Annotated in this window: 61 protein-coding genes and 1 pseudogene (2 of these 62 running past the window's edge); 41 read left to right on the top strand and 21 right to left on the bottom strand. The window is 61.9% G+C overall.

The genetic code is table 11. The features are described from left to right. Together LQ232_RS15765 and LQ232_RS15770 are read right to left on the bottom strand one after the other, a co-directional pair. Nucleotides 1-304, bottom strand: partial view of a metallophosphatase family protein gene (locus LQ232_RS15765; protein WP_230181308.1) — the 5' end (the start) only. 977 nt of this gene lie to the left of the window's left edge; only the first 304 of its 1,281 coding nucleotides appear in the window; the start codon lies at nt 302-304; its stop codon lies beyond the left edge, outside the window. Next, nucleotides 301-1,593, bottom strand: coding sequence for a hypothetical protein (locus tag LQ232_RS15770; protein WP_230181310.1), 1,293 nt, complete (start codon nt 1,591-1,593; stop codon nt 301-303). Before LQ232_RS15770 ends, LQ232_RS15765 begins: the two co-directional genes overlap by 4 nt. 123 nt (nt 1,594-1,716) lie before the next feature. Between LQ232_RS15770 and LQ232_RS15775 the strand changes: the two genes are divergently transcribed. The 8 genes from LQ232_RS15775 to LQ232_RS15810 all read left to right on the top strand — a co-directional run bounded on the left by LQ232_RS15775 (nt 1,717) and on the right by LQ232_RS15810 (nt 7,892). Then, nucleotides 1,717-2,178: a PepSY domain-containing protein gene (locus LQ232_RS15775; protein ID WP_230181312.1), complete on the top strand. Its 462-nt coding sequence runs from the start codon at nt 1,717-1,719 to the stop codon at nt 2,176-2,178. Nucleotides 2,179-2,201: 23 nt separating this feature from the next. Then, nucleotides 2,202-2,798, top strand: coding sequence for an undecaprenyl-diphosphatase (locus tag LQ232_RS15780; RefSeq protein WP_230181313.1), 597 nt, complete (start codon nt 2,202-2,204; stop codon nt 2,796-2,798). A gap of 98 nt (nt 2,799-2,896) precedes the next feature. Then, complete coding sequence (locus tag LQ232_RS15785; protein WP_230181314.1) at nt 2,897-3,673, top strand: hypothetical protein; 777 nt, start codon at nt 2,897-2,899, stop codon at nt 3,671-3,673. 79 nt (nt 3,674-3,752) lie between these two features. Then, nucleotides 3,753-4,496 carry a hypothetical protein gene (locus LQ232_RS15790; protein WP_230181315.1) on the top strand — a complete coding sequence of 248 codons (744 nt, stop codon included), beginning with the start codon at nt 3,753-3,755 and terminating at the stop codon, nt 4,494-4,496. Between the two features lie 115 nt (nt 4,497-4,611). Then, a complete protein-coding gene (locus LQ232_RS15795; protein WP_230181316.1) occupies nt 4,612-5,451 on the top strand; it encodes a hypothetical protein in 840 nt (279 codons plus the stop codon). A 71-nt stretch (nt 5,452-5,522) separates the two neighbouring features. Then, entirely contained in the window at nt 5,523-5,774 is a 252-nt protein-coding gene (locus LQ232_RS15800; protein WP_230181317.1) for a hypothetical protein, read from the top strand. A gap of 145 nt (nt 5,775-5,919) precedes the next feature. Then, on the top strand, nt 5,920-6,582 hold the full coding sequence (locus LQ232_RS15805; RefSeq protein ID WP_230181612.1) for a response regulator: 663 nt from the start codon (nt 5,920-5,922) through the stop codon (nt 6,580-6,582). Then, on the top strand, nt 6,579-7,892 hold the full coding sequence (locus tag LQ232_RS15810) for a HAMP domain-containing sensor histidine kinase (RefSeq protein ID WP_230181322.1): 1,314 nt from the start codon (nt 6,579-6,581) through the stop codon (nt 7,890-7,892). Before LQ232_RS15805 ends, LQ232_RS15810 begins: the two co-directional genes overlap by 4 nt. Before the next feature lie 499 nt (nt 7,893-8,391). Here the strand turns inward: LQ232_RS15810 and LQ232_RS15815 are convergent. Together LQ232_RS15815 and LQ232_RS15820 are read right to left on the bottom strand one after the other, a co-directional pair. Continuing rightward, nucleotides 8,392-9,198 (bottom strand): annotated as a pseudogene (locus LQ232_RS15815) (hypothetical protein). 147 nt (nt 9,199-9,345) lie between these two features. Then, nucleotides 9,346-9,624: a hypothetical protein gene (locus LQ232_RS15820; protein WP_230181324.1), complete on the bottom strand. Its 279-nt coding sequence runs from the start codon at nt 9,622-9,624 to the stop codon at nt 9,346-9,348. Here LQ232_RS15820 and LQ232_RS15825 point away from each other — a divergent pair. Beyond that, complete coding sequence (locus tag LQ232_RS15825; protein WP_230181326.1) at nt 9,623-10,633, top strand: catalase family protein; 1,011 nt, start codon at nt 9,623-9,625, stop codon at nt 10,631-10,633. The two genes, LQ232_RS15820 and LQ232_RS15825, sit on opposite strands and share 2 nt — an antisense overlap. Nucleotides 10,634-10,654: 21 nt before the next feature. On the opposite strand, the gene LQ232_RS15830 is transcribed toward LQ232_RS15825, so the two are convergent. Next, on the bottom strand, nt 10,655-11,167 hold the full coding sequence (locus LQ232_RS15830; RefSeq protein WP_230181327.1) for an aspartate carbamoyltransferase: 513 nt from the start codon (nt 11,165-11,167) through the stop codon (nt 10,655-10,657). A 199-nt stretch (nt 11,168-11,366) separates the two neighbouring features. Here LQ232_RS15830 and LQ232_RS15835 point away from each other — a divergent pair, with 199 nt between their 5' ends. The 7 genes from LQ232_RS15835 to LQ232_RS15865 all read left to right on the top strand — a co-directional run bounded on the left by LQ232_RS15835 (nt 11,367) and on the right by LQ232_RS15865 (nt 20,806). Beyond that, nucleotides 11,367-11,756 (top strand): hypothetical protein, encoded by a 390-nt coding sequence (locus LQ232_RS15835; RefSeq protein ID WP_230181328.1) that lies wholly within the window; start codon nt 11,367-11,369, stop codon nt 11,754-11,756. Between the two features lie 128 nt (nt 11,757-11,884). Further along, nucleotides 11,885-13,171 (top strand): TolC family protein, encoded by a 1,287-nt coding sequence (locus LQ232_RS15840; protein WP_230181331.1) that lies wholly within the window; start codon nt 11,885-11,887, stop codon nt 13,169-13,171. A gap of 20 nt (nt 13,172-13,191) precedes the next feature. Further along, entirely contained in the window at nt 13,192-14,850 is a 1,659-nt protein-coding gene (locus tag LQ232_RS15845; RefSeq protein ID WP_230181332.1) for an efflux RND transporter periplasmic adaptor subunit, read from the top strand. Further along, nucleotides 14,847-17,996: an efflux RND transporter permease subunit gene (locus LQ232_RS15850; RefSeq protein ID WP_230181333.1), complete on the top strand. Its 3,150-nt coding sequence runs from the start codon at nt 14,847-14,849 to the stop codon at nt 17,994-17,996. The genes LQ232_RS15845 and LQ232_RS15850 overlap by 4 nt, the downstream gene beginning before the upstream one ends. Nucleotides 17,997-18,072: 76 nt before the next feature. Continuing rightward, nucleotides 18,073-18,357, top strand: a complete 285-nt coding sequence (locus LQ232_RS15855; RefSeq protein WP_230181334.1) for a metal-sensing transcriptional repressor — start codon at nt 18,073-18,075, stop codon at nt 18,355-18,357. Between the two features lie 9 nt (nt 18,358-18,366). Then, nucleotides 18,367-19,494, top strand: a complete 1,128-nt coding sequence (locus LQ232_RS15860; protein WP_230181335.1) for a nickel/cobalt efflux protein RcnA — start codon at nt 18,367-18,369, stop codon at nt 19,492-19,494. A gap of 34 nt (nt 19,495-19,528) precedes the next feature. Next, complete coding sequence (locus tag LQ232_RS15865) at nt 19,529-20,806, top strand: NRAMP family divalent metal transporter (protein WP_230181336.1); 1,278 nt, start codon at nt 19,529-19,531, stop codon at nt 20,804-20,806. Nucleotides 20,807-20,840: 34 nt separating this feature from the next. Here LQ232_RS15865 and LQ232_RS15870 read toward each other — a convergent pair whose 3' ends face one another. From LQ232_RS15870 to LQ232_RS15890, 5 genes are all read right to left on the bottom strand, one after another. Further along, nucleotides 20,841-21,338 carry a TPM domain-containing protein gene (locus LQ232_RS15870; protein WP_230181337.1) on the bottom strand — a complete coding sequence of 166 codons (498 nt, stop codon included), beginning with the start codon at nt 21,336-21,338 and terminating at the stop codon, nt 20,841-20,843. 2 nt (nt 21,339-21,340) lie between these two features. Continuing rightward, nucleotides 21,341-22,198 (bottom strand): YgcG family protein, encoded by an 858-nt coding sequence (locus tag LQ232_RS15875; protein ID WP_230181339.1) that lies wholly within the window; start codon nt 22,196-22,198, stop codon nt 21,341-21,343. 17 nt (nt 22,199-22,215) lie between these two features. After that, nucleotides 22,216-22,848, bottom strand: coding sequence for a LemA family protein (locus LQ232_RS15880; protein WP_230181341.1), 633 nt, complete (start codon nt 22,846-22,848; stop codon nt 22,216-22,218). 96 nt (nt 22,849-22,944) lie between these two features. Beyond that, nucleotides 22,945-23,169: a heavy-metal-associated domain-containing protein gene (locus LQ232_RS15885; RefSeq protein WP_230181342.1), complete on the bottom strand. Its 225-nt coding sequence runs from the start codon at nt 23,167-23,169 to the stop codon at nt 22,945-22,947. 53 nt (nt 23,170-23,222) lie between these two features. Further along, nucleotides 23,223-25,607, bottom strand: a complete 2,385-nt coding sequence (locus LQ232_RS15890) for a heavy metal translocating P-type ATPase (protein WP_230181613.1) — start codon at nt 25,605-25,607, stop codon at nt 23,223-23,225. A 146-nt stretch (nt 25,608-25,753) separates the two neighbouring features. Here LQ232_RS15890 and LQ232_RS15895 point away from each other — a divergent pair, with 146 nt between their 5' ends. Beyond that, nucleotides 25,754-26,173 carry a MerR family transcriptional regulator gene (locus tag LQ232_RS15895; RefSeq protein WP_230181343.1) on the top strand — a complete coding sequence of 140 codons (420 nt, stop codon included), beginning with the start codon at nt 25,754-25,756 and terminating at the stop codon, nt 26,171-26,173. Between the two features lie 40 nt (nt 26,174-26,213). Here LQ232_RS15895 and LQ232_RS15900 read toward each other — a convergent pair whose 3' ends face one another. The 7 genes from LQ232_RS15900 to LQ232_RS15930 all read right to left on the bottom strand — a co-directional run bounded on the left by LQ232_RS15900 (nt 26,214) and on the right by LQ232_RS15930 (nt 31,999). Next, a complete protein-coding gene (locus LQ232_RS15900) occupies nt 26,214-26,963 on the bottom strand; it encodes a DUF305 domain-containing protein (protein WP_230181344.1) in 750 nt (249 codons plus the stop codon). A 153-nt stretch (nt 26,964-27,116) separates the two neighbouring features. Continuing rightward, nucleotides 27,117-27,500, bottom strand: coding sequence for a copper-binding protein (locus tag LQ232_RS15905; protein WP_230181345.1), 384 nt, complete (start codon nt 27,498-27,500; stop codon nt 27,117-27,119). 51 nt (nt 27,501-27,551) lie between these two features. Continuing rightward, on the bottom strand, nt 27,552-28,076 hold the full coding sequence (locus LQ232_RS15910) for a plastocyanin/azurin family copper-binding protein (protein WP_230181346.1): 525 nt from the start codon (nt 28,074-28,076) through the stop codon (nt 27,552-27,554). Nucleotides 28,077-28,123: 47 nt separating this feature from the next. Continuing rightward, nucleotides 28,124-29,509 (bottom strand): multicopper oxidase family protein, encoded by a 1,386-nt coding sequence (locus LQ232_RS15915; RefSeq protein WP_230181347.1) that lies wholly within the window; start codon nt 29,507-29,509, stop codon nt 28,124-28,126. A 14-nt stretch (nt 29,510-29,523) separates the two neighbouring features. Beyond that, a complete protein-coding gene (locus tag LQ232_RS15920) occupies nt 29,524-30,951 on the bottom strand; it encodes a TolC family protein (RefSeq protein ID WP_230181348.1) in 1,428 nt (475 codons plus the stop codon). Nucleotides 30,952-30,958: 7 nt separating this feature from the next. Further along, nucleotides 30,959-31,342 carry a hypothetical protein gene (locus tag LQ232_RS15925; protein WP_230181349.1) on the bottom strand — a complete coding sequence of 128 codons (384 nt, stop codon included), beginning with the start codon at nt 31,340-31,342 and terminating at the stop codon, nt 30,959-30,961. 147 nt (nt 31,343-31,489) lie between these two features. Then, entirely contained in the window at nt 31,490-31,999 is a 510-nt protein-coding gene (locus LQ232_RS15930) for a hypothetical protein (protein WP_230181350.1), read from the bottom strand. Between the two features lie 34 nt (nt 32,000-32,033). Here LQ232_RS15930 and LQ232_RS15935 point away from each other — a divergent pair, with 34 nt between their 5' ends. The 8 genes from LQ232_RS15935 to LQ232_RS15970 all read left to right on the top strand — a co-directional run bounded on the left by LQ232_RS15935 (nt 32,034) and on the right by LQ232_RS15970 (nt 37,706). Beyond that, entirely contained in the window at nt 32,034-32,363 is a 330-nt protein-coding gene (locus LQ232_RS15935) for a helix-turn-helix transcriptional regulator (protein ID WP_230181351.1), read from the top strand. 11 nt (nt 32,364-32,374) lie between these two features. Next, on the top strand, nt 32,375-32,875 hold the full coding sequence (locus LQ232_RS15940) for an ArsI/CadI family heavy metal resistance metalloenzyme (RefSeq protein WP_230181352.1): 501 nt from the start codon (nt 32,375-32,377) through the stop codon (nt 32,873-32,875). An 11-nt stretch (nt 32,876-32,886) separates the two neighbouring features. Then, nucleotides 32,887-33,765, top strand: a complete 879-nt coding sequence (locus LQ232_RS15945; protein WP_230181353.1) for a sterol desaturase family protein — start codon at nt 32,887-32,889, stop codon at nt 33,763-33,765. A 51-nt stretch (nt 33,766-33,816) separates the two neighbouring features. Beyond that, nucleotides 33,817-34,311 (top strand): arsenate reductase ArsC, encoded by a 495-nt coding sequence (locus LQ232_RS15950; RefSeq protein WP_230181354.1) that lies wholly within the window; start codon nt 33,817-33,819, stop codon nt 34,309-34,311. A 7-nt stretch (nt 34,312-34,318) separates the two neighbouring features. After that, nucleotides 34,319-34,966: an MIP/aquaporin family protein gene (locus LQ232_RS15955; protein WP_230181355.1), complete on the top strand. Its 648-nt coding sequence runs from the start codon at nt 34,319-34,321 to the stop codon at nt 34,964-34,966. A 66-nt stretch (nt 34,967-35,032) separates the two neighbouring features. Beyond that, nucleotides 35,033-35,968: a chromate resistance protein ChrB domain-containing protein gene (locus tag LQ232_RS15960; RefSeq protein WP_230181356.1), complete on the top strand. Its 936-nt coding sequence runs from the start codon at nt 35,033-35,035 to the stop codon at nt 35,966-35,968. Nucleotides 35,969-35,985: 17 nt separating this feature from the next. Next, the gene (chrA, locus tag LQ232_RS15965) at nt 35,986-37,341 is read left to right on the top strand and encodes a chromate efflux transporter (RefSeq protein WP_230181357.1); all 1,356 of its coding nucleotides are present in this window, start codon (nt 35,986-35,988) and stop codon (nt 37,339-37,341) included. Nucleotides 37,342-37,379: 38 nt separating this feature from the next. Then, nucleotides 37,380-37,706 (top strand): YnfA family protein, encoded by a 327-nt coding sequence (locus LQ232_RS15970; RefSeq protein ID WP_230181358.1) that lies wholly within the window; start codon nt 37,380-37,382, stop codon nt 37,704-37,706. Between the two features lie 169 nt (nt 37,707-37,875). On the opposite strand, the gene LQ232_RS15975 is transcribed toward LQ232_RS15970, so the two are convergent. The 3 genes from LQ232_RS15975 to LQ232_RS15985 all read right to left on the bottom strand — a co-directional run bounded on the left by LQ232_RS15975 (nt 37,876) and on the right by LQ232_RS15985 (nt 39,542). Next, a complete protein-coding gene (locus LQ232_RS15975; protein WP_230181359.1) occupies nt 37,876-38,235 on the bottom strand; it encodes a DUF6488 family protein in 360 nt (119 codons plus the stop codon). A 29-nt stretch (nt 38,236-38,264) separates the two neighbouring features. After that, nucleotides 38,265-39,053, bottom strand: a complete 789-nt coding sequence (locus tag LQ232_RS15980) for a HupE/UreJ family protein (RefSeq protein WP_230181360.1) — start codon at nt 39,051-39,053, stop codon at nt 38,265-38,267. A 129-nt stretch (nt 39,054-39,182) separates the two neighbouring features. Then, nucleotides 39,183-39,542 carry a hypothetical protein gene (locus tag LQ232_RS15985; protein ID WP_230181361.1) on the bottom strand — a complete coding sequence of 120 codons (360 nt, stop codon included), beginning with the start codon at nt 39,540-39,542 and terminating at the stop codon, nt 39,183-39,185. Between the two features lie 185 nt (nt 39,543-39,727). On the opposite strand from LQ232_RS15985, the gene LQ232_RS15990 reads away from it, so the two are divergent. From LQ232_RS15990 to LQ232_RS16035, 10 genes are all read left to right on the top strand, one after another. Continuing rightward, complete coding sequence (locus LQ232_RS15990; RefSeq protein WP_371820263.1) at nt 39,728-42,010, top strand: heavy metal translocating P-type ATPase; 2,283 nt, start codon at nt 39,728-39,730, stop codon at nt 42,008-42,010. A gap of 85 nt (nt 42,011-42,095) precedes the next feature. Further along, a complete protein-coding gene (locus tag LQ232_RS15995; protein WP_230181362.1) occupies nt 42,096-42,467 on the top strand; it encodes a hypothetical protein in 372 nt (123 codons plus the stop codon). A gap of 127 nt (nt 42,468-42,594) precedes the next feature. Further along, entirely contained in the window at nt 42,595-43,887 is a 1,293-nt protein-coding gene (locus tag LQ232_RS16000; protein WP_230181363.1) for a TolC family protein, read from the top strand. Between the two features lie 11 nt (nt 43,888-43,898). Further along, nucleotides 43,899-45,299 carry an efflux RND transporter periplasmic adaptor subunit gene (locus LQ232_RS16005; RefSeq protein WP_230181364.1) on the top strand — a complete coding sequence of 467 codons (1,401 nt, stop codon included), beginning with the start codon at nt 43,899-43,901 and terminating at the stop codon, nt 45,297-45,299. An 18-nt stretch (nt 45,300-45,317) separates the two neighbouring features. Then, the gene (locus LQ232_RS16010; protein WP_230181365.1) at nt 45,318-48,512 is read left to right on the top strand and encodes a CusA/CzcA family heavy metal efflux RND transporter; all 3,195 of its coding nucleotides are present in this window, start codon (nt 45,318-45,320) and stop codon (nt 48,510-48,512) included. Continuing rightward, nucleotides 48,509-49,474, top strand: coding sequence for a cation diffusion facilitator family transporter (locus LQ232_RS16015; RefSeq protein WP_230181366.1), 966 nt, complete (start codon nt 48,509-48,511; stop codon nt 49,472-49,474). Before LQ232_RS16010 ends, LQ232_RS16015 begins: the two co-directional genes overlap by 4 nt. Before the next feature lie 16 nt (nt 49,475-49,490). Next, complete coding sequence (locus tag LQ232_RS16020) at nt 49,491-49,664, top strand: hypothetical protein (RefSeq protein WP_230181367.1); 174 nt, start codon at nt 49,491-49,493, stop codon at nt 49,662-49,664. 44 nt (nt 49,665-49,708) lie between these two features. After that, nucleotides 49,709-50,206 carry a DUF4124 domain-containing protein gene (locus LQ232_RS16025; protein ID WP_230181368.1) on the top strand — a complete coding sequence of 166 codons (498 nt, stop codon included), beginning with the start codon at nt 49,709-49,711 and terminating at the stop codon, nt 50,204-50,206. 54 nt (nt 50,207-50,260) lie between these two features. Next, nucleotides 50,261-50,782 carry a flagellar basal body rod protein FlgB gene (flgB, locus tag LQ232_RS16030; RefSeq protein ID WP_230181369.1) on the top strand — a complete coding sequence of 174 codons (522 nt, stop codon included), beginning with the start codon at nt 50,261-50,263 and terminating at the stop codon, nt 50,780-50,782. Nucleotides 50,783-50,873: 91 nt separating this feature from the next. Next, complete coding sequence (locus LQ232_RS16035) at nt 50,874-51,626, top strand: phosphatase PAP2 family protein (protein WP_230181370.1); 753 nt, start codon at nt 50,874-50,876, stop codon at nt 51,624-51,626. Between the two features lie 94 nt (nt 51,627-51,720). On the opposite strand, the gene LQ232_RS16040 is transcribed toward LQ232_RS16035, so the two are convergent. Further along, complete coding sequence (locus LQ232_RS16040; RefSeq protein ID WP_230181371.1) at nt 51,721-52,284, bottom strand: DUF6328 family protein; 564 nt, start codon at nt 52,282-52,284, stop codon at nt 51,721-51,723. 313 nt (nt 52,285-52,597) lie between these two features. Between LQ232_RS16040 and LQ232_RS16045 the strand changes: the two genes are divergently transcribed. From LQ232_RS16045 to LQ232_RS16070, 6 genes are all read left to right on the top strand, one after another. Then, the gene (locus LQ232_RS16045) at nt 52,598-53,116 is read left to right on the top strand and encodes a hypothetical protein (RefSeq protein WP_230181372.1); all 519 of its coding nucleotides are present in this window, start codon (nt 52,598-52,600) and stop codon (nt 53,114-53,116) included. Continuing rightward, the gene (locus LQ232_RS16050; RefSeq protein ID WP_230181373.1) at nt 53,086-53,466 is read left to right on the top strand and encodes a hypothetical protein; all 381 of its coding nucleotides are present in this window, start codon (nt 53,086-53,088) and stop codon (nt 53,464-53,466) included. The genes LQ232_RS16045 and LQ232_RS16050 overlap by 31 nt, the downstream gene beginning before the upstream one ends. Before the next feature lie 109 nt (nt 53,467-53,575). Further along, nucleotides 53,576-54,058, top strand: a complete 483-nt coding sequence (locus LQ232_RS16055) for a hypothetical protein (protein WP_230181374.1) — start codon at nt 53,576-53,578, stop codon at nt 54,056-54,058. Then, nucleotides 54,055-54,489: a hypothetical protein gene (locus LQ232_RS16060; protein WP_230181375.1), complete on the top strand. Its 435-nt coding sequence runs from the start codon at nt 54,055-54,057 to the stop codon at nt 54,487-54,489. The genes LQ232_RS16055 and LQ232_RS16060 overlap by 4 nt, the downstream gene beginning before the upstream one ends. Nucleotides 54,490-54,538: 49 nt before the next feature. Continuing rightward, nucleotides 54,539-55,030, top strand: a complete 492-nt coding sequence (locus LQ232_RS16065) for a hypothetical protein (RefSeq protein WP_230181376.1) — start codon at nt 54,539-54,541, stop codon at nt 55,028-55,030. 361 nt (nt 55,031-55,391) lie between these two features. Then, on the top strand, nt 55,392-55,487 hold the 5' portion of the coding sequence (locus tag LQ232_RS16070) for a four-helix bundle copper-binding protein (protein WP_230181377.1). The gene runs 258 nt beyond the window's last position; 96 of the gene's 354 nt are visible here — the first part of the coding sequence; the start codon lies at nt 55,392-55,394; its stop codon lies off the right edge, out of view.

A 55,487-nucleotide genomic window follows, 5' to 3' on the forward strand; every position in this document is an offset into this window, starting at 1 on the left:
CATGCACGGGATAGCGGCCACCCAGCAGCTTGAAGATGGATAAGGTGCCGGGCGGCTCATGCGAGAACGTGCCTTGCAACATCAGCACGGGGCAGTGATCGGCCAGCCGCCGTACCTGCGCGACCAAGCGTTCAGCAGCGGGCGAGTGCAGGTCCAGCGCGTGGTCGGTTGAGTCGCCCGACAGCACGGCGGCCTGCACGCCCAGTGCGATGGCCTGGTCGATGGCCGCACCGAAGCAGCGGTCGGCCTCGGCCAGGTTCTTGGGTCCGTAGTGCAGGTCGGAGAAATGGGCGATGCGGATCATGGCCGTTCTCCTGCTCGGGTCAGGTGCAGTTCGCTCTCGATCTTGTCGAGGTAGCCCTGCGGGTCATTGCAGTAACGCTCCAGTTCATCCCATGCCCGGCGTCGGCCATGGGGGTTGATCTTCCAGCCCAGGCCCCAGCGTTGATCGGCGTATGCCAGGTACTGGTCGGGCGCGATCTCATAGTCCTGCGCCCTGGCCAGCAACTTGTCCAGGTTGGGCTCGCCCTCCTTCATGCGCACTTCAACCGGCGCCACCTGCGTGGCAGGTTGATCCGGGCCGCTGCCCGCATCCAGGCTCGCGCGGGGCAAACCTTCCAGCACCTGACTGGCCAGTTGGGCATGAACGATGGTGGTGTCCTCGTCCTCCCTGTCACGCAGGAGCGCGGTCACATCGACCGGGGCTTCCAGTTCGATGATCCACTGGGAGACGCGGGTCGGCTGGCCGTTTTCGTCGATGTGCGCCACGTCCATCAAGCGTTTGGTCAAGTAGAACGGCGTGCGCTCTCGGTCCAGGAAGCCGGAGATGCGGCCACCTCGCAAAAAGCCGATGGTTTCGAACCGCTGGATCGCCGCGTTCATGGCGTAGAAGCTGGTGGTCGGCAACTCGAAGGCGCTGATCGAACGGATACCGGGGATGAAGAACAGGAAACGCCCGGTCAGGTTGCAGCGCCGCTGCTGGTAGTCGATGCAGGCCTCTGGCTCGCAGATGCCGCCGTTGTCTTCGCGCAGCACCGTCTTGCGGCCCCCGAAGATGCGGATCGAACGCCGCCCGGTGCTGTCCATGGGCACCGGCGCGTGGCACACGCAATGCCGCACGCGGCCATCGGCGGAATACTGCGACCAGTAGCGCTTGTCCTGGGCGCCCCAGGCGGCCAGTTCATGCGGCATCACGGTTTGCCAGTGGTCGGACGGGAAGACGATGGGGAAGCGGTAGAGGTGAAGGCCTTCACCACGGTCATCGCCATAGGTCTGCAGGATCTGCTTGGGAGTCTCGGGATTGGGGAAGTCTTGTGCCCGTACGGTGAACCAGGGCACGTTGCGCGGGATCAGCGGTGACTTGAGCTGCGGCAGCGCACTCACGATGGCGCGCTCGATCTGGTCAAAGGACTGCCCGGCCTCAACACCCTCGTCGTAGAGGCGTTGGGCCTGGGGTTGCTCCGCCGCCTTGCGGGTGAGCACCTTGATGCCTGCGCGGATCTTGCCGCCTGTGGGGATGCGGGCGGGGCCTTGCCCGAGCAAGGTCGGCAGCCCTGCTGTCCCACCTTGGACGGTGATGGTTGCTTTGACCATGGTGTCGCTCCTTCATGAACATGCGATGGTTCATGCTCTCGCGCCTTCATGGCGCGTCAAGCCCTGTTTCGGCCTGGACCCCGGTGCGACGAGTGTGACCTGGTGACGTGGTGACGTGGTGACGTGGTCGCTGCGCTGCACACGTCGGATGCCAACGCGTATCAAGCTAATTCTCTGATAAGTCTGGGTTTCTACATTGAACCCACGCCAACCTTTGGCGGACCTCAATTGGAGAATCCCATGCTGACCACACACAAGTTCGCCTTGCTCGGAATCACCGTCATCACAGGTCTGGCTGCGACAGCGGCCTATGCAGCCGGTCACATCGAAGCAGTCATTCAGGCAATCACCCAGGCCAAGCTGACCCTCGGCCAAGCCATCGCTGCCGCAGAGCAATCCACGCCAGGCAGCAAGGCGACCCATGCAGATTTTGAGCGTGATCGTCAAGGGCACTGGGTGTTCACGGTCGAGGTGGCCAAGGCAGGCGAAGCACTGGACGTCATGGTCGATCCAGCCAACGGCAAGGTGCTTTCGGTCACGCGTGACCTTGAGGATCGCGAAGACAACGAAGACGAGCGCGAGTGATCCCAAGCCAAGTCGGAGCGCCTGTGGAATCCCTCAACAACATGCTGTTTCTGACGCTCAACGCTCAGACTGACTCGCCAGCTTGGGTGACGGGGCTCGCCCTGTTGCTCGGCGAACACGCGATCTGGCTGGTGCCAGGCACGCTCGTGCTTGGCTGGATGCGCGGCAAGCCACCCTTGCGAAGGCTCATGCTTGAAGCAAGCATTGCTGGATTGGCTGGCTTGCTGCTCAACCAGTTGATTGGCCTGACATGGACGCATCCCCGGCCTTTTGTTTTGGGGCTTGGACACACGCTGATCAGCCATGTGCCAGACAGCTCTTTTCCCAGTGACCACCTCACGTTGTGGTGGTCTGTCGCGTTCAGCTTCATGTTGAATGAAGGCACACGCCGCCTCGGGATGCTGGCTGGACTGATCGGTATACCCATGGCGTGGGCCCGCATCTACCTTGGTGTTCACTTTCCCCTGGACATGCTGGGCGCCGTGTGTGTCTCGTCATTGGCGGCATGGCTGACTCACCACAAAGCAGGCGCCTTGATCACAACAGCCTTGGAGAGGCTGATGCCCATCCACCGCCGTTTGCTGGGCCCCCTCATTCGAAAGGGTTGGCTTGAGCCTTGAGAGCTGCACGGATGTACAGGTGCTAAGTCAACGCTAAGTCTGGCACCACAAGATCACACCCAATGACGCCCCGGCGTATACCTCTGCACGAACAAATCATGCATTCAGCCTCACACACACCGACTCTGCGTCACTTGAACAAGGTCCCCATGGTGACGGCCATTTTCTGGCTCATCAAGATGATGTCCACCACCGTTGGGGAAACGGCAGCCGATTTCCTCTCAACCGACCTGAGCTTCGGGCTGGAAGGTACCGCAACGGTCACCGGCGCCTTGCTCGCAGCGGCCCTGTTTGCCCAAATCCGTGCGCCGCGCCACATCCCGTGGCTGTACTGGGTCTCGGTGGCCTTGTTCAGCGTATTTGGCACCCTGGTCACAGACATCATGACCGACACACTGGGCATCCCCCTGTCCGCATCCACACTCGGGTTCGGGCTGGCTTTGCTGTGCACCTTTGCCATCTGGTATCGACAGGAACGCACGCTGTCCATCCATGCCATCGACAGCGTCAAACGCGAACTCTTTTACTGGGCAGCCATCTTCGTGACCTTCGCCATGGGCACGGCATCAGGCGACTGGCTTGCCGAAGGTTTGAGCCTCGGCTATCGGAATGCCACATTGCTGTTCGCAGCAGCCATTGCCGTCACGGCACTGGCCAGGTGGGTGCTCAAGGCCAATGCCATCGCCTGCTTTTGGGTGGCCTATGTCCTGACCAGGCCCTTGGGTGCCGCCTGTGGTGACCTCCTTTCACAACCCCTGGCCAATGGTGGACTGGGGCTGGGCACGGTCACCACCAGCGTCGTCTTTGCCATCGCCATCACCGGCGCCATCGCCTACCTCTCGATGAGGTCACAACAGCCCAATGGGCAGGCCTGAAGACATCACACACGCCGCGCTCAGCGTTCGAGCATCAGGCCGATGCGCACCACTGCCCCCGACCCAACATCGTCACGCCATGAACAAAGTTGCCCAAGTTACCCTTTCCTTCTGGATCATGAAGATCTGCGCCACCACGCTGGGTGAGACAGCCGGTGATCTGCTCTCGATGACATTGCATGTCGGCTACGCCATCAGCTCGGTCTTGCTCATGGCCTGCTTTCTCGTCTCCCTGCTGTTCCAGATCAAGACGGACAGGTTTCACCCCCTGCTGTACTGGACGGTGATCCTGACCACCAGCACGGCGGGCACAACCATGTCGGACTTCATGGACCGCTCGCTGGGCTTGGGCTATGCGAAGGGCTCCCTACTGCTGATGTCAGGCTTGGTCCTGATATTGACCGCCTGGCGCCTGATTGAAAAATCATTGGCGGTTGACAACATCCAAACCAAACGCGCCGAGTTGCTTTACTGGGCGGCCATCCTGGTGTCCAACACCCTGGGCACGGCGCTGGGCGACTTCCTCGCCGATGACTCGGGCCTGGGCTTCATGGGTGGAGCGCTGTTGATAGGCGGCTTGATCTCTGCCGTGGCCGCAGCGAACCATTTCACGAAGGTGAACAAGGTTGCGCTTTTCTGGATCGCCTTCGTGCTGACACGTCCATTCGGCGCGACCTTCGGCGACCTCTTGACCAAACCTCTGGACAAGGGGGGACTGAATTTTGGAACCGTTGGCTCGTCCCTGGTGCTGGCCGCCTTGCTGGGTGCCTGCTTTGCGATCTCTCATGGCCACATCGGCAAGTGGCGCGCTCGCCGACTTTGAGCCCCATGCCCCGCGGCCCCACTTTCAACCGGGCCCGACATGCACTGGCCAGGACATTGCGCCTCATTCAACTGTTCTCAAACGGCTCCAGCGTGAGCGATCTCGACATACAAACATGGCAGTACCACACCCACACCGCACCCCATTTGCGTTCAGAAATTCCTTGGTCGCATTGACGTTGGCTCAATCGGCGCTTGGGTACGCCGCTGACGGCCAGACCACCACCTTGATCACAGCCATCAAGCTGGCAGAGGCCCGAGAAGCTGGCACCGCTTCCAGAGCTGAATTGTCGTGTGCTGAACAGCCGTGCGTGTATGACATCGCCATCGAAAGGAGCGATCACACCGTCGTTCAAGTGCGCATCCCAGTCAACAGCAAAATGCTCCTTGCTGAGTCAGCGCCAGGAACTGAAAAGCTTGGCGCCCCCGCACCGGCACCCTCAGCCATCACCCCAGCAGATACCGGGTTCACCAACCGAAAGGTTGAGCTCAAATTGGGGGCCGGCCAAATTGCAGGCATGGGCAATGCCATCCTTCACCCGGTCTTGACGCTGGGCATGGGGGGAGACTTCCACCTGAGAGATTTCCCACAGGTGGACACAGACTTCAATGCGTCGCTCATCGTGGGGAAAACAGAATCAACCCAAAACACAAGCAGGCCGGGGCTGCAGGAGATCCGAGGGAGCGCTCACTCCATCTACAACTTTTACAACGATCGCGGCATCTCGAAGGCCGGCGTGGGCTTGTACGTTGATTTTGCCCAGGCGCTGCGTCATCATCGCGGTATGTGCCACAGGACACCAGCAGCATCTACGCCGCTGAAGAAAACGAGTCCATCCAGCATCAACTCGACATGGGACTTGACTTTCGAATTTCCATCCACAACGACAGGGTGGCATCCAATCTGCACAATGTCATCTTCTTGTCCGGAAACCGAGTCGGTCCCAATTTGTTGACCTATCAACCTTTGTTGGGGTTCATGTGGAGCAACAAATTCCACTTCATTGGCAGTGAAACGGAGCCTGGTTTGAGCTTCCTGACAGACTTGAACTTCTACTTCGCGAAGAAGAACGGCGTCAAAGTATTCAACTCTCACGATGGCTTGGGCGGAACCAAGCGCGAGATCTACCTGAGCTATGGACTTCAATACACCACGGAATCCAAAACGGCCTACACGATCCGAACCTACGGATTCAACAACTTGAACCGTGGGGCAAGCACAATGGCGCCGTCTGGGTTCAAGGATGGACTGTCCATCGGCATCGTCAAACCTTTTTGATAGCAGCGCACGCCATGCCATCCCATCACGCCATCGATCCCCAACCCGTGGATTCTGCAAGTCTCGATCTACAAACATCAGCGAAGCGGCGACATCCTCTGGCTGAGCCATCGTGCATCGCTGCTATCAACTGGAAGGCCTGAATATGCGCGTGCTGCTGGTCGAGGACGATCCGATGATCGGGCAAGCCGTGGCGTTGGCGCTCAAGGACGCAGCCTACGCGGTGGATTGGGTTCGTGACGGCGTGACCGCAATGAGCACCATCAGCACCCAGAGCTACGACCTGATGCTGCTGGACCTGGGCTTGCCCCGCAAGGATGGCATCGAAGTCCTCAAGCACACCCGCCTCAACGGATTGGGCTTGCCTGTGCTGATCTTGACTGCCCGCGATGCGGTCAGTGACCGCGTGCAAGGCCTTGACGCTGGCGCTGACGACTACCTGGTCAAACCTTTTGAGATCAGCGAATTGCTGGCACGCATGCGGGCCTTGGGTCGCCGGCAAGCCGGTGCAGCGAGCACCGTGCTCACCAACGGCACCTTGTCATTGGACTTGTCAACGCGCGTGGCCGTGTACGCGCAAAACGAGGCCCGATTGAGTGCACGTGAATTCGCACTGCTGCAAGCACTGATCATGCGACCGGGCGCCATTTTGTCCCGCAGCGAACTGGAGGATCGCATCTACGGCTGGAACGAAGAAGTCGAGAGCAATGCAGCTGAGGTGCTGATTCATGGCATCAGGAAGAAGCTTGGCGCGGCCGTGATCAAAAACATCAGAGGCCTGGGTTGGATGGTCGACAAATGCCAATGAACCCATCCCTGCAGGGCCGTCTGGCTCGATACATCACGATCCTGGTGACCCTGGGTGGCCTGGCGGCCGCCAGCATGGCCTATGTTCAGTCATACGGGGATGCCCATGAGTTGCAGGACGCCCAACTCCAGCAAGTGGCCTATCTGGTGGCCCGCAATGCCCCACCCTCTGGTCCCGTGGCTACTCCCAATGAACCTGTGGTTGATCCAGAAGACCAAACCATTGTTGAAGTGTCCGGGCCATTTACAAAAGCGGTCGACCTGAAGGCATCGAATTCCCACGGGCTCAGCACCATCTTCTTCGATGGCAATGAATGGCGCGCGGCATTGCAGGTGCTGCCCGATGGCCGCAAGGTGGTCGCCAGACAACTCACGGAGGTGAGGGACGAAATTGCCAGGCACAGCGCACTGCAAACCTTGTTGCCATTGCTGACGTTGATCCCCGTGCTGATTGGTCTGCTGACCATCGTGATCCGACGCACGCTTGCGCCTGTTCGCCAGATGGGGGAGATGCTGGACCAAGCGGATTCGCTCAACCCCATCAAGCTGCCTGTCCAGGGGGTACCCGTCGAAATCCTGCCATTTGTGGCGTCTGTCAACGCCATGATGCAACGCTTGAGAGAAACGCAACAGCAGCAGCGGCGTTTCATCGCCGATGCGGCACACGAGTTGCGCACGCCGATTGCGGCCTTGTCCATCCAGGCGGAGAACCTGTCAACCATCATCGCGCAGGGCGAGGCAAACGAGCGGATGCAGGCCCTCCAGAGTGGACTCAAGCGGACCAAAGGCTTGTTGGAGCAACTGCTGTCACTGTCCAGGATTCAAGATCAGGTTGACGCCCCTCCAGTTCAACCTTGTGATGTGATGGCAGTCGTGCGCGAAGTGGTCGCTGATTTGCTCCCACTGACGATCGCAAAAAACATCGATATCGGGTTGACACAAGCTCAGCCTTGCCAGGTCTTGTGCAGCCCTTTCGAGATGCGGACCTTGCTGACCAACGTGCTATCCAACGCCATTCGACACGTGGCAGATGGTGGTCAGATCGACATCGCCGTGACGTCCAGCAACGGCCACATGGCCTTGCTTGTTGACGACAACGGCGCGGGCGTACCGCGCGACGATTTGCCCCATGTATTCGCCCCCTTCTACAGGGCCGCAGACAGTGACCAAGAAGGAACTGGGTTGGGCTTGGCCATCGTCAAGGCCATTGCTGACCGCATGGGAGGCACGGTCGATCTGGGGCCAGGGCCTTTGGGGGTCAGCGGATGTCGATTCACGCTTTGCTGCAGGCTGGCACGCATTGAGGCCTAACGACGGTGGATATGCCCCAGCATGAAGGCCTGGGCTTCAGCTGCAAACAATGCGCCGGTGGTGAACTCGTGGTTGACTCCGCCATGGGCACACCATGCTCGCTCAAGCAGCCAAAGACAGCGCCATGCGACACACCGGTGGACGGCACCCCCAAGGCCTGATCCCCTCGGTGCCTTTCGGCAAACCCAGCCAGCATGTGACCAGGTGTTCACCTACGGCCTCCGCTGCAGCCCCCGCACCCACCATGGCCGCCACAGCAGCCTTGTTCACAGTCGGCACGCAACTGAACAGGGCCATGAGCCCAGCGGGAAGCCCATCAAAGCGCCACCCTGAAACCTGCCAACCGCCATTCGGCATGAGTGCCGCCTGCCCGATCCGGTATGCCACATGAACGGGATAGTGCCCGCCCAGCGACTTGAAAACCGACAAGGTGCCAGGCGGTTCATGCGAGTACGTGCCTTTTGCAGCATCAGCACCGGACAATGGTCGGCCAGGCGCCTCACGTCTCGTCGATGTGGGCGACCTCCATCAAACACTTGTTCAGGTAGAACGGGGTGCGTTGGCGATCCAGGAAGCCGGAGATGCGGCCACCTCGCAGAAAGCCGATGGTTTCGAACCGCTGGATCGCCCCGTTCATGGCGTAGAAGCTGGTGGTTGGCAACTCAAACGCACTGATAGACCGGATGCACGGGATGAAGAACAGGGCACGCCCGGTCAGGTTGCAGCGCCGCTACTGATAGTCGATGCAGGCTTCAGCATCGCAGATGCCACCATTTTTTTCGCGCAGTACCGTCTTGCGGCCCCCGAAGATGCGGCTCGAGCGCCGCCCGGTGCTGTCCATGGGCACCGGCGCGTGGAAAATGCAATGCCGCACGCGACCATCGGCGGAATACAGCGACCAGTAGCGCTTGTCCTGGGCGCCCCAGGCAGCCAGTTCATACGGCATCACGGTCTGCCATTGGTCAGCCGGAAAGACAATGGGGAAGCGATAGAGGTGATGTCCGTCACCCCGGTCTTCGCCGTAGGCCTGCAGGATCTGCCGAGCAATCTCGTCGCTGGGAAAGTCCTGCGCCCGCACCGTGAACCACGGCACGTTGCAGGGAATCAAGGGCGTCTTGAGCTGCGGCAAAGCGCCCACGATGGCTCGCTCGATCTGGTCGAAAGAGTCGCCCGCCTCCGCACCCTGGTCGTAGATCCCCTGGGCCTGCGGTTGCTCGGCCGCTTTGCGGGCGAGGACCTTGATTCCGGCGCGGATTTTGCCGCCGATGGGGATTAGGGCGGGGCCCTGGCCGAGCAAGGTCGGCATGCCTTGGACAGCGACGATGGATTCGGAATGTTGCGCTCCTTCATGAACAGTCGATGCTTCATGCTCTCGCGCCTCGCCACGTCGTCAACCCGCCTTCGCGCGCCCCGGTCGCCCGAGCCACTTGCATGCCTTCATCCTGGTCAAGGATCAAACGCCTGCATTTATTGACCGAAGTGCTGTGGGGCCTCCCTGCAGATCGCCAACCAAAGGAATACGATGGATAAAAGGGGTTTCGGACCGCCCATCCAAGAGCCGACTTGACTGCCCTGTAACGCGATCTGAATTCACACGCAATTTCACTTCATCGGAGAAATCGATCATGGCCCAGGCAAACCGTTCGAGCTTGTCGGGATCGCCCCGGACTTCCAGAAGACCATCACGTTTGGTTTGGCTGATCCCGATGCTTTGGGGACCGCTGACTTGCATGGCGTCGGAGACTTCGGTAGATGGTGAAGTGGTCCCGCCCACCGAACCGGCCGACATTGCCGCCGTGGTCGACCTGATCAAGTCGTCAGTCCAGGCGGATTTCGACCAGACCGGCCATGCCGTCAGGGACGCGCACCGCAAGGCGCATGGCTGTGTTCAAGCCACCTTCACCGTGCTGGACACCCTTCCCCCAAAACTCTCTCAGGGCCTGTTTGCCACCCCGCGCAGCTACCCGGCGGTGGTTCGTTTCTCCAACGGATCGGGCCAGAGCCAGGACGATCGCACCGGTGACGCACGGGGCATGGCCGTCAAGTTGATGGGGGTGCCCGGCAAGAAGCTTCTGGAAGACGAAGCATCGGCCCAGACCCAGGATTTCATCATGATCAACCATCCCGTCTTCTTCGTGCGCAACGCCTCGGACTATGTCGGTTTCCAACGGGCGATCGATGGCGGCACGCTGCGCTCGGTAGGATGGTTCATCGGGCACCTGTTCCACGAAACCAGGATCGCCCTGGCGATTCGAAACAAGGAGGTGAGCAACCCGCTCAATGCCCGTTACTGGAGCATGACCCCTTCCAAACTGGGCACCGAGCAGATGAAGTTCTCCGCCATGCCCTGCGTGGGCAGCACGTTCGTGGAAGCATCCGCCTCACGAGATCGGCTGAGAGACAACGTCCAGGGCCAACTGGCCTCCAAGGCGGCCTGCTTCGATTTCATGGTTCAAACCCGGGACCGCCCGGGCGAGATGCCCATCGAGGACCCCACGGTCGAATGGGATGAGAAGTCGGCACCCTTCACCAAGGTCGCCCGGATCGACATCACGCCGCAAACGGCAGAACAAGGTGAAGCCTGCGAGGTGCGTTCCTTCAGCCCATGGCATGCCGTCGAGGCGCACCGGCCGCTGGGAGGCATCTCGCGCGTTCGCAAGAATGTCTACCAAACCATCTCTACCCTGCGCCATCGGCTCAATGGACAACCACGGGTCGAGCCGGGCGCAAAGGTGGAGTGACGCGAACCGGGCTTCAAATGTTCAATGGGTGTGGTGCTTGGAATGATCATGTCCGGGCATCGCATCACTGCCATGGTCCGACAACTGTGCATCGAACCACCTGTGCAGGGCCACCACCAGTTTCGCATCCTTGGTCGCGTAAGTGACCTGCGCGCCCGCAGGCACATCGGCGTACTGGATCGCGATGTCGGACCGACCAGCCTTTTGAAGGTCGGCCAGTCCGGGCATGTCCGCCCCATGAATGTGAGACGGCCCGGAGAAGTCGCCTTTGGCGAACTGGTCCGCGATGTCCTTGAGGTGTTCCCGCGTCAACCTCACCTGCACTGTGTCGTCGGGATTCTTGGCGATCACTTTTTGCACGCCGCCCGTCTCCGTTTTGGTGAAAACATGGGTCGTGGCCTTCAAGCTGAAGGGCATCACGTCGGCGCCGCGCTCGGCGACGACCTCTTGCCGTGTGGGGATCTGCGCGACAGCGGCCCCCATGGCCGCCGTCCACAGCGCCACGCCCATTGAGATGATGCCGAGTTGTTTCATGTGTTCCTGCCTTGTGTGAATGGCTGATCCCGCCGCCGAGTTCTGGCTCCGTATGACATGCCGTTCGCAGCGAAGTTCCGCTTCTGGCGTGTTCCGCACCCGCTTTCGTTGACAAGGAGGCACGCCCACCACTAAAGTTACAAACGGTATGATGGCTCGCAGCTGTCTGCCCCTCAATGCCCCACTCGACCACACGCCCATGACCCGCGACTTCAAACAAATGATCTGCCGACTGATGGTCGGGATCATGCTGTTCGCGCAAATGAGCATCGCGGCCTACGCCTGCCCCGGTGCCTCGGCCCAGGGCGCCGCGCAGGCCAGCGCCATGCAAGGCATGGTCAACTGCGAACAGATGTCAGGCTACCCTGACAAGACCTTCGCCAACCTCTGTGCCGAGCATTGCCACCAGGGTCAGCAGAGCGACCACACGCAGTTGCCCAGCTTGCCCGCCGTGCTGCTGGTCAGCCTGTACCAGGTCGACCAGACAGCTGGCGCTTCAGAGCCCTCATGGCGGGCGCTGACGACGGGCCTGCGCCCCGACCCGGCGCCTCCGCCCCTGTCGATACTCCACTGCTGCTTCCGAATTTGATCTTCCAAACGACGCGGCGTTGAGGACCTTACTGGTCACTCGGACGCCACGGTCGCGCTGCCGCGTGCCTGAACCCTGTTCGCACGCCCGTCAGCAGGCGCGCCTTTGCGCTTCGATTTGGAGACCTCATGTTCACCGATTTTTTGCCCCTAGCCCTGCGGGGCGCGATCCTTCTGCTGGCAGGCAGCGCCTGGGCCTTCAACGCCCACGCCGAGCCTCCTTTGGACTTCGGCCAGGCGCTTGCCCTGTCGCAAGCTCGGTCCCGCCAGTTGGTCGCACAGGACCATGCGGTTGCCGCGGCCCGGGACATGGCCGTTGCAGCAGGCCAGCGGCCCGATCCCACCTTGACGCTGGGCATCAACAACCTGCCCATCGATGGGCCCGAACGCTTCAGCGTGACGCGCGACTTCATGACCATGCGGTCGGTGGGCGTCATGCAGGAGTTCACCCGCGAGGACAAACGTCTGGCACGGTCCAGGCGTTTTGAGCGGGAAGCCCAGGCCAGCGAGGCCAGCCGTGCCTTGGCCCTGTCCCAACTTCAACGCGACACCGCCTTGGCCTGGCTGGACCGGTATTTCCAGGAGCGCATGCTGGCCTTGGTCAAGGCGCAGCGCGATGAAGTTCGACTTCAGATCGAGGCTGCCGAGGCCGCCTACCGAGGTGGACGAGGATCGCAAGCCGATGTGTTCTCCGCACGCGCTGAGCTCGCCCAAATCGATGACCGCATCGTCCAAACCACACGCGAGGTGGCCATCGCCAAGACCGCACTGGCCCGGTGGACAGGTGGAGCCTCAGACACGCCACTGGGCGATGCGCCCGACACAGACCACATTCACCTGCACCAGGCTGAACTGGAAACCGAACTCGCCGCTCACCCCGACATCACCGTCATGGTCAAGCAGGAAGAAATGGCCCAGGCCGATGCAGACGTGGCGCGGGCCAACAAACAAGCCGATTGGAGCGTCGAGTTGATGCTCAGCCAACGTGGTCCGGGCTATTCGAACATGGCCTCGTTCAACGTCTCGGTCCCCTTGCAATGGGATCAGAGGAACCGCCAGGACCACGAGTTGGCCGCCAAGCTGGCCACGGTAGAGCAGATGCGAGCCCAACGCGAAGAAGCGACGCGGGAACACCTCGCTCAGGTCACGGCCATGCTGCAAAGCTGGCAAAGCGGCCGTGATCGACTGAGCCGCTACGACAGCAACCTGATCCCGCTGGCGGCCGAGCGCACGCGCGCCACCTTGTCTGCATACCGAGGCGGCAGTGGCACGCTGGCCTCCGTGCTGGAGGCTCGCCGCATGGAGCTGGACGCCCGGATGGACCGGCTGCGACTCGACATGGAAACCGCCCGCATCTGGGCCCAGCTCAACTACCTGATTCCGGCAGAGCACGACGTGGCCGCGCCCCGTCCTTGATCGCCGCGATGGAGACCCACATGAAATTCAAAACACTGGTGATCGCCCTGATCGCCGCCTCCACGCTGAGCGCAGCCGCTTACGGCCTGTATGCCCTGGGCATTAAAAACGGCATGGGCATGAGCGCGGCCTCTGCGCAGCACCCAGCCCAGCCCTCCACCGAGACCAATGCCACGCAAGCCCTGCCACAAAGCATTGCCGAAGGCGAGGACGCGACCCGGCGACACATCGCCAACGGCATCAAGGCTGGCGACACGGACCCGGCCACCGGCAAGAAGGTCTTGTACTACCACGACCCCATGGTGCCGGGCAACAAGTTCGACAAGCCCGCCAAGTCGCCCTTCATGGACATGATGCTGGTGCCGGTCTATGCAGACAGCGACGGCGACCAGGGCAAGGTCATCGTCAGCTCTCGCATCCAGCAGAACCTGGGCTTGCGCACCGCAGAGGTCACCGAAGGCGTGTTGTCACCCCAGGTCTCGGCCGGGGGCAGCATCGCCTACAACGAACGCGACCAGGTCGTGGTGCAAGCGCGGGCCACCGGCTATGTCGAGCGACTGTACGTGCGTGCCACGCTGGATCCGGTCAAACAGGGGCAGCCCCTGGCCGATCTCTATGTGCCCGACTGGGTGGCCGCGCAAGAAGAGTTCCTGTCCGTGCGCGGTATGCAGGGCGCCGACATGGGCAGCCTGGTCGATGGCGCCCGCCAGCGCATGCGCCAGGTCGGCATGAGCGACGAGCAGATCAAAGGCGTTGAGCGAACGGGCAAGACCCAAGCGCGGATCACCCTGGTGGCACCGATCAGCGGTGTGGTCAGCGAACTAATGGCGCGCGAGGGCATGTCCATGATGCCTGGGGGCACTTTGCTGCGCATCAACGGCGTGTCCACGGTCTGGGCCAATGCCGAAGTGCCGGAGAGCCAGGTGGCACAACTGCGCCCTGGCACCAAGGTCCAGGCCCGCAGCCCGGCTGTGCCCGGGACCACTTTTGAGGGCACGGTGCAGGCCCTGGTACCCGAGGTCAACCCTGGCACGCGCACCCTCAAGGCACGCGTGCAGTTGAGCAACCCTGGCGCCCATCTGGTGCCCGGCATGAGCGTGACCATGCAGTTCATGGACATGCGCGCCGAGAAGGCCTTGTTGATCCCCACCGAGGCTGTGATCCAGACCGGCAAACGCACGGTGGTGATGCTGGCCGAGGACAAGGGGAGATTCCGTGCGGTCGAGGTCCAGACCGGCATCGAGAGCAATGGTCAAACAGAGGTCAAGCGTGGCCTGGATGCGGGCCAGCGTGTGGTGGTGTCCTCACAGTTCCTGATCGACTCGGAAGCCAGCCTCAAGGGCGTGGAAGCGCGCTTGAACAATGCACCGGTGCCCACAGTGGCCAACACCGCGCCGCGGCATCAGGGGGAAGGCAAGGTCGAGGCCATCGGCCGCGATGCCATCACGCTGTCGCATGGTCCGATTGCCTCGCTCAAGTGGGGTGCCATGACGATGGACTTCAAGGTGCCGCTCAAAGGCGGCTTGCCTCGCAACCTGGAAGCGGGCGACCGGGTGACCTTCGAGTTCTACATGGACGCCGATGGCATGCCTCAGTTGACCAGCCTGTCGCCCATGGCGCCTGAGCCATCAACCGCATCCAAAGCCAACAACACGGGCAAAGCGGGGAGCCAACCATGATCGCCCGACTGATCAGGTGGTCCATCACCAACCGCTTCCTCGTGCTGCTGGCCACGCTGATGCTCAGCGCCTGGGGTGTGTATTCGGTGTTGAGAACGCCATTGGATGCCCTGCCTGATCTGTCAGATGTGCAAGTCATCATCCGCACCACCTACCCGGGTCAAGCACCACGCATCGTTGAGAACCAGGTGACTTATCCGCTGACCACGACGATGTTGTCCGTACCGGGCGCCAAGACGGTGCGGGGCTACTCGTTCTTTGGCGACTCCTTCGTCTATGTGCTCTTTGAAGATGGCACCGATCTGTACTGGGCCCGCTCACGCGTGTTGGAGTATCTCAATCAGGTGCAGTCTCGCCTGCCCGCCAGCGCCAAGGCCTCGCTCGGGCCGGACGCCACTGGTGTGGGCTGGATCTACCAGTACGCGTTGGTGGACCATGGCGGCACGCAGGACGCGGGCCAGTTGCGTGCCTTGCAGGACTGGTTTCTCAAGTACGAATTGAAGACTGTGCCCAATGTGGCCGAGGTCGCATCAGTCGGCGGCATGGTGCGCCAGTACCAGGTCGTGCTCGACCCGGACAAGCTCGCCGCCTACAACATCCCGCACACCAAGGTCGTCGAGGCCATCCAGAAAGCAAACCAGGAAGCGGGCGGCTCGGTGCTGGAATTGGGCGAGGCCGAGTACATGGTGCGTGCCTCGGGTTATTTGCAATCGCTGGATGATTTTCGGCAAGTGCCTTTGACGACCACGGATGCAGGCGTGTCGGTGCGCCTGGGTGATGTGGCCCGCATCCAGATCGGGCCTGAGATGCGCCGGGGCATCGGCGAGTTGGATGGCGAAGGTGAAGCCGCGGGCGGCGTCATAGTGATGCGCTCAGGCAAGAACGCGCTGGAGACGATTGCGGCGGTGAAGGCCAAGCTCAAGACGCTGCAAGCCAGCCTGCCCAAGGGTGTGGAGATCGTACCGGTCTACGACCGCTCCAGCCTGATCGAGCGTGCGGTAGACAACCTCTCGCACAAGCTGCTCGAAGAGTTCGCTGTGGTGGCCGTGGTGTGCTTCGTCTTTTTATTCCACCTGCGCTCAGCTTTGGTGGCGATCATCTCGCTGCCACTGGGCATTTTGGCCGCCTTCATCGTCATGCACTACCAGGGAGTGAACGCCAACATCATGTCGCTGGGCGGCATTGCCATAGCCATCGGCGCGATGGTGGATGCGGCCGTGGTGATGATCGAGAACGCACACAAGCACCTGGAGCATTGGGCGCATGCGCATCCCGATCAAACCCTGGAAGGCGCCGAGCGTTGGAAAGTCATTGGCGATTCGGCCGCCGAGGTCGGGCCCGCCTTGTTCTTCTCGCTGCTGATCATCACCTTGTCCTTTGTGCCTGTGTTCACGTTGGAGGCGCAAGAGGGGCGCCTGTTCTCGCCCCTGGCTTTCACCAAGACCTACGCCATGGCGGCCGCCGCAGGCTTGTCCATCACATTGATCCCCGTGCTGATGGGCTACCTGATACGTGGGCGTATCCCCAGTGAGCAGAGCAATCCGCTCAATCGCTTTCTGATCGCACTCTACCGACCACTTCTGAACGCCGTCTTGCGCAGCCCCAAGCTCACACTGGTCGTGGCCGCCGTGCTGCTGGTGCTCAGCTTGTGGCCCTTGCAGCACATCGGTGGCGAGTTCATGCCACGGCTGGATGAAGGTGATCTGCTCTACATGCCCTCGGCCTTGCCGGGCTTGTCCGCTGGCAAGGCAGGCGAGTTGCTTCAACAGACCGACCGCTTGATCAAGACCGTACCCGAAGTGGCCAGCGTGTATGGCAAGGCAGGCCGTGCCGAAACCGCGACCGACCCCGCCCCCATGGAGATGTTCGAGACCACCATCCAGTTCAAGCCCAAGGACCAATGGCGCCCTGGCATAACGCAAGACAAGCTGATTGATGAGCTGGACCGCATCGTCAAGGTGCCGGGCCTGGCCAACATCTGGGTGCCGCCGATCCGCAACCGCATCGACATGCTGGCCACCGGCATCAAGAGCCCGGTGGGCGTCAAGGTGGCGGGCACCGACCTGGCCACCATCGACCGACTCACGGGCGAGATCGAGCGTGCGCTCAAGGACGTACCGGGCGTCAGCAGCGCCCTGGCCGAACGCCTGACGGGTGGGCGCTATGTGGATGTCAACATCCGTCGCGATGCGGCAGCACGATTTGGCATGAACATCGCCGACGTGCAGTCCGTCATCAGTTCGGCCGTGGGCGGCGAGAACATCGGCGAGACGGTGGAAGGCCTGCAGCGCTTCCCCATCAATCTGCGCTATCCGAGGGAAACGCGCGATTCGTTGGAGAAGCTGCGCACCCTGCCCATCGTCAACGAACGTGGCCAGCGACTGGTCTTGTCCGATGTGGCCGACATCCGCATCACCGATGGCCCGCCCATGCTGCGCAGCGAGAACGCCCGCCTGTCGGGCTGGGTCTATGTGGACATCCGGGGGCGTGATCTGCGCTCAGCCGTGCAGGACATGCAAAAGGCTGTGGCAGCCAAGGTCAAACTGCCGCCCGGCTACTCCGTCTCCTGGTCAGGCCAGTTCGAGTTTCTGGAGCGGGCCACGGCCAAGCTCAAGATCGTGGTGCCCTTCACCTTGCTGATCATCTTCGTGCTGCTGTACCTGACCTTCGGGGCCTTCGACGAGGCGGCGCTCATCATGGCCACCCTGCCCTTTGCCCTGGTCGGCGGCATTTGGCTGCTCTACCTGCTGGGCTACAACCTGTCGGTGGCCGGAGCCGTGGGCTTCATCGCCTTGGCGGGCGTGTCCGCCGAGTTCGGCGTGATCATGCTGCTGTACCTCAAGAGCGCCTGGAACGAGCGCATTGAACGCGGCGAGGTGACGACCGAGGACCTGCTGGATGCCGTCCGCGAAGGGGCCGTCCTGCGCGTGCGGCCCAAGGCCATGACCGTGGCGGTGATCCTGGCTGGCCTGTTCCCGATCATGTGGGGAACGGGTACGGGCTCAGAGGTCATGCAGCGCATCGCCGCGCCCATGGTGGGCGGCATGATCACGGCGCCCTTGCTGTCCATGTTCGTGATACCGGCCGTTTACCTGCTGATGAGACGTCGGCGAAAACCCTCCACCCTAAGACCTCCAAGCGAATGACGAGCTTCGGGCTGCCCAGTCGGTATCCCATGGTGAAAGCAATGTCATATCCTCCCCTGGGGGATACAATGCCATCATGAAGGACCACGCTCACCCTCCCCATCAGTCTCATCCGGCCATCGTCAAACGACTGCGCCGTGCCACCGGGCACCTGCAAAAGGTGATCCAGATGATTGAAGAAGGGCGGCCTTGTCTCGATCTGGCGCAGCAACTCCACGCCGTCGAGAGCGCTGTGCATCAAGCCAAAAAGGCGCTCATTCACGACCACCTGGATCACTGCCTCGACGCCGCTGTCGGCGCCAGCGGCAAAGAAGCGCGTGCGCCCATCGACGCGTTCAAAGCCATCACCCGCTATTTGTAGGAACAGCCCTTGCAAGACTTCGCTCAACTCCTCCAGTCCGGCAATGCCTGGATCTTCATCCCCTCTGCCATCTTGCTGGGTGCCTTGCACGGCCTTGAACCGGGGCATTCCAAAACGATGATGGCGGCCTTCATCGTGGCCGTTCGTGGCACCGTTGGGCAGGCCGTGTTGCTGGGGCTGGCGGCAACCATCTCGCACACCGCCGTTGTTTGGCTGGTCGCCATGGGCGGTCTGTACCTCGGGCAGGGTTGGAACGCAGAAGCGACCGAACCTTATTTTCAAGTCGCCTCGTCCGCCTTGATCATCGCCATCGCGTTGTGGATGCTGTGGCGAACCCACCGAGAGCAGCAGCTTGAGCGCATCGAGAGCGCGGGCCACCATCACGGACATGGCGAAGAAAAGCGCCGCATCGACACCGGACACGGCATCGTCGACCTGGAGGTCTTTGAAGATGGGGTGCCCCCGCGGTTTCGCGTCCGGTTCGATGGCAAGGCCACCGTGCCGCCAGGCCAGCGCGTCAGCATTGAAACGGAACGAGGCAACGGACAGCGTCAGGCATTTTCTCTTGTCAGCCACGGGGCTTATCTTGAGTCTGTGGATGAGATTGCCGAGCCTCATGAATTCATGGTCAGGCTTTCGATCTCACACGGGGATCACGCCCATCACTACGACGTGGAATTCACCGAGCATGGGCACGACCACGTGCACGCGGAGGATCACGGCCTTGATGTGTCCGCTCCCGGCTACCAGGACGCGCACGAACGCGCCCATGCCAATGACATCAAGCGCCGGTTCTCCGGCGGTAAGGTGACCACCAGCCAGATCATCGGCTTTGGTTTGACAGGCGGGCTGATCCCTTGTCCCGCCGCCATCACCGTTTTGCTGTTGTGCCTGCAACTCAAACGCTTCACACTCGGCGCATCGCTTGTGCTTTGTTTCAGCATCGGATTGGCCATCACCATGGTGGCTGCCGGTACCGTGGCCGCATTGGGTGTGCGACATGCCTCCAGCCGCTGGTCCGGTTTCAGCACATTTGCACGCCGCGCCCCTTATGCCTCAAGCGCGCTGATCATCCTGGTCGGGCTGTATGTCGGTTACCAGGGCTTGCATGCACTCCACTTGGCGGGTGTCATCTAGTTCCCATCGCTTGCCCCTTACCTGGAACATCGACATGGATACGCCCACCCCGAACGACCTCGCGAGCCGCTTAGGCCCGGGCATCATCACCGGGGCCGCAGACGATGACCCCAGTGGCATTGCCACCTACTCACAGGCGGGCTCCCAGTTCCGCTTCGGCTTGGTCTGGACACTGCTGCTGACCACGCCCTTGATGATCGGCATCCAGATGCTGTCGGCACGCATTGGATGGGTGACTGGCGAGGGACTTGGCGCCAACATCGCCAAGATGTGCCCACGCTGGCTGACGCTCGGCTTGGTAGCGCTCTTGGTGGTGGCCAACACCATCAACATCGCAGCCGACATCGGCGCCATGGGCGAAGCGGTGCGCCTGCTCGCAGGCGGGCATGCCGCGCCGTACATCGTGGGATTTGGCCTGCTGTCGATCTTCAGCCAGGTGTATTTCTCATACGAGAGAACCGTGCGGATCCTCAAGTGGCTCACGTTCGCCCTGTTCGCTTATGTCGCCGTGATCCTGTCGGTGTCGGTGCCCTGGCGGCAGGTCATCAAGGAAGGCCTGGCACCCTGGGCCTATTTCCCGAAGGGTGTTTCGCCCAATGAATACGCTTCCATGGTGGTCGCTGTGCTGGGCACCACCATCAGCCCCTACCTTTTTTTCTGGCAGGCCTCGCAAGAGGCCGAGGACAACCGCCGCCGCCCGGGAGCCGCCAAGTTGCGTGCACATCCTGAATATGCGGCAGAACATCTTTGGCGCATCAAACAGGACACCTACATCGGGATGATCTTCTCCAACGTCATCGCCTTGTGCATTGTGGTCTCGACCGCGGTGACCTTGAACATGCACGGCATCACCGACATTCAGACCTCCTCGCAGGCCGCCGAGGCGCTGCGACCCGTGGCTGGCGAATTTGCATTCGCGGTGTTCGCGCTTGGCATCATCGGCACCGGGCTGCTGGCCGTGCCCGTGCTGGCCGGTTCAGCGGCTTACGCGGTCAGTGAGGTGTTCGGCTGGAAGGCGGGGCTCTCACGTGGCTTTCGCGAAGCCCGCGGTTTCTACCTCATCATCATCGCTGCCACCATGATCGGCACGCTGATGAGCATGTTCGAGATAGACCCCATCAAGGCCCTGGTCTGGAGCGCCATCGTCAATGGCGTGATTTCGGTACCCATCATGGTGGTCATGATGTGGATCGGCCAATCCCACCGCATCATGGGCGCGCTGACCATCAGTCCACGGCATCGCTTTTTCGGGTGGGCCGCCACCATCGTGATGGGCTTGGCCGTCGGCTTCATGCTTTTTACCAGCTTTTAGCTGACCTGCGCTGACATCTTGGCCAACATGGCGATCAAAGCACCACAGCCGCATTGGGCAACTCATTCCTGCTGGGCCCTTGAGCAGGGAAATGCGCTGCCAGATGTTGCGTCACCGCTTGCACCCCAGCCAGCACGCCACTTTCAAAGTCTGATTGCTTGAAGGCCACTTCCATCCGATGGCAGATGGTTCCCCACTCATGCGGGCCGACCTTCGCGTGGATGCCTCGGTCCGCCACAATCTCAACGGCACGGTCGGCCATCAGCAGGTAGATCAACAGGCCGTTGTTGTGTTCGGTGTCCCAGATGCCCAATTGCGAAAACACGTCCATCGCACGCTCTCTGGCCGACTGCCCTTTGAAGAGTGGCAAACCATCCAGCGCGGCCTCCACGACGAAGCGGATTTCGCCCTGGTGCAAGTTTTCGCTGGCCTTGATCGCATGCTCAATGTTTTTCAAGGCGCTGGCCGGAAACGAGCGTCTGACTTGCGCGTGCGTCATCAGCACATGCCTTGCGATGCGTTTGATCTTCATGGTTACCACCTCCCCGAGGCGCCGCCGCCGCCAAATCCACCACCGCCGCCGCTGAACCCGCCGCCACCAGAAGAACCACCCCTGCCTCCACCGTAGTAGCCGCCCATTCCCCCCATCCCGCCGCGCATGCCCATCATCCCACCACCGAGCAAGGTGACGAACAAGGCCATCAGGCCCGCGCCCAAAGCAATGGACAGTGCGCTGGAGACAAACCAGGCCACCGCTGCCACGGCCCCGCCCGTGACCAAGGCCCCAGGCACCTTGCCCAGCCAGGCGCGCAGCACACCCCCGATGGCCAGGGCCGCAATGAAGATGAGCGGGGTGTATTGCCGAACATCGCCCATGCCCGCATCGGGCCTTTGCGTCGGCTCAGGCAAAGGCTCACCATTGACAACGCTGATGATTTGCCCGACGCCTTCGGTGATGCCACCGTAGAAATCCTGCTGCTTGAACCGCGGCAAGAGGGTCTCGCTGATGATCCGTTTGCTGGTGGCATCGGTGAGCGCGCCCTCCAGACCGTATCCCACCTCGATGCGCACGGCGTGGTCGTTTTTGGCGACCACGAGAATGGCCCCGTCATCAACCTTCTTTCGTCCCAGCTTCCACTGCTCGGCCACACGCAAGGCGTACTGCTCGATTTCTTCAGGGGCTGTCGATGGCACCATCAACACAGCCAGTTGACTGCCCTTCTTCGCTTCCAACGTGGCCAATGTCTGCTCCAAGGCAGCCTTTTGCTCAGCGGTGAGCGTACCGGTCTGATCGGTGACATGCCCCGTCAAGGCCGGAACCGGCACCTGCGCCGCCGCGACAAACGACCAGGCGAGCGCGCAGGCCAGCAGCGCCGTTCTGACCGGCCTCATCGAGCGTGCCTTGGCGCTCATCTTGATGCGCCCGATGCACCGCCTTGAGCAGCCGTCGGCGAGGTGTCGAAACCAACACTGGGCGGCTTGGCGATCTGCGCTTCATTCTCGACCGCGAAGTTGGCCTTTTCCTTGTAGCCCATGACCATGGCGGTCAGATTGGACGGGAACGATCGCACCGTCACGTTGTAGTTCTGGACGGACGCGATGTACCGGTTGCGCGCCACAGTGATGCGGTTCTCGGTACCCTCCAACTGCGCCTGCAGGTCTCGAAAGCCCTGGTTCGCGCGCAAGCTTGGGTACTGCTCTGACACCACCATCAGCCTTGACAAGGCGCCCGTCAGTTCGCCCTGTGCCTGTTGGAACTTCTGAAAGGCCGCAGGGTTGTTGACCAGCTCTGGCGTGGCTTGGATCGAGGTCGCCCTGGAACGTGCCTCAATCACCTTTGTCAGGGTGTCTTGCTCGAATTTCGCCTCGCCCTTGACGGTATTGACGAGATTGGGCACCAGGTCCGCACGTCGCTGGTATTGGTTGATGACCTCGGACCAGCTCGCCTTGACCTGCTCGTCGTTGGTTTGAAAGGCGTTGTAGCCACAGCCGGTGAGGCTCAAGGCCGATGTGACCGCCAGGATCATCAATGGTTTGCGCATGCGTTCTCTCCAAAAAATTCAAATGTCACTTGATATACGGGCGACTGGATCCACGCTGTCCTTGCGGATCTTCTGGCTGGCCTCATGGTCTGTTGATCAGGCGCCATCGGGGCGCGCCTTGGCCACGAACCCCAACTTGGTGATCGCCGATTCGATCTGCTCAGGTCTCACACGGTCAGGATCCGCCGACACCGTGGCCATGCCGGGGCTCAAGGTGACTTCGGCTCGGCTGACGCCGTCGAGCCCGCTCAAAGTACGCTCGACCTTGCCGGTGCAACCACCGCAGGTCATACCGCTGACGTCAAAGCTGAATGTTTTCATGGTGGGTTCTCCTGAAATTGGAAGATGGGTTGTCATGCAAAGGGCCTTTGACATCAATGGCGGCCGAGGCGGCTCACACCTCTCAAGCGAAGCGCGTTGGAGATGACGGACACCGAACTCAAGCTCATGGCCAGCGCGGCGATCATGGGAGAGAGCAGCCATCCCGTGAACGGGTAGAGCACACCCGCCGCCAGGGGAACGCCCAGCGCGTTGTAGACAAAGGCAAAGCCCAGGTTCTGCTTCATGTTGGCAATGGTTTCCTGCGAGATGGCACGGGCCTGGGCGATGCCCCGCAAATCGCCCTTGACCAGCGTCACCTGAGCGCTGTTCATCGCCACGTCGGTCCCGGTGCCCATCGCCACGCCGACATTGGCCTTGGCCAAAGCAGGGGCGTCGTTGATGCCATCTCCGGCCATGGCCACGATTCGGCCTTCGCGCTGCAGCTTGTCCACCAGCGCCAGCTTGTCGGCAGGTTTGACTTCGCCATGCACCTCGTCGATGCCCAGCCTGGCCGCCACCGCCTTGGCCGTCGTCAGGCCATCACCTGTGGCCATGATCACCCGCATGCCCGAGGCCTTCAGCGCCGTCAATGCCTCTGCCGTGTTGGCTTTGATGGGATCGGACACGGCCAGCAAACCAGCTGGCTGCCCGCCTACCGCCAGGTACATCACACTGGCACCCTCGGCCCGCAAGGCCTCGGCTTGCGCCTTCAGCGCGTCAAGCGGCACCCCAAGCTGATCCATCAAGGCCGTATTGCCCAGGGCCAATGCCTTGCCGCCCACACCGCCGCGAACGCCGATGCCTGTGCTGGACTCAAAACCATCGGCCTTCTCCAGCACCAGCCCACGCTCGCGGGCCGCTGCGACGATGGCAGCTGCCAGAGGGTGCTCGCTTCCTTGATCGAGGCTTGCCGCCAGGCGGAGCACCTCGTCGTCGGTATAGCCCTGCGCCGCCACGCTACGGTCAAATCGCGGCTTGCCTTCAGTGAGCGTGCCCGTCTTGTCCACGATCAGCGTGTCGACCTTGCGGAAGTTCTCGATCGCGGCCGCATCTCGGAACAGCACACCTTGCGTGGCGGCCTTGCCCGTGGCGACCATGATCGACATGGGTGTGGCCAGACCCAGCGCGCACGGGCAGGCAATGATGAGCACTGCCACGGCGTTGATCAATCCATACACCCAGCTCGGGTCAGGCCCGAACAAGCCCCAGACAACGAATGTCAGCAAGGCCACGCTCACCACGGTGACGACGAAATAGCCAGCCACCTGATCCGCCATGCGCTGCATGGGCGCCTTCGAGCGCTGCGCCTGCACCACCATCTGCACGATGCTGGCCAGCACAGTCTGAGAGCCCACATGCACGGACCGCATCACCAGCGCCCCCGTGGTGTTCAGCGTGGCACCGATCAGCTTGTCCCCGATGTGCTTGGTCACGGGCACCGGCTCGCCGGTGAGCATTGATTCGTCCACCGAGCTGCCCCCGTCCGTCACCACGCCATCGACCGGCACCTTCTCTCCAGGCCGCACGCGCAGACTGTCTCCGATGTGGACATGGGTCAGCGGGACGTCCTCTTCCGTGCCATCAGCATTGATGCGGCGTGCCGTCTTGGGTGCCAGGCCCAGCAATGACTTGATCGCGGCCGAGGTCTGCGAGCGCGCCTTCAACTCAAGCATTTGGCCCAGCAAGGTCAGAGAGATGATCACCGCGGCCGCTTCAAAATACACAGACACGCGCCCCATGGACATGAACGACGCTGGGAACGCCCCCGGCGCCACCGTGGCAACCACGCTGTAGACAAAGGCGGCCGAGGTACCCAGTCCGATCAGCGTCCACATGTTTGGGCTGCGGTGGACAAGGGACTGCACCGCGCGTTCAAAGAAAGGCCAGCCTGCCCACAGGACGACGGGCAGCGTGAGCGCGAGTTCGATCCAGCTTTGGACGGCCATGTCAAACCATTGCAGGCGGTGTCCCGCCATTGCCAGCGCGGTGACGACCACGGTCAGTGGCAAGGTCCAGATGAAGCGACGCCGGAAATCTGTCAACTCCGCGCTATCCCCCTCTTCGAGCGTCGGCATCTCGGGCTCCAGCGCCATGCCGCATTTGGGGCACGCGCCAGGGTGATCCTGTCGGACTTCCGGGTGCATGGGGCAGGTGTAGACGCTGGCCGCGGCATCCACATTGACGGCAGTGCCCTTCTCGGCCATGGCTGGCGTTTGTGCCTTGACACCAGCATGCGCCAGCGGGTACTTGCCCGGATCGGCCACGAACTTGGCCCGGCAGCCTGCACTGCAGAAGTAAACCGGCTGGCCTTCGTGTTGCACGACATGGGGGGATTGAGCCGTCACCGCCATGCCGCACACAGGATCTTTCAATGATGATTCAGCAACATCTGGGGTTGCAGCTTGCTGATGCGAGGCACAACACGAATGCGTGCCCATGCTGGACGGACTGTCCGATGGCACAGACTGACCAGATTGAGCGGAAACGCTTGGGGTAGTGGTATTCATCGTGCGAGCCTCCTGTAGACAAGGGTTGAGCACAGCTTAAACTCCGTAGTCAACCCCAGAGTCAAGGACATTCTTTCATGACCACCCAATCCGATTCGATGACCATCGGCCGACTCGCGCGTGCTTGCGGAGTCGGTGTGGAAACCGTCCGCTACTACCAGTTGCGAGGCCTCTTGCCCGTGCCCGCCTCCGAGGGCACATACCGCCAATACCCGGTGGCCTTGATCGCGCGAATCCGCTTCATCAAGCGCGCTCAAGACCTGGGCTTCACCCTGGACGAGATCAGCGACCTTCTTCGCCTGGAAGACGGGAGCAACCGTGCATCCATCCGCCACATCGCCTCTGACAGGCTGCAACAGATCGAACAAAAAGTGGCGGACCTCAAACGCATGCAGAAGGTTTTGAAGCACCTGCTTGTTCAATGCGAACACACCCGTGCCGACATGCCCTGCCCGATCATTGCCAGCTTGACGCAGGAGCCTGCTCAGCGGTCTTAGACCCACTGCGCAGGCCACTGCGACACGGCATGATCAAGGCTCATTTCTGCTTGGAAAGCCACTGATCGAACTGTGTGATTTCCTTGTTCTGCGCCGCGATGATCTTCTTGGCCATGGCCTTCATGGCCGGTGACTTGCCTTGCGACAACTCCATCTTCGCCATCTTCACGCCTTGCTGATGGTGCATCTTCATCATCATCGCGAAGTCTTTGTCGGTGTCGCCAGTCATGGGCATTGTGTTCATGCCCTCCATCCCGCTCATCATGGAATGCTTCATGCCTTCGGAGCCGGGCGAAGTGTGCTGCATGGCCCCTTGCGACATGTTCGACATGGGGGCGGATGATGCTGCTGGCATCGGGGCCTGCGCCTGAACAGCCGACATCATGCAAAGCCCTGACAGAGGGACCAGACAAGCAGCCCGGATTGATTTGAGGATGCCGTGCTTCATTGATTTTTCCTGACCTGATGGCAGTGGGGACGAGACTTCTTGCTTACATGCGAAGGGATGTCTGCCACTTGCATCTTGAGCACCTGCATGACGTCTCACCGTGCGACAGCGCACATTGCTGAGGGTTTGCATCGTGTCGGTCATGTTCGCCATGCCCAGTTTTTCATCTTTGCTGGAAGTGATGGTTTGAAGCGTCATGGGGAAGCCTTTCGGTATGAGATGGGGTGTCGGCTGTGTGCCCGCACGGAGTGATGGTTGCAATCGAGGGTCCACCATCTCTAAGGTCATATGCCCCATTTTTTGAATGGCATCCACCCTGCCCAGCGTGATTGAACGAGGCATGCCATCGGCTTCGGAAATATTTTCAAACCATTGAATGGTTTACTTTGATTTGGGCCAGGTTGTTTCCTTGGAATCAGTCGGCCCACGGGCCTGGACATGATGGTTTGGCGGCGCTGCCATGGGCTCCATGAAACGAGTCCATGGCAGAGAACTTCATTGCGCAGGCTGGATGTCGGTGACCACGATCGAGCCACCCTGCTTTTCAGCGTGGAACTTGATCGCATCACCCACCTTGGCCTTGTCCAGCAGGGACTCGTCCTTGACCTGGAAAACCATGGTCATGCCCGGCATCTCCAGGTTCTTGATCTCGCCATGCTTGATCGTGATCTTCTTGAGAGACTTGTCGATCTTTCGTATCACGCCATCGGTCATGTCGGCTGCGGCCATCGGCGAAGCTACTGAAGCCGATGCCATCGGTTCCTTGGGACTCATCTTGTCCATGTGATCGGCCCCGAAGGCCGACAAGGGCAGCGTTGCGGCGCCAGCCAAAGCCAGCAGCGAAAGAGAGCGGTTCATCAGGTTGTTGAACGTGGTCATGGTCATTCCTTTGTCAGGTTGGTTCGTGAAGTGGCGTGCGGCCTGAGATGCTCAATGCTTGTGTTCAGCATGGGACTTCGTCAGTGACTTGCGCGCACTGGCCACCGTCACCTGGCCCTTCATGCCCGCGTCGTAGTGACCAGGCTGCAGGCAAGCGAAGTTCACCTTGCCCGCCTTGGTGAACTGCCAGACCATCTCACCTGTCTGGCCGGGCAGGACGGTCACCATGTTCGGATCGGCGTGTTCCATTTCAGGGTTCTTCTTCATCACCTCGGCATGCGCCTTGAGTGCGTCCTCGGTGCCCAGCACCATCTCGTGCTTGAGCTGGCCCGCGTTCTTGACCACGAAGCGGATGGTTTCACCCTTCTTGACCTGGATGTTGGCCGGGGTGAACCTCATGGCATCGCTCATCTTGACCGTGATGGTCTGGCTGACCTCGGCCAACTCGCCTGCCTGGCCGATGGCCTCGGTGTCATGATCGTGGCCATGACCGTCTTCATGCTCATGGGCCAAGCTGAGCCCTGAGGCCAATGTGATGGCCAGGGCCAAAAGGGTGTGCGGCAGTTTCGTGTTCATATCGTGTCCTTGATAAGTTGAATGAAGGCAATGGGAAGGTCAGTGGATCAATGGCCTGCATGACCACTGGGTTTGCGAACAGACAGTTCGACGTTGGGCGGCGGGCTCTTGTCCATGCTCCGGGTGGGCTCGACCAATGGGCCTGCCCACTCGTAAGCCACCGTGCCCGCTGGCGGCTTGAACCAGCCCGGGTCCTTGTAGTCGCCAGGCTTTTGGTCTTTGCGTACCTTGACCATCGAGAACATGCCGCCCATCTCGACGGATCCATAAGGTCCCTGCCCGGTCATCATGGCCACCGTGTTGTCGGGCAAGGGCATCTCCATCTCGGACATGTCGGCCATGCCGCGCTCGCCCATCACCATGTAGTCAGGGATCAGCTTGGTGATGCGGCGGGACACATCCTTGTGGTCCACCCCGATCATCGTCGGCACGTTGTGGCCCATGGCGTTCATGGTGTGGTGGCTCTTGTGGCAATGGAAGGCCCAGTCGCCCTCTTCATCGGCCACGAACTCGATCTGCCGCATCTGGCCCACTGCCACATCTGCGGTCACTTCGTACCAACGGGTGGATTTGGGCGTGGGGCCGCCATCGGTGCCCGTGATCAGGAACTCATGCCCATGCAGATGAATGGGATGGTTGGTCATGGTCAGGTTGCCGATGCGGATGCGCACCTTGTCGTTCTGCCGGGCCACCAGCGGGTCGATGCCGGGGAACATGCGGCTGTTCCAGGTCCACAGGTTCTGGTCCAGCATCGTCATGATCTTGGGCGTGTAGCTGCCCGGATCGATGTCGTATGAATTCAGCAAGAAGCAATAGTCTCGCTGGACCTCGTCGATCAGCGGGTGCCTGGCCTTCGGGTGGGTCACCCAAAAACCCATCATGCCCATGGCCATCTGCGTCATCTCGTCCGCATGCGGGTGGTACATGAAGGTGCCCGGACGGCGTGCGATGAACTCGTAGACGTAGGTCTTGCCCGGCTGGATCGGTGCTTGCGTCAATCCACCGACGCCGTCCATGCCGTTGGGCAGTCGCTGCCCATGCCAATGCATGGTCGTGTGCTCGGGCAGCTTGTTGGTCACGAAGATGCGGACGCGGTCGCCCTCCACCACCTCGATCGTCGGCCCGGGCGACTGGCCGTTGTAGCCCCACAGGTGGGCCTTCATACCGGGCGCCATCTCACGCACCACGGGCTCGGCCACCAGGTGGAACTCTTTGACGCCATTGTTCATGCGCCAGGGCAAGGTCCAGCCGTTGAGCGTGACCACGGGGTTGTAGGGCCGCCCACTGTGGGGCATCAAGGGGGCCATCGTGTCGGGCGAGGTCTGGAAAACGGGCTCGGGCAAGGCCGCCATGGCCACACGGCTGACCGTGGCAGCAGCGACGGCGCCACCAGTGAGGCCCAGGCTTTGGAGGAAACTTCTTCTGGAACGCATTGGGTGTCTTTCGGTCAATGGGTGGCAGAGGATTCGGACGTGCCAGCGGTGCTGGCCATGCCGGACATCGGCGTCACCGCCGGTTTGCCGATCAAGGCCATTTGCAGATCGCTTTGAGCCAGCCAGAAATCGCGCAGGGACTCGATGTAGCCGTTGACCGCCGTGATCTGGGCGCGGGCATCGGCCAGCAGGTCGAACACACTGATGAACATGCCGTTGTAGCGAAGCTGGTTCTCATCGGAGATGCGCTTGCGCAGCGGCACGATCTCGTCGCGGTAGTGGCGGACGATGTCATGGCTGGTGCGGTAGCCCTGGTAGGCCTCGCGCACTTCGGATCGCGCCTCGATGGCCGCCTGGGCCAGTTGGTTGACCGACTGCATGTAGATGGCCTCGGCTTTGGCCACCCGCGCACCGCCCCAATCGAACAAAGGGATCTCAAGGCTGATGTCATAGCCGTGTTCGCTCGTGGGCGCGTCGCGGTAGGAGTTGCGCGCCACACCAACCTCCAGCACATTGACCACGCGGGTCACCTTGCTGAGGCCCAGGTTCTTGGCCAGGCCTTGGGTCTGGGCACGCAGGGCTTGCAAGTCCAGGCGCTGGCCCACCGCCTGCTGTTCGATATCGGGGAACTGGTCAGGCGACTTGGGCAGCTCAGGCAGGCGCTCAGGCAGCACAAACTGGGTCTGCGTGCCCCACAGTCCCAGCAAGCGGGTCAGGCGTTCGCGCGCTGTGGTTCGGGCCTGTGTGGCCCTGGCCACGTTGAGTGCGGCATCGGCATAGAAGCCTTGCTCCCGTGCATGCTCCAGTCGACTCCAGTTGCCTGCCTGGGCCAGCTTGGCCGCCAGTTCCTCACCGGCATCCGCCGATTTGAGCACCTCCTGCATGTAGCTCAAGGACTCATCGGCAGCCACAGCCATGAACCAGGCCTTGCGGGTCTCTGAAGCCACCGAGAGCGTGTTGAGTGCGGCCAGGCGGCGGCTTTGCTCGAACCTGCGGGTCTCGATGCCGGATACCAGTGGCGCAACCAGCAAGCGCGCCAGATCGAAATGAACACCTCGATCGATTTCCGTATCCCCGCCACGCTTGAGACGTCCGAACGACAAGCCCGGATTGGGCACCCGGGAGGCCTGAACCAGATCGGCTTCAGAGATGCCCAGCTCGCCATACGAGGCCTGTAAGCCCCGGTTGTTGAGCAACGCCACCTGGACCGCGTCGTCCACCGACAAAGGCTTGGCCAGGCTGTCAGCCACGCGCTGTTGGGCTTCGCTTGTTTCGGCCTCGGTCTTGTTCCAGCGCGCATCCAAGCCCGTGTGCGCCTTGGTGAGTTGCTGCACTTCGCCAAACCCGCCGTCGGGGGAGAAGCTGGCACACCCGCTCAGACCAAGAGAGGACACCACCAGAACGACCCAGGCCGATCGCTTGTGATTTGTTGACAGAGTCATGGCCGCCTCAATTTTCCGAATGCCCGGCATGCGGGGCAGACGAAGGCGACGCGCTGGTCGGCGACGAAGCAGATGGCTCGGGCTTCTGAGCCTCCTGCGCATAGTGGCGCCACCCACCACGGGTCAATACGACCTCATTGGTTTTGCGCCAGTCGCCCACCTCGGCGTCGTTCAATTTGCGGACGCGCGCAAAGGGGGACTGGTAGCCCAAGGTTGGCACGGCGGCGTGAGGGTCGGCGGGATCCATCGGGTCGGGCGTGGGGCTCGATGGCGCGCCGGGCAGCGCGCCAGGCACGGCGGCATGGACAGGCGCGAGCATGCCTGCGGCGGCGGCCATGCCGGTCAGGGCAGCCGCCATCCTCCAGGCAAACGCCTGGGATGAAATAGACATGAGTAAACCTCGCTGAGCGGGATTGGGACACCCACGGCAAATGCGGTCGGTGTGTCAATCCAATGGGATCTGCGCGGAAGCCGAGGTGCGCCGCATCAGTGCTGGTTGCACAGACACAGGCCCTCAAACGCCGCGCACGGCGTCAGGTCAAGCGAGGGAGAGTCGAGGAGGTCGCTCCAAGCCTTCGGGCAGGAAGGAGGGCAAAAGCGAAGTGAACGTGGCCATCAGCGAGGCGTGTTCCTGAACCGGAACGCGCCACTGCGGGAAAGTGGCCACCATGCCGACACCGGTGCAGCAAGAGGCACAGGCGCTGCATTTGTCGGCGCCATGGTGGTGGGATCCAGGCTGACCCGCGTCATGGTGGTGATCGCCATCCGTTGCATCGCCCTGCGCGGCAAGGTGCTCGTGCATGACATGGTCTTCATCTACGTTGTGATGATGCCCAACATCCACAGGGGCTTCACTCAAGACCTGGGACATCAACTCGTGGCGATGCCCCGACCCGCAAGACAGCATGGTCGCTGCCGCCACACCCTGGATCGGGAGCGACAACACGCACAGCCAGACGAGAAGGGTCTTGAGCAATTTGGACATTCGAGGGCGATTATCGCAGTGGTTGACATGCGGTGCAACAGACCACCAAAAGCTCGGGTTCATTGCAATTATTTTATATTTCAACTATTATGGAATAATGGAAGAACAAGACGTCATCAAATCACTCGCCGCACTGGCCCAGGAAGTCCGCCTGCGTGTGTTCAGGGCGCTGGTCGTGGCGGGTCCCGCCGGCCTCACCCCTGGGGCGATTGCATCGGCCTTGGGTGTGCCGCCCACCAGCCTGTCCTTCCACCTGAAGGAGTTGGCCCATGCCGGCCTGGTCTCGCAGGAGCGAGACGGGCGCCACCTGATCTACCGCGCGTCCTTCGATCAGATGAACGCGCTGCTGGGCTACCTCACAGCCCATTGCTGCCAGGGCGAGGCTTGCCTCGACGTGACCACCACCTGCTGTCCCACCTCTCGATAAGGAGATCCGACATGAAGCGATTCCACATCCACCTGCACGTCCAGGAACTGAGCCAGAACGTCGCCTTCTACGCCAAGCTCTTTGGCGCGGAGCCCACCCGGGTGGAAAGCGACTACGCCAAATGGATGCTGACCGATCCACCCGTCAACTTCGCCATCTCCACGCGAGGCCATGGCGACGTGGGCCTGGACCACCTGGGCATCCAGGTGGACAGCGCCGAGGATCTGGCCGAGATGAAGGCGCGTGCGCTCAGTGCCGATCTGGCGCCTCGTGATGTCGGCGAGTCCACCTGCTGCTATGCCCGCAGTGAGAAGCACTGGATCACCGATCCGCAAGGGATCGCCTGGGAGCATTTCCAAACCCTGGGCAGCATCCCCGTTTTCAGGGAAGAGCCTTTGGCAGCAACGACAGACGCCGCATCCGCATGTTGCGGTCCGGCGGTCGCATCCGCGCCAGTGATACGAGGCATGCCCGTGGGCATTCCCGTCAAGCCCGCATCCTCTTGCTGCTGAAGGGCACTGTCATGCACACCCTGCTGACTCACCATCTCTACCCGCTGAGCGTTGGCGGTAGCCTGGCCGCATTCTTGACCGGCCGGGCACTTGGCTGGCCGCTTGAACTGATCGTCGTGGCTTGCAGCCTGATGGTGCTCGCCTCGGGCGCGCTACTGGAGCGCGTGATGCCTTTTGAGGCGCGCTGGCGGACTCCTCATGGCGATGGCCGCACCGATGCGGTCAGCGCGGTGACCCTGATCGGGCTGGTCGATCCGGCCATCAAAGCGGCGCTGCCGGTCCTGGCCGTGGCACTGCTGCCTGACAGTGGTGCCCTGCCCTTGTTTCCAACCGGCGTACCTTTCCTGTTGCAGGTGCTGCTGGCCGTCGCCTGGATCGAATTCGCCAAATACTGGTCGCACCGGGCGCACCACACCGTGACAGCGCTGTGGTGGCTGCACGCCTTGCACCACAGCAGCCAACGGCTGTACTGGCTGAACAACTTCCGCTTCCACCCGCTCAACCATTTGCTCAACGCCTTGGCGAGCATGCTGCCCCTGTGGCTCATCGGTGCGCCCACCGATGTATTGCTGGGTGCGGCGGCGGTGACCCAGCCGATCTTGATGCTCCAGCACGCCAACCTCGATCTGCGCAGCGGCTACCTCAACAGGATCTTCAGCACCAATGAAGTCCACCGCTGGCACCACTCGACCCGCCCCGACGAGGCAAATGCGAATTTCGGCAGCGTCTTCGTGCTGTGGGATCGCGTGTTCGGCACCTACCGGTACTCGAACCGTTCCAACGCCCCGGCCGGGGTCGGGCTCTTCGGCGACGGCGGAGGCTATCCCTCCGGTCAGTCCTACGCCCGGCAGTTGTCCTCCATGTTCACACCGGCTTGCTGCCACGTCTGAACTGCGCTGGCCACAGCCTCCTTCTCATTGAACTGATCTGTCTGACCAACCATGGCCACCAACGTCCTCATCCTGTGCACGCACAACTCCGCACGCAGCGTGCTCAGCGAAGGCATGCTCAACCACCTGGCTCGCCAAACAGGTCGAGACGTGAAGGCCTACAGCGCTGGCAGCGCGCCCAGCGGCAAGCTCAACCCCTTGGCCCTGGATACCTTGCGCGGCGCTGGCGTTGACGTGAGCACCTACCGCAGCAAGAGCTGGGACGAGTTCATTGCCGAAGGCGCCCCGCAGATGCGCATCGTGATCACCGTCTGCGACAGCGCGGCCGCTGAAACCTGTCCGTATTGGCCCGGCAGTCCCGTCAAAGTGCACTGGGGTTATGCCGATCCCTCCAACGCGCAAGGCGGCGACGAAGGCAAGCGCCTGGCCTTCGAGCTGACCCGCCAGGCCATCGGCTACCGCATGCTGCAACTGCTGCAGTTGCCCTTGGCGTCGATGAGCGACAAGGCCTTGCAAAAGGCGCTGCTCGACATCTCCGCCAGTTGAGGGCGCCATGACGCGACTTTCTCACCGGCTGATGGCCGAGGGTCTGGGCACGATGCTGCTCTTGAGCATCGTGATTGGCAGCGGCGTCATGGCCGAGCGGTTGGCGGGGGGCAATCTCGCCATCGCCTTGCTGGCCAACACCCTGGCCACCGTGTGGGGCCTCTATGTGCTGATCCACACCCTGGGGCCCACCAGCGGTGCGCACTTCAATCCGGCGGTCAGCCTGGTCATGGCGATTCGCCGCGATTTGCCATGGCCAAACCTTGCCCCTTATGTGCTTGCGCAGTCGATCGGCGCGGCCTGCGGCGCCTGGCTGGCGCACGCCATGTTCGACCTGCCGATACTTCAATGGTCCGCCAAGGTCCGAACGGGTCCGGCGCAATGGCTGGCCGAAGGGGTCGCCACCGCAGGCCTGCTGCTAGTCATTTTGCGGGCCCCCGAAGGGCGCGCGCCATCCCTGGTGGCGTCCTACATCGGGGCGGCCTATTGGTTCACCGCGTCCACCTCGTTCGCCAATCCGGCAGCGGCGTTCGGCCGGATGTTCAGCGACACCTTCGCCGGCATCGCACCCAGCGGCGTGCCTGCGTTCATGGCTTCGCAGATTGTCGGGGCGATGGTCGGCCTGGGTCTGCATCAAATGCTGAGCAGGCCTTAGCGTTCCTCCGCGATCTGACCCGACACCCTTGTTGCACCCAAATCATGGCGTAGTAATATCTACAAGATGAAATGGTTACTACTCATCCTTTCGCTGCCCACCGAGAATGCCACGGCCCGCATGCGCTCTTGGCGCGCCCTGAAAGCCTGTGGCGCCGCCGTGTTGCGCGATGGGGTGTACCTGCTGCCTGAGCAAGGCACCCATGCCGACACGCTGGAGGCCATTGCCGAAGACTTGCGACGCAGCGATGGAATGGCCCACTTGCTGCGCACCGACAGCAACGAACCAGAGTTCCCGCGCTTGTTCGATCGCGGCGCCGAGTTCGGCGCCCTGCTGGCCGAAATCACCGCCAGCCGCGCCCAGTTGAGCGAGGCCAACGCGCTGGACACGCTCAAACAAAGCCGCAAGCTGCGCAAAAGCTTCGAGCAATTGGCGGCCATCGACTTCTTCGCCGGTGAAGCGCAAAAACAGACCGGGGCCGCCCTGCAAGCCCTGGAGAGCGATGCCAACCGCGAGCTGTCGCCCGACGAGCCGCAGCCAAAGCAGCAGGCGGCCATCACCCGCCTCGACGCACGGCAATACCGCGGTCGGCTTTGGGCCACTCGACGGCGCCCCTGGGTGGACCGGCTTGCCAGCGCTTGGCTGATCCGCCGTTTCATCGACCCCGAGGCGCGCTTCCTTTGGTTGAAGTCGCCCGCCGACTGCCCCAAGAAGGCGCTGGGCTTCGATTTCGATGACGCCGCCTTCACGCACGTCGGCGCGCGGGTCACCTTCGAGACGCTGCTGGCCAGCTTCGACCTGGAGACGCCGCCCCTGGTGCGCCTGGGCCTGCTTGTCCACAGCCTGGACGCAGGCGGAGTTCAACCGCCCGAAGCCATCGGGGTCGAGCGCGTGCTGGCCGGCATGCGCGAAGCCATCACCGATGACGATCAACTGATGCAGGTGAGTGCCGGCGTCTTCGAAGGTCTGCTGACCGCATTCAACACAGAGGCTGCCGCGTGAACAACGCTCCTACCCCCATGGCTACGTCCAAACCTGAACCCGTCAGCTTCTGGGAGGCCTTCCGCTTCTGGCTCAAGCTGGGCTTCATCAGCTTTGGCGGCCCTGCCGGCCAGATCGCGATCATGCACACCGAATTGGTCGAGCGGCGCCGCTGGATCAGCGAGAAGCGATTCCTGCATGCGCTGAATTACTGCATGCTCCTGCCGGGGCCGGAGGCCCAGCAACTGGCCACCTACATCGGCTGGCTGATGCACAGAACCTGGGGTGGTATCGCGGCGGGCGCCTTGTTCGTGCTGCCCTCCCTGTTCATCCTGGTGGCCCTGTCTTGGGTCTACGTGGCGTTCGGGCAGATGCCCCTGGTGGCTGGCATCTTCTATGGCATCAAACCGGCGGTGACCGCCCTGGTGGTCCATGCGGCCCACCGGATCGGCACCCGGGCATTGAAAAATGGCTGGCTCTGGGGCATCGCCGCCGCCTCCTTCCTGGCGATCTCCGTGTTGGACGCGCCCTTCCCATTGATCGTAATGCTCGCGGCCTTGATCGGCCACCTCGGGGGCCGCCTGGCGCCACAGATCTTCGCGGTTGGCGGCGGACACGGCGCCGCTCAGCAAGGCTACGGCCCCGCCTTGATCGACGACGACACGCCCACCCCCGCCCATGCCTTGTTCACCCGGGGCCGCCTGGCCAAGGTGCTGGCCGTCGGGCTGGGCCTGTGGGTGGTCGCGATGGGATTGCTGCTGCTCGTCAACGGCGTGGACGGCACGCTGACGCAGATGGGCTGGTTCTTCACCAAGGCGGCCCTGCTGACCTTCGGCGGGGCTTATGCCGTGCTGCCCTACGTCTACCAGGGCGCGGTCGAGCACCACCACTGGCTCACCGGCCCGCAGATGATCGATGGCCTAGCCCTGGGCGAGACCACGCCGGGCCCGCTGATCATGGTCGTGGCCTTCGTCGGCTTTGTGGGCGGCTGGGCCAAACAGGTGTTCGGCCCGGATGCGCTGTTCCTGGCCGGCGCGGCGGTGGCCGCCGTGGTGACCCTCTTCACCTTCCTGCCTTCGTTCGTGTTCATCCTGGCCGGGGGACCCGTGATCGAAACCACCCACGGCAACCTCAAATTCACCGCGCCGCTGACGGCCATCACAGCGGCGGTGGTGGGCGTGATCCTGAATCTGGCGCTGTTCTTCGCGTACCACGTGCTGTGGCCTAAGGGGTTGGCAGGCCCGTTCGATGTGGTCTCCGCCCTGATCGCGTTGGGGGCGGGCCTGGCCCTGTTCCGACTCAAAATGGGGGTGATCCAGTTGCTGGGCATCTGCGCCGTCATCGGGGCGATCAGCACTTGGCTGTTTCCTCACGGATTGGCCCTCGCCATCTGACCCATCACACCTCCCGCCACAGACAAGAAGTCAACGCCATGCTGCGCACCACCCTGCTGTTCGTTCTCACGGCCCTGGCCGAAATACTGGGCTGCTACCTGCCCTGGCTGGCCCTCAACCAAGGCAAGTCCATGTGGCTCTTGCTGCCCGCTGCGGCGGCGCTGGGTTTGTTCTCCTGGCTGCTGACGCTGCATCCCACGGCGGCCGGGCGCACCTACGCGGCCTATGGCGGCGTGTACATCGCCGTCGCCCTGGCATGGCTGTGGCAGGTGGACGGCATCACACCCACCCGCTGGGACCTGGTGGGGGCCTGTGTCGCGCTGGCGGGGATGGCCATCATCGCGTTGCAGCCTGCTTCAACGTGATCCAAACGCGTCAACCACAGCATGCTTTCTTCAGCGAGGGCCTGGGTGCCGCCTCCTGGAGGTCGTTGAAAACCGTGCAGCAGGCGAGCCAACCCATATTGGCTCGGACACAATCTCGAAAGAGATGAAGGCCGCCCCTCAGGGCAGGCCTGTTCAACGCGCTACTGCCTCACTTCCCCGTGAAGTTGGCAGCAATGAAATTACCGGGCAAGGTGAAGAACATGTAGAGCGTTTCCTTGCTCTTATCGGTCACGGCCGGATTCTTGAAAGTCACCTTCCATTCCTTGCCTTTCTTGCCATCAATGGTCTCGCTCTTGTCCTGCTGAACGGCTTGCCAGGATGCGTCCAACTTGCCGGTCTTGATCAAGGATGCCTTGCGCTGGCTGGCGCAGCCAGCCACGGTGGCTTCGGTGGCCGACTTGGATCCGTGGAAGTGGCAACTCCCCCCTTCGGAGGCGCGAGCTGGTGTCGCGATGGCGAATGCGGCAAGCGTAGCGATGATGGATGTGGCTGCAATCAATGTTTTCATGGTGATGTCCTTGATGGATGAGAAACGAATCAGAGGGTGTTGCGGGTGGAATCAGTGGTGTTCTGAATGTTCATGTCTTCGTGGAGGTGCTGGTGCTCCTCGACCGGAAAGCGGAAGCTGTTCGGTGCCACGTCATGCTGGTAGCCGTGCAACTGCATGAACAAGAGATAGGCCCCCGCATACATCAGCCCCAGGTTGGCTGCATGGCTGAAGCGCTTGAACGAAGGCCGATGGCGCCAGGCGGCCAGCAGCGTGACCATGGCTGCCAGAGCGGCAATCTGCCCCAACTCCACGCCCACGTTGAAGCTCAGGATGCGCCATAGCATCGCCACCGGGTCATCACCCAGGGGCAGTTGCTGCAACCGTGTGGACAGACCGAATCCATGGAGCAAGCCGAAGATGAAGACAGCGCCCAACAGGTTGGGGGATTTCATGTCGAGATGTTTCTGGAAGCCCCCGTTGTTGTCAAAACCTTTGTAAATCACGCTCACGGCAATGATGGCGTCGACCAAGTAGTAGTTCCAGGTGATCTTGAAGTAGGTGGCGAGGATCAGCGTGATGCAGTGCCCCAGGGTGAACACGGTCACAAACTTGGCGACATCCTTGAATGACGTGAGGAAAAACACCACGCCAAACAGGAACAGAAGGTGGTCGTAGCCCGTCAGCATGTGGCTGGCGCCCAGACCGACGTACTGAAGGTAACTGCCATCGAGCATCCGCTGACGGTCCTCCTCGGAAATGCCGTGAGCGAATGCCACGAGCGGGGTCAGGGCCAGCAGCAGCAAAGCTGCCGGTCGCTTGAACAGGAGATGTTTCATTGGAGATACTGGACTGACTGAATGAAGAACCCGAAGCCCCGATCGCAAAGCCAACATGAAGCCCTGGCATCGGAACTGAAGCATTGCAAACGCAGGCGTCTCTCGACGCGGAGCCCTTGCTTTCAACGTTCAGGCAAGCATCTGGGGTGGCCGTAAGAGGCCATCAAGAAAGACGGTCTGCACGTCATGCGCACTCACACCGATGTGCGATTCAGGCTCACCATCGAGCAAGGCCATCGTGATCACGGACAACAAACCCGATGGTTGAACGCCATCGTGCGTGTGATGGTGAGGCGACTCATTGGCCACCCCATCTTCATCAGCATGAAGCGACTGGTCTTCATGGTGGTGATGATCCAAGGCCTTCGCGTGCTCGACCGCGTGGCCCAACGATTGCGCCTGCTGGCGGAGCTGGAACGGCGTCAAAAACGACAAGGTCTGCCAAGCCATGACAATCAGCAGGAACAAGGCACGAGCGGTTCTCGACATGCGGCGTAGTCTATCCGGTTCGCTCTGAAATCGTCAGGCGAGGATGCTCCGCATGACGAAGCGAACACAGGCAACAGCCAAGGTTGCTTGGTCGTCTTGCCGTCCATCATGGCAACAGGGCTTCTATATTTCCATTGACTCTGTAGCCACTACAGGGATTTAAATCAAGACCAAAGGAACACGTCATGCCATCAAGTGAAGCCAAGGTCGACAGCAAGAACCCTGTTGAGAGCGCCTGCCAAGGAACAGCCTGCGGAGGGTGTGCGGACACCGCCGATACAGCCGCAACAGACTCCCCTGAGGCAACCACCCGCTCAGGCAGCACCTCATTTCGGATCGCCACGATGGATTGCGCCACGGAGGAGTCGGAAATCCGGCGCGCCCTGGAGCCCATCGAAGGCATCCACACGCTGCGCTTCCAGTTGAGCGAGCGCACCTTGAGCATGACTGGCACGCCATCGGCGATCGAACTGGCCCAAGCGGCCATCCGCCGGGCGGGCTTCGACCCTCAACTGATACAGCCAGATGCAGCAGGGACTGCCCTCACGGCAGAGGCCTCCGGATTTTTCCGGGGTGGGGTGAAACGGCTGATCGCCGCGTTGATCCTCGCCACCATGGCAGAAGCAATCGGTTTCATCGAGGTGCAATCGCTGGTCGCGCAAGGCCTGGAGATCGCGTTGGCGATGGCGGCCATCGGCTTGGCTGGGCTGGACACCTACAAAAAGGGCCTGATGGCCCTGCGCCATGCCAAGCTCAACATCAACGCCTTGATGACCGTGGCGGTCACGGGCGCCTTTCTGATTGGGCAATGGCCCGAGGCCGCCATGGTCATGGCCCTCTATGCCATCGCCGAGTTGATCGAGGCACGCTCGGTCGATCGGGCGCGCAATGCCATCAAGGGCTTGATGGCGCTGGCGCCCGAAGAGGCCGATGTTCAACAAGCCGATGGCACATGGCGCACCCTGAAGGCCAGCGAGGTGCCCCTGGCCGCCATTGTTCGCATTCGCCCTGGCGCGCGTGTGCCGCTCGATGGCGTCGTGACGGCGGGCAACAGCGCCGTCAACCAGGCCCCAGTGACCGGCGAGAGCATCCCCGTCGACAAAGCCATGGGCGACACCGTGTTCGCAGGTACCATCAACGAGACGGGCGAGTTGCAGTTTCGTGTGACCGCTGAGGCCACCAACACCACCCTCGCTCGCATCATCCACGCGGTCGAAGAAGCGCAGGGCACGCGGGCTCCGACCCAGCGCTTTGTGGACAAATTCGCGGCCATCTACACCCCGACCGTGTTCGTGATGGCGCTGGGTGTGGCCCTTCTCACGCCTTGGCTGATGGACTGGACCTGGACCCAGTCGCTGTACAAGGCGCTGGTCCTGCTGGTCATCGCCTGCCCTTGCGCGCTGGTGATCTCCACCCCCGTCACCGTGGTCAGTGCACTGGCCAGCGCGGCGCGCCGGGGCATCCTGATCAAAGGCGGCACCTACCTGGAAGAAGCGCGCAAGCTCAAGGCCATCGCCCTGGACAAAACCGGCACCATCACCCTGGGCAAGCCCAAGCTCGTCGAATGGGTGGCACTTCAAGGTGACCGCGCGCCGCTCATCACAATGGCCCTGGGGCTGGCGAACCGCTCCGACCATCCCGTCTCCAAGGCCATTGCCCAAGGCCTCAGCAGCATTGAGCACGGGAGCACCGTTGCCCAGGGTGTTGACGTGGCTGATTTCAAGGCACTGGCTGGACGAGGGGTCAGCGCGAGCCACAACGGCACGCTTTACGTGCTGGGTAATCATCGCCTGATGCAGGAGCGCGGCCAGTCCACACCCGCCCTGGAGAGCACCCTCAAAACACACGAGGAAGCGGGCAGGACGGTCACCCTGCTGGCCAACGACCAGGGCGTGCTGGCCCTGTTCGCGGTGGCCGACACCATCAAGGATACGTCGCGTCAGGCGATTGCCGAACTCAAAGCGCTTGGCGTGACCTCCATCATGCTGACCGGTGACAACGCCGCCACGGCCAAAACCATCGCGGCACAAGCTGGCATCGACGAAGCCCGAGGTAACCTCTTGCCCGAGCACAAGCTCGACGCTATCAAAGACCTGCAAAGACTGCATGGCCTGACCGCCATGACGGGCGATGGCATCAACGATGCCCCCGCGCTGGCGCAATCAGACATTGGTTTTGCCATGGGTGGTGCTGGCACGGACACGGCCATGGAAGCGGCCGATGTCGTGGTGATGAACGATGACCTCAGGCGCATCCCGGAGACCATCCGCCTGTCCAAGCTGACGCACGCCATCCTTTGGCAGAACATCTCGCTGGCGCTGGGCATCAAGGCCGTCTTTTTTGTGCTGGCGGTGTTTGGCGGCGCCACCATGTGGATGGCGGTGTTTGCCGACATGGGTGCCAGCTTGCTGGTGGTGGCCAACGGTTTGCGCTTGCTCAAGGTGGATGTGAGCCAAAAAACAGGCTGATGCTGATACCCGCATCCATTGGCTCCGATAAATAGCGCTTTTAAGCTGTTCAGCGACCCAGTCAACCATCTATACTGCTCTCCGTATGCGCCGCCTGCTGTGTGTTTTTTTGCTGATATGGTTTCCGCTCCAGATGTCCTGGGCAGCGGTGGCCAGCTATTGCCAGCATGAAACAAGCCCGCAAGCCAGCCACCTTGGGCATCATCAGCATGCCCACCAGGACTCGATCGATGGCAAGGGCCAAAACGGCTCAAGCAAGAACGACCAGGGCAGCACCAAGCAATCCAGCATCGATACCGATTGCGCGACCTGCCACTTCAGCGCCGCACCACCGATCTGTGAAACACACGAACCCGTGTTGAAGTCACACAAGACATGGGTGAGCCTCGCACAACGAGGCCATGCCTCGCACATTCCCAAAGGGCTCGAACGCCCTGACATACGTCTCGCCGCTTAATTCGGCGAGACGGCTGCTGCTTCAGCATCATTTCTATCCATAGATAGCCAGGCCACACCACGGCCATTTCTCGCCGAATTCCCCCTTTGTTGTTTCCCACAACCCGGAGAATTCGATGCACAGGCTCATGGCGCCATTGGCAACGCTCGCAGCGTTGACCACGGCCACGCTCTTTCCTTCCACGTCCTTTTCGCAAGTCGCGCAGGCATCGCCCGCCCAGGTGCCGCTCAGCGCTGCCTCCCCGCCGGCCCCCACAGTTCAGCCGCTGACGCTGGCTGAAGCCATCAGGCTCGCACTGCAGTTCAGCCCCCAGATCGTGGCCAACCAGCAAGAGTTGGCGGCCAGCGACGGCACGGTCATTCAGGCTGGCGCCCGACCCAACCCAGAGATTCAGGCCTTGATCGAGGACACCCGGCGGGAAAGCCGGACCACCACGGTCCAATTCAGTCAGCCCATCGAGCTGGGCGGTAAACGGTCAGCCCGGGTCTCGGTCGCCGAGCTTGGGCGGGCTCAAACCGCCGTGGACGTCGAAGGACGCCGTGCGCAAATCCGGGCCGACGTGTCCGATGCCTTCTTCGGTGCGGTCATCGCCCAGGAGCGCGTCCAATTGGCGCAGGCCTCTGCCGAACTGTCGGGCCGTGCTGCGGATGCGGCATCCAAGCGCGTCCAGGCCGGCAAGGTCTCCCCCGTCGATGAGACACGCGCCAAGGTGGCTCATGCTGGCGTGCGCGTAGAGCTACGCCAAGCTCAAGGCGAGTTGCGATCCGCCCGCCAACGCCTGTCGGCCCTGCTCGGCCCCGCCGCGCCCCGGGCTCAGGTGCTGGCTTGGCAGTCCAATGCGCTGCCCGCCTTGCTCAGCCCAGACACGTCGCTGACGGATGTACCCGCGCTTCGCCAAGCCAGGCTGGAGGTTGATCGACGACAAGCCATGGTCGAGCTCGAACGCGCACGCCGCATTCCCGATGTGACCTTGACCTTGGGGGCCAAGCGTGATCAACAAGTCGGACGCAACCAGACGGTCATCGGCCTGTCCATGCCAATTCCGGTGCTGGACACCAACCGAGGCAATCTCCTTCAGGCCCTGCGACTGCACGACAAGGCCGAGGCCGACCTGCAAGCCACCCAGATCCGGATCGACACGGAATGGACCCAACTGAGCGAGCGCCAGCGCTCCGCGCAAGCCGAGGTCCAGGCCCTGAAAGAAGAGGTGTTGCCCGGCGCTGAAAGCGCCTGGCAGGCCGCCACCACAGGCTTCGAGCTGGGCAAGTTCAGTTTCCTGGACGCGCTGGATGCCCAACGCACCTTGTTCCAGGCCCGCGCCCAATACCTGCGCGCATTGAACGAGCTGTACCGCACCACCGCCGACATCGACCGCCTGTTGGGCACCAACACCGACGAGTCATCGACGGCCAAGCCATGAGAAAGCACTGCATGAACCACACCAAACCACAACGCCAGGCTGGGCGCATCAGCCGCCCCCAACTCATCGCCATCATTGCCATCGTCCTGATCGGGTTGGGGGCCAGCGCCTGGTTGCTCAAAAGTGCTCCCAGCGCACCAGCGGGCGAAGCCGCCGAGGAAGGCCATGGTCACGGGCATGACGAAGCCAAAGGCCACGATGATGGCGAGCACCACGATGAGAAGAAAGCCGATGCCGGTCACGATGAGGCAAAGGGGCACGACGACAAGGAACACCACGAAAAACCCGGCGCGCACGCAGAACACGACACGCTGGAGGGCGAAGGGGGCGAGGGCAAAGGCGCATCCAGCCCCGCCGGGGCCGACAAGCATGTCGAGGGTGAAGAAGAGCCGGTCCAGTTGAACGCTCAGCAGATCGCAGCGGGCGGCATCAAGGTCGAGGCGGTCGGCCCAGCCAGCATCCGCACCACGATGCAGTTGTCCGGGGAGATCAAGTTCAACGAGGACCGCACGGCCCACGTCGTGCCTCGTGTGGCAGGCGTGGTCGAAGCCGTCTCGGCCAGCCTGGGGCAACAGGTCAAGAAAGGCCAGGTGCTGGCCACCATTTCCAGCGTGCTGTTGTCAGAGCAGCGCAGCGAGTTGCAGGCGGCCCAAAAGCGTCTGACGCTGGCGCAAACCACGCATGCCCGTGAGAAGAAACTCTTTGAGGACAAGATCTCCGCGCAGATGGACTACCAGCAGGCGGTGCAAGCGCTGCGGGAAGCCGAGATCGCCGTGAACAACGCCAGCCAGAAGCTCAAGGCCTTGGGCGCCGCGCCCACGGCCAACGACTTGAACCGCTACGAACTGCGGGCACCGTTTGACGGCATCGTCGTGGAAAAGCACATCGCGCTGGGCGAGTCCGTCAAGGAGGACGCCAACGTGTTCACCCTGTCCGACCTGTCCACCGTGTGGGCCAACATCAATGTGCCAGCCAAGGACCTCAAGTTCGTTCGGGTCGGCGAGAAGGTCACCGTGAGCTCCACCTCGTTCGACGATGTGGCCACCGGCATGGTGACCTATGTCGGCGCCCTGATCGGGGAGCAGACGCGTGCAGCCAGTGCCCGGATCGTGCTGACCAATCCCGGCCTGGCCTGGCGCCCGGGTCTGTTCGTCAATGTGGCGGTGACCTCGGGCGAAACCGCGGCGGCCGTGACCGTGGCGGCTGGCGCAGTGCAGGCGATGGAAGGCCGTCAAGTCGTCTTCGTCGAAGTGCCTGGCGGCTTTGAAGCCAAAACCGTGGAAGTGGGACGCAGTGATGGCGTGCGCACCGAGATTGTCAAAGGCCTGAGTGCCGGGGCGCGCTATGCCTCGACGAACAGCTTCGTCATCAAGGCCGAAATCGGCAAGGCTTCGGCCGAGCACTCGCATTGAGCCCAAGGACCACCCATCATGTTTGAACGCATCATCCGATTTGCCATCGAGCAGCGCTGGCTTGTGCTGCTGGCCGTCTTCGGCATGGCCGCATTGGGCATTTTCAGCTACCAGAAGCTACCCATCGACGCCGTGCCCGACATCACCAATGTCCAGGTCCAGATCAACACGCAGACCCCCGGCTACTCGCCGCTGGAAACAGAGCAACGCGTCACCTACCCGCTGGAGACCGTGATGGCCGGCTTGCCGGGCCTTGAGCAAACCCGCTCCCTGTCGCGCTACGGCTTGTCGCAGATCACCGTGATCTTCAAGGATGGCACCGACCTGTACTTCGCGCGCCAGATGGTGAACGAGCGAATCCAGGAGGCCAAGGAGCGGCTGCCCCAGGGCGTCACCCCGGCCATGGGCCCGATCTCGACCGGCCTGGGTGAGATCTACATGTGGACCGTCGAAGCCAAGGACGGTGCCAAGAAGGCCGATGGCAGCGCCTACACGCCGACTGATCTGCGCGAGATCCAGGACTGGATCATCAAACCGCAATTGCGCAATGTGCCGGGCGTGACGGAGATCAACTCCATCGGCGGCTATGCCAAGGAATACCAGGTCGCCCCACGACCCGAGAAACTCATGGCGCACGGCCTGACCCTGGTAGACGTGGTCAATGCGCTGGAACGCAACAACGGCAACGTGGGCGCAGGCTACATCGAGCGCGAAGGCGAGCAGTACCTGATCCGGGCTCCCGGGCAGGTTCGGGACATGAAGGATGTGGGCGGCATCATCGTCAAGCATGTCGACGACGTGCCCATCCTCATCCGCGACATCGCCGACGTGAGCATCGGCAAGGAACTGCGCACCGGCGCGGCCACCGACAACGGCCGCGAGGTGGTGCTGGGTACCGTGTTCATGCTGATCGGCGAGAACAGCCGCAAGGTCTCTCAAGCGGTAGACAAGCAGATGGCCGAGATCAACAAGACGCTGCCCGCCGGGATTCACGCGGTGACCGTGTACGACCGAACCATCCTGGTCGACAAGGCGATTGCCACGGTCAAGAAGAACCTATTGGAAGGCGCCGTGCTCGTCGTCGCCATCCTCTTCATGTTCCTGGGCAACATGCGCGCCGCGTTGATCACCGCCATGGTGATCCCCCTGTCGATGTTGTTCACCTTCAGTGGCATGGTCAGTCAGAAAGTCAGTGCCAACCTGATGAGCCTGGGCGCGCTGGACTTCGGGATCATCGTGGATGGCGCAGTCGTGATCGTGGAGAACTGCGTGCGGCGCCTGGCACATGCGCAAGCCCACCACGGTCGGCCGCTCACCTTGCAGGAACGATTCCACGAGGTCTTCGCTGCATCGCAGGAAGCACGGCGCCCGTTGCTGTTCGGGCAACTGATCATCATGATCGTCTACCTGCCCATCTTTGCGCTGGCCGGTGTGGAAGGCAAGATGTTCCATCCCATGGCCTTCACCGTGGTGACGGCGCTGCTGGGTGCGATGATCCTGTCGATCACCTTCATCCCCGCCGCAGTGGCCTTGTTCATCGGCAAGAAAGTGGCCGAGACGGAGAACGTGGTGATCCGCACCGCCAAGCGCGTGTACGAGCCCTTGCTGAACACCGTCATGGGTGCCAAACCCGTGGTGCTGACCGCAGCGGCGATGATCGTCGTGTTGTCCGGCGTGGTGGCCTCGCGCATGGGCAGTGAGTTCGTGCCCAGCCTGAACGAAGGCGACTTCGCGATTCAGGCGCTTCGCATACCCGGCACCAGCCTGACCCAATCGGTGGCCATGCAGGCCCAACTGGAGGCCCACCTGAAGGCCAAGTTCCCGGAAATCGAGCGCGTTTTTGCACGCACTGGCACGGCGGAGATCGCTGCCGACCCCATGCCGCCCAACATCTCGGATGGCTACGTGATGCTCAAGCCGCTGGACAAGTGGCCCGAGCCCCGCAAGACGCGCGACGAAGTGCTGGCCGCCGTGCAGGCGGAAGTGGCCAAGCTGCCGGGCCAGAACTACGAGTTCTCCCAGCCCATCCAGTTGCGCTTCAACGAGTTGATCTCGGGCGTGCGAAGCGATGTCGCGGTCAAGCTCTTCGGTGACGACATGGACGTGCTCAACAGCACGGCCAATCAGATCGCCAAGGTGCTGCAGGCCATTCCGGGCGCGGCCGAGGTCAAGGTCGAGCAGACCACCGGCTTGCCGATGCTGACCATCAACATCGACCGTGACAAGGCCACACGGTATGGCCTGAACGTCGGCGACATCCAGGACACCTTGTCCACCGCCATTGGCGGCCAGGAGGCCGGGACCATGTTCGAAGGTGACCGCCGTTTTGACATCGTGGTCCGACTGCCCGAGACCGTGCGCACCGACCTGCAAGCGATTCGCCGTCTGCCCATCGCCCTCAAGGGTGCCGAGGGCGATGCCACTCGCTTCATCCCCTTGTCAGAAGTGGCCGCCATCGACTTGGCCCCTGGTCCCAACCAGGTCAGTCGGGAAAATGGCAAACGCCGCATCGTGATCAGCGCCAATGTGCGAGGGCGCGACCTGGGCACCTTCGTCGCCGAAGCCGAAAAATCTTTGCAGAGCGTGAAGATTCCGACGGGTTACTGGACCGTCTGGGGCGGCCAGTTCGAGAACCTGCAATCGGCCACTCAGCGCCTGCAGATCGTGGTGCCGGTCTCGCTGCTGCTGGTCTTCGTGCTGTTGTTTGCCATGTTCGGCAACATCAAGGATGGCTTGCTGGTCTTCACGGGCATCCCCTTCGCGCTCACGGGCGGCATCCTCGCCTTGTGGCTGAGGGACATCCCGCTGTCGATCTCTGCGGCGGTCGGTTTCATCGCCCTGTCCGGAGTCGCCGTGCTCAACGGGTTGGTGATGATTTCCTTCATCCGCAACCTTCGTGACAATGGGCTGGGCCTGGACAAAGCCATCCATGAGGGCGCCCTGACACGTTTGCGGCCGGTCTTGATGACGGCCCTGGTGGCCTCGCTGGGCTTCGTGCCCATGGCCTTGGCCACCGGAACGGGTGCGGAGGTGCAAAGACCCTTGGCCACCGTCGTCATCGGGGGCATCTTGTCATCCACCGTGCTGACCTTGCTGGTCTTACCCGTGCTCTACCGCCTGGTGCACCGCAAGGATGAAGATGAACCGCCCGAAGAGGACGCCATCGGCTTGATGCCACCCGCGAGCCCCGCTCCTGACGGAGGCATCGCATGAGCGCTGGCCATGACCACGCCCTGCCCTCCAGCACCAACGAGCGCAATCTGCGTTGGGCGCTGGGGCTCACCTTCACCTTTCTGATGGCCGAGGTGGTAGGTGGCGTGATCACGGGCAGCCTGGCGCTGATCTCGGACGCGGCGCACATGTTCACCGATGCGGCAGCGCTGGCCATCGCGCTGGCCGCCATCCGCATCGCCAGGCGCCCCGCCAATGCCCGGCTCACGTTTGGCTATCACCGCTTCGAGATCCTGGCGGCGGCCTTCAATGCCCTGATGCTCTTTGCCGTCGCGCTGTACATCCTCTACGAGGCTTGGCAGCGCTTTGGCACGCCGCAGGATGTTCAGTCGGGCCCCATGCTGGTGATCGCCACACTTGGGTTGGTCATCAACTTGGTGAGCATGAGGCTGCTGAACGCCGGCAAGGATGCCAGCCTCAATGTCAAAGGCGCGTACCTTGAGGTGTGGAGCGATCTGCTGGGATCCTTGGGGGTGATCGTTGGCGCACTGGTCATCCGGTTCACGGGCTGGACCTGGATCGATTCGGTGATCGCCGTGGCGATCGGCCTGTGGGTGCTGCCACGCACATGGGTGCTGTTGCGCTCGACCGTCAACATCTTGCTGGAAGGCATACCCGAGGGCATGAACCTGAGCGAGATCGATCTGGCGCTGAGAGCGGTCCCGAGTGTCGTGGACGTGCACGATCTGCACGTCTGGTCCTTGACCAGCAACCGACCCAGCCTGAGCGCTCACATTGTTCACGACCCGTCAATGTCCGAGCCAGCCAGCCTCCTGTCCGCATTGCACCGCGTGCTGGCCGAACGAGACATCCACCACTCGACACTGCAGTGCGAGACCCAGGCTTGCGATCAGGCCAGCCCATTCTGCGACCTGGGAGACAAGCACGCCAGCGCTCATCGTGCTGAGGCTGGCATGGATCCGAACGCCAGGCCACCGCCTTGAACCGGAAGGAACGAGCATGACCGTGAGAGAACATGTGATGCCCTACGTGCTGGTCCTGGGCGGAGCGGCACTGTGCGTCGTGATTCCTTATGGGCTCTACCTGGAGTGGCGGGACAGAGCAAAGCGACGCATCCGTCGGCAGGATCGCCAGCAAAAGCGCCGGGCGCTGCGAAGCAAGGGAGGCCGCTGACGCGGCGCTGCCCACCTGTGCTCACCTCAGATGGAGACCCAAGCATGAAAGGCCATCAATGCCGCCTCGCCCCTACCGCACTGGCCCTCGTTTTTCTTGGCGGCGCCTTCACGAGCATGGCCGACGAGCGGATTCTCTACAAGTCAATCCTGCCCAATGGGCAGGTGGTCTACGGGGACGAACCAGAACCTCAGGCCAAGCGTTCAAGCGCCATTTCGGTCGAGCGACACCCACCCAACCCACAGGAGGCCGAGGCAGCCCAACGTGCGCTCGCCATGACGCGAGCGCAATTGTTGCGCGACGCAGCGGCCCGGGCCGTTCGGCTCAAGCAGCTGGACAACCAGATTGGCGATGTCTATGACGAGCTCCAGAACCTTCGCTCGAAACAGCAAGCTGGGCGTGAAGTGGGAGAAGGTGACCGGCAAGGTCGGCGCTTTTCTCATCAGTACGCTCAACGTCAGCGCGCCCTGCTGCTCGCCGCCGCACAAGCGCAACGACGTCTCGACAACTTGGTCACCGAACGCACTGCGCTGGGATATTGAGAGCGTGACAAGGCCACCGTCGTTCAAGCAGGCAACCTCCAAAAGGAACACGACATGCTGAAACCCATCCTGAGTCCTCAGCACGTGCCTGTGCCAGCCGCACCGTTGACATCGACGCCTCGATTGACGCCGCCCGTCGTTCCGCCATCGAACCCTTCTGGTGATCAGGAGGAAGACGATTTCAAAGAGCACGCGATCCTGCTGCGGGCCAAGCGACAGGAGGTATTGGCCTCCAACATCGCCAACGTCGATACACCGAACTACCAGGCCGTCGATCTTGACTTTCGTGCCAGTCTGCAAAGGGCCGTATCTCGCCAGAAGTCGGGCGATATCCCGCCCAGCGACCTTCGCAAAACCGCCAGTGCGCACCTGCCGGGACTGCCCGGCAGTCCATTCACCAGCACCGTGGCGCTTTCCTACCGAGTGCCAACCCAGAATGCGCTGGACAACAACAGCGTGGACATGGACATTGAGCGTGGACAGTTCGCCGACAACGCCATACGCTTTCAGTTAGCCCTGAAAGCGTATGAAGACGAATACACGGAGTTCAAAGCCGCATCAAGCAGCAACCGCTGAAGCCGGCGCGATTCGCCTGCATGAAGAGCGGCAAGTCATGTGAACGGTGCCTCTCTTCCGACATCGTCATTTCCATTCAGGAGTCAGCCAGATGGCTGCTAGCAACGCGAAACTGGTACCTCAAGGTCAGTCTGATCCCTTCAGATTCTGGCAAAACCCCGGATTCATTTGGGGAGTTGCTTCACTGTGCCTGGCCGTGTTTTCCGGCCTGTCGTCCTTTGATCTGAACGTATCCCAGCAGCTCTTCACACCGGGTGTGGGGTTCACCTATGCTGAAACAGCCTGGGTGATGGCTTCTTATGAGTGGACGCCGCTGGTAGGCCGAACCATTTTGGGATTGCTGCTGTTGTTGGTGCTGCTGCGCCCATGGGCAGCTTTCCTCGTCAGGAGGTATGACCTGGGTCCGGCAGCCCAAGACCGCCAACAACGTTGCCATCACATGGCGGTGATCGCCTTGCTTTGCGCCTTGCTGGGTCCGGGCCTGGTGATCGAAGCTTGGTTCAAACAGGCACTGTGCCGTCCCCGCCCCGTTCAGGTAGCAGTCTTTGGTGGCGACAGTCCGTTTCAGGCCGCACCACAGCGTCGCACGCATCCTGAAGCGCACCGTAGTTTTGTCAGCAGCCACGCCGCTGCGGGGTTCTGGCTGATGAGCCTGGGGCTGACAGCCGGTCCCACATGGCGCCGCCGATGGTTTGTGATTGGCATCGTGACTGGTGCGGCGATTGGACTCGGCCGCATCTTGCAGGGCGGCCACTTTTTGACCGACATCATTTTTGCGTTCTACGCGGTGTGGATACCTTGTGAGATCGTGGCGGCCCTGGATCGCCGATGGCAGCGGCGATAAGTTTCTCAAACAGCGCATCGTGCCACGAAAGCTCAAATAAGAAAGTCCGGTTGCAGGGGGCAAGGTCACTGCCCGGCACGCCAAACAAGCACGATCAGCAATGCCCCCCGGCCCGCCAAAGCTTGGGGCACACCCACCAAAGCATCACGATCAACACTGCGACGGCGGCGGCGGCGATATTTCCGATCGTGTGCCCCAGAACGGAGGAAAGCACCAGTTGAGTGGCGAGAACCAGGGCGAAGGTCAAGGTCGCCGCCCCGAGCACGATCTGCAGTGTGGCCAGATGCTTGAAGCGCGCACGGTTAATGAGAGGTCTGATCAATCGATGCTGCACCGCCGGGCCACTCAATAGCACGAGGCTTGCGATCGAGAACAGAAAGGTCGCGAGGAACACGCGTTTTTCTGAAGCGATGATCGCCCCGAAGCCAGCGGTGAATGGAACGGTGATCAAAAAGGCTGATAGCAACTGTGCGGTGGGCAACAACACGCGCAATTCGCCCAGCATGTCAGTCAAGTCACCATCCTCCTGCGTGTGACCAGCAGCATCGGTGGTGAGCGTTGTCGACGCATCCGCTTCGTCGCAGTTGGAGTGATCTGTTTGTTTCACAAGAGAATCCATCAGTCGAACAACTTTCTTTGTAACCCAGATGCGGCCCATGCTGTCGAGGGCCAAGCTTGCGGCAAGAATTACACGCCGAAGCGAATGGCGCTTCCAGCGATGACCATGCCGTCACGAGGTCAAACAGCTGCAAATCGTACGGCACGTCACTTGCCGATAGAAGGACTTCCCCCACTCACGAGATCGACCATGAATAGAGACGAATTGAAAGACAGATCGTGACACGGCACAGGCTGGCAAGCTTCGACTGGACATTCCCCTTCTGCTTCCACGCTTGCCTCAAGCCAAAGATCGCTGCGTGTGAAAAGCTTGATCGAAGCCCTGGAGGGCCGTGATGGCATAGTCAACGCTCATGTGGCCGATGCGCTTAAGGGGCGAGCCACCGGAGTTGTGCATCCATTACGACACGAACGTGATTTCGCTCGGCAAGGTGCGAGTGGTGGCAGGCGCCGTTGGTGCGGTACTCACGGATCGGATCGGCTATCTGTTACTTGGAACGGATGCGATGCACGCCCGTACGGCCAGGAGCTTGAAGTCCAAGCTGGAGCACATACTTGGCGTTGTTGAAGCGGAGGTCAACGCAGGCGGAACGATCCGACTGGAATTTGATCAGGTTCTGGTGCATGAAGACGCATTGCGCTCGACGCTGTCGAGTCTGGGTAATGGCGCCCACATCGTCGTCAATCCCGAGGCAGAAGCAACGTCACACGTCGGCTTGACTTCCATCGTCCACGGCGACACGACTTGTGAATGCGGAGAATGCCATGTTCATGCTCAAGGACACGACCACATCGTCTGTTGCCTTTCCAACGCGCCAACCCACTCGTATACTGCTTCCCCATGCGACGCTTCCTGTTTGTCTTTCTGCTGATTTGGTTTCCGCTCCAGATGTCCTGGGCTGCGGTGGTCGGCTATTGCCAGCACGAGACAGGCTCGGGTGCCAACCATGTCGGGCACCATCAGCGCAGCCATGACGTGTCCAAAGATGGCGGCAAAGAAGGTGGTGCCGCAGCGCAGGACCATCAAGGCGGCGACACGAAGAAAGTCGGCATCGACGGCGATTGCGCGACCTGCCACTTGAGCCCGTTGCCGCCGCTGACCAGCCAGGCGGCTCAGCCCGCGGTCGAGTCCAGCGAAACCTGGGTGAGCCGTTCGAATCGCGGACACCCCTCGCACATACCCCAGGGCCTTGAGCGACCGGACAGACGTCACAACGCCTGATTCGGCGAGACGGCTGCTGCTTTTCCCTCTTCCTATCCTTCGATAGCCAGACCACGGCCCGCCACTCGCCGTATTCCCGTTTCGTTGTTGTCACAACCCGGAGAATTCGATGCACAGGCTCATCGTGCCGTTGGCGACGCTCGCAGCGTTGATCACGGCGACCCTCTTTCTTTCCACGTCCTTTTCACAGGCTTCACCAGTTCCCGCACCATCGCGTGCTGAGCCGCGTCCCGCCTCGTCCACGGCGCCGCTGACGCTGGCCGAGGCCGTCGAATCGGCATCTGGTGCTGCCGCGCACCTGGATCTTCCTGCGCGCCAGCATGAACATCCTGTTGGAGGGTGTGCCCGAAGGGGGGTGGAGTTCGAAGCGGTCAAACAGGCGCTGGCGCAGACGGCGGCCAAGACGGACATGCATGACCTGCACGTCTGGGCCATCTCCAGCCGCAAGGTCAGCATGATTGCGCACATCGTGGTCGATGCCAGCGCGTCCGATCCCTTCGCACTGATGGCGCAACTCAGGGGCATGCTGGCCGAGCGCGCCCTCACGAGCACTGAGCCCGGTTCACCACCGCTGATCGGAAGAACGGCATGAAATACGTGGTCCAAAGCGCTCAGACCCCTGCTGGCCAGATCGTGGTCATCGAGCCCCTGGTGGCCGCGAACGACGACGCCGCTGCCGCTTCAGGTGCCCTTGCGTCTTCACCTCGTCATGGTGGCGTCGTGGTCGCGCTGCGGCGGCTGCGCTGCGAGTTGGTGGTCCACGAGGACGACCTGCGTCTCTACCTGGATGGGTTGGACCAGCCCGCCGATCATCTGGAAGGCGCGAGCGCGGTGCTGTCGTGGGACGGCCTGCACGGCAGGCAGCGCGTGCCCCTGGCGCCGCAGGGTGATCACCTTCACCTCGCGGGCGCCTTCCACTTCGAGGCGGCCACCACCATCACTGCGCTGATCACCCTTGCAAGCCGCCAACTGCTGATCGTCGAGTTTGACCTGTCCTCCCACCAGGGCGCGGCCCTGACCTAGTTTTTGTCGCCTTTCATCAACCTGTTTTTTCACCCTAGGAGACCTCCCCATGAAACACGCAGCCACGCTGCTTCGAACGACGTTGGCGATTGCCGCCCTGACAGCCTTCATCGCGCCCACCCGCGCCGCCGACGCCGCACACAGCGCCCACGGCAAAGGCAAGGAATACGCACACGACCATGCGCACGACCATGGACCCGGACACAAGGAAGCGGGCGATGAGGCCCGGTATGGCGGTGTCGTTGCCGAGGTGCGTGGCGTCACGCTGGAGTTGCTCGCCGCGCCCGCCTCTTTGACCCTTTACGTGAGCGACCACGGCAAACCCTTGTCCACCCATGGTGGCCGCGCGCACCTCGCCTGGAAGACAGCGGACGGGCAACGTCACAAGGTCGAGCTGAAACCGGGCGACGGTCAGTTCAACGCCCAGGGACAGTTCTCCGTACCTCCCGGCACAGCGGTGAGCGCCTTGGTGGTGCTGGAGGGGAAACCGAGTTTCACGTCCCAATTCAAGGCCGCCGCCATCGCGGCTGGCAAGAAATGAGCGCGAAGGGCTGCCATCGGGTGCTTCGTGACCCCACGAAGTGCGATGCGTCGCCGCGTGAAGATCAAGGCGCCCGCCCACAGGACGGCTGGAGTGCGTGCTGCCACTGCGCATCGCCAGCATTCAAACGTTCTGTGGGTTGGCCTTGAACGGCTGGGCACTGGCCGGGCGCAAGGGTGCATGGTTCCTTGTGAAGCCTTGCGCCGAACAGTGTCATTGATGAGTCCGGCCATTCGCCTGATTCCTCGTTCTAGCCCGTGGGCGGCAGTTGGGCCAACGGTTTTCGCAACCTTGAGTCGGCATTCAGTGGCGGCAAGGACTGCCTGAGACGCCCCTGCCGGCTCGAAACTGGAGAAACACCATGAAGGATCAAGACACCTTGGAAAGCTTTGATGTTTGCATCGAAGCGTGTGAGGAGGCGCTGCATGCCTGCCAGGAATGTGTGGGGGCGGACCTG

The organism is Aquabacterium sp. CECT 9606 (genome assembly GCF_918741295.1).
In the GTDB taxonomy this organism is placed as follows: domain Bacteria; phylum Pseudomonadota; class Gammaproteobacteria; order Burkholderiales; family Burkholderiaceae_C; genus Aquabacterium.

Coding starts and splice junctions, on each gene's coding strand:
- LQ232_RS15770 (WP_230181310.1), bottom strand. CDS start 1,593: ATGGTCAAAGCAACCATCACCGTCCAAGGTGGGACAGCAGGGCTGCCG.
- LQ232_RS15785 (WP_230181314.1), top strand. CDS start 2,897: ATGCATTCAGCCTCACACACACCGACTCTGCGTCACTTGAACAAGGTC.
- LQ232_RS15790 (WP_230181315.1), top strand. CDS start 3,753: ATGAACAAAGTTGCCCAAGTTACCCTTTCCTTCTGGATCATGAAGATC.
- LQ232_RS15795 (WP_230181316.1), top strand. CDS start 4,612: ATGGCAGTACCACACCCACACCGCACCCCATTTGCGTTCAGAAATTCC.
- LQ232_RS15805 (WP_230181612.1), top strand. CDS start 5,920: ATGCGCGTGCTGCTGGTCGAGGACGATCCGATGATCGGGCAAGCCGTG.
- LQ232_RS15810 (WP_230181322.1), top strand. CDS start 6,579: ATGAACCCATCCCTGCAGGGCCGTCTGGCTCGATACATCACGATCCTG.
- LQ232_RS15825 (WP_230181326.1), top strand. CDS start 9,623: ATGGCGTCGGAGACTTCGGTAGATGGTGAAGTGGTCCCGCCCACCGAA.
- LQ232_RS15820 (WP_230181324.1), bottom strand. CDS start 9,624: ATGCAAGTCAGCGGTCCCCAAAGCATCGGGATCAGCCAAACCAAACGT.
- LQ232_RS15830 (WP_230181327.1), bottom strand. CDS start 11,167: ATGAAACAACTCGGCATCATCTCAATGGGCGTGGCGCTGTGGACGGCG.
- LQ232_RS15835 (WP_230181328.1), top strand. CDS start 11,367: ATGACCCGCGACTTCAAACAAATGATCTGCCGACTGATGGTCGGGATC.
- LQ232_RS15840 (WP_230181331.1), top strand. CDS start 11,885: ATGTTCACCGATTTTTTGCCCCTAGCCCTGCGGGGCGCGATCCTTCTG.
- LQ232_RS15845 (WP_230181332.1), top strand. CDS start 13,192: ATGAAATTCAAAACACTGGTGATCGCCCTGATCGCCGCCTCCACGCTG.
- LQ232_RS15850 (WP_230181333.1), top strand. CDS start 14,847: ATGATCGCCCGACTGATCAGGTGGTCCATCACCAACCGCTTCCTCGTG.
- LQ232_RS15855 (WP_230181334.1), top strand. CDS start 18,073: ATGAAGGACCACGCTCACCCTCCCCATCAGTCTCATCCGGCCATCGTC.
- LQ232_RS15865 (WP_230181336.1), top strand. CDS start 19,529: ATGGATACGCCCACCCCGAACGACCTCGCGAGCCGCTTAGGCCCGGGC.
- LQ232_RS15870 (WP_230181337.1), bottom strand. CDS start 21,338: ATGAAGATCAAACGCATCGCAAGGCATGTGCTGATGACGCACGCGCAA.
- LQ232_RS15875 (WP_230181339.1), bottom strand. CDS start 22,198: ATGAGGCCGGTCAGAACGGCGCTGCTGGCCTGCGCGCTCGCCTGGTCG.
- LQ232_RS15880 (WP_230181341.1), bottom strand. CDS start 22,848: ATGCGCAAACCATTGATGATCCTGGCGGTCACATCGGCCTTGAGCCTC.
- LQ232_RS15885 (WP_230181342.1), bottom strand. CDS start 23,169: ATGAAAACATTCAGCTTTGACGTCAGCGGTATGACCTGCGGTGGTTGC.
- LQ232_RS15890 (WP_230181613.1), bottom strand. CDS start 25,607: ATGGGCACGCATTCGTGTTGTGCCTCGCATCAGCAAGCTGCAACCCCA.
- LQ232_RS15895 (WP_230181343.1), top strand. CDS start 25,754: ATGACCACCCAATCCGATTCGATGACCATCGGCCGACTCGCGCGTGCT.
- LQ232_RS15900 (WP_230181344.1), bottom strand. CDS start 26,963: ATGCCTCGTTCAATCACGCTGGGCAGGGTGGATGCCATTCAAAAAATG.
- LQ232_RS15905 (WP_230181345.1), bottom strand. CDS start 27,500: ATGACCACGTTCAACAACCTGATGAACCGCTCTCTTTCGCTGCTGGCT.
- LQ232_RS15910 (WP_230181346.1), bottom strand. CDS start 28,076: ATGAACACGAAACTGCCGCACACCCTTTTGGCCCTGGCCATCACATTG.
- LQ232_RS15915 (WP_230181347.1), bottom strand. CDS start 29,509: ATGCGTTCCAGAAGAAGTTTCCTCCAAAGCCTGGGCCTCACTGGTGGC.
- LQ232_RS15920 (WP_230181348.1), bottom strand. CDS start 30,951: ATGACTCTGTCAACAAATCACAAGCGATCGGCCTGGGTCGTTCTGGTG.
- LQ232_RS15925 (WP_230181349.1), bottom strand. CDS start 31,342: ATGTCTATTTCATCCCAGGCGTTTGCCTGGAGGATGGCGGCTGCCCTG.
- LQ232_RS15930 (WP_230181350.1), bottom strand. CDS start 31,999: ATGAACCCGAGCTTTTGGTGGTCTGTTGCACCGCATGTCAACCACTGC.
- LQ232_RS15935 (WP_230181351.1), top strand. CDS start 32,034: ATGGAAGAACAAGACGTCATCAAATCACTCGCCGCACTGGCCCAGGAA.
- LQ232_RS15940 (WP_230181352.1), top strand. CDS start 32,375: ATGAAGCGATTCCACATCCACCTGCACGTCCAGGAACTGAGCCAGAAC.
- LQ232_RS15945 (WP_230181353.1), top strand. CDS start 32,887: ATGCACACCCTGCTGACTCACCATCTCTACCCGCTGAGCGTTGGCGGT.
- LQ232_RS15950 (WP_230181354.1), top strand. CDS start 33,817: ATGGCCACCAACGTCCTCATCCTGTGCACGCACAACTCCGCACGCAGC.
- LQ232_RS15955 (WP_230181355.1), top strand. CDS start 34,319: ATGACGCGACTTTCTCACCGGCTGATGGCCGAGGGTCTGGGCACGATG.
- LQ232_RS15960 (WP_230181356.1), top strand. CDS start 35,033: ATGAAATGGTTACTACTCATCCTTTCGCTGCCCACCGAGAATGCCACG.
- chrA (WP_230181357.1), top strand. CDS start 35,986: ATGGCTACGTCCAAACCTGAACCCGTCAGCTTCTGGGAGGCCTTCCGC.
- LQ232_RS15970 (WP_230181358.1), top strand. CDS start 37,380: ATGCTGCGCACCACCCTGCTGTTCGTTCTCACGGCCCTGGCCGAAATA.
- LQ232_RS15975 (WP_230181359.1), bottom strand. CDS start 38,235: ATGAAAACATTGATTGCAGCCACATCCATCATCGCTACGCTTGCCGCA.
- LQ232_RS15980 (WP_230181360.1), bottom strand. CDS start 39,053: ATGAAACATCTCCTGTTCAAGCGACCGGCAGCTTTGCTGCTGCTGGCC.
- LQ232_RS15985 (WP_230181361.1), bottom strand. CDS start 39,542: ATGTCGAGAACCGCTCGTGCCTTGTTCCTGCTGATTGTCATGGCTTGG.
- LQ232_RS15990 (WP_371820263.1), top strand. CDS start 39,728: ATGCCATCAAGTGAAGCCAAGGTCGACAGCAAGAACCCTGTTGAGAGC.
- LQ232_RS15995 (WP_230181362.1), top strand. CDS start 42,096: ATGCGCCGCCTGCTGTGTGTTTTTTTGCTGATATGGTTTCCGCTCCAG.
- LQ232_RS16000 (WP_230181363.1), top strand. CDS start 42,595: ATGGCGCCATTGGCAACGCTCGCAGCGTTGACCACGGCCACGCTCTTT.
- LQ232_RS16005 (WP_230181364.1), top strand. CDS start 43,899: ATGAACCACACCAAACCACAACGCCAGGCTGGGCGCATCAGCCGCCCC.
- LQ232_RS16010 (WP_230181365.1), top strand. CDS start 45,318: ATGTTTGAACGCATCATCCGATTTGCCATCGAGCAGCGCTGGCTTGTG.
- LQ232_RS16015 (WP_230181366.1), top strand. CDS start 48,509: ATGAGCGCTGGCCATGACCACGCCCTGCCCTCCAGCACCAACGAGCGC.
- LQ232_RS16020 (WP_230181367.1), top strand. CDS start 49,491: ATGACCGTGAGAGAACATGTGATGCCCTACGTGCTGGTCCTGGGCGGA.
- LQ232_RS16025 (WP_230181368.1), top strand. CDS start 49,709: ATGAAAGGCCATCAATGCCGCCTCGCCCCTACCGCACTGGCCCTCGTT.
- flgB (WP_230181369.1), top strand. CDS start 50,261: ATGCTGAAACCCATCCTGAGTCCTCAGCACGTGCCTGTGCCAGCCGCA.
- LQ232_RS16035 (WP_230181370.1), top strand. CDS start 50,874: ATGGCTGCTAGCAACGCGAAACTGGTACCTCAAGGTCAGTCTGATCCC.
- LQ232_RS16040 (WP_230181371.1), bottom strand. CDS start 52,284: ATGGGCCGCATCTGGGTTACAAAGAAAGTTGTTCGACTGATGGATTCT.
- LQ232_RS16045 (WP_230181372.1), top strand. CDS start 52,598: ATGTGGCCGATGCGCTTAAGGGGCGAGCCACCGGAGTTGTGCATCCAT.
- LQ232_RS16050 (WP_230181373.1), top strand. CDS start 53,086: ATGCGACGCTTCCTGTTTGTCTTTCTGCTGATTTGGTTTCCGCTCCAG.
- LQ232_RS16055 (WP_230181374.1), top strand. CDS start 53,576: ATGCACAGGCTCATCGTGCCGTTGGCGACGCTCGCAGCGTTGATCACG.
- LQ232_RS16060 (WP_230181375.1), top strand. CDS start 54,055: ATGAAATACGTGGTCCAAAGCGCTCAGACCCCTGCTGGCCAGATCGTG.
- LQ232_RS16065 (WP_230181376.1), top strand. CDS start 54,539: ATGAAACACGCAGCCACGCTGCTTCGAACGACGTTGGCGATTGCCGCC.